The 57377-nt window shown below is 61.7% G+C and carries 52 protein-coding genes (1 of these 52 only partly in view); 22 read left to right on the top strand and 30 right to left on the bottom strand.

Going from position 1 to position 57377, the window contains the following annotated elements; genetic code table 11:
* Together BLT65_RS32895 and BLT65_RS32890 are read right to left on the bottom strand one after the other, a co-directional pair.
* Positions 1–307, bottom strand: partial view of an ABC transporter substrate-binding protein gene (locus BLT65_RS32895; protein WP_091786039.1) — the 5' portion only. 995 nt of this gene lie to the left of the window's left edge; only the first 307 of its 1302 coding nucleotides appear in the window; it begins with the start codon at positions 305–307; its stop codon lies beyond the left edge, outside the window.
* A gap of 47 nt (positions 308–354) precedes the next feature.
* On the bottom strand, positions 355–1410 hold the full coding sequence (locus BLT65_RS32890) for an ABC transporter ATP-binding protein (RefSeq protein WP_091786036.1): 1056 nt from the start codon (positions 1408–1410) through the stop codon (positions 355–357).
* 288 nt (positions 1411–1698) lie between these two features.
* Between BLT65_RS32890 and BLT65_RS32885 the strand changes: the two genes are divergently transcribed.
* Genes BLT65_RS32885 through BLT65_RS32875 form a run of 3 tightly spaced genes read left to right on the top strand, consistent with a single transcriptional unit; the run spans position 1699 to position 3969 of the window.
* The gene (locus BLT65_RS32885) at positions 1699–2640 is read left to right on the top strand and encodes a polysaccharide deacetylase family protein (protein WP_091786033.1); all 942 of its coding nucleotides are present in this window, start codon (positions 1699–1701) and stop codon (positions 2638–2640) included.
* Positions 2637–3380 (top strand): GntR family transcriptional regulator, encoded by a 744-nt coding sequence (locus BLT65_RS32880; protein ID WP_091786030.1) that lies wholly within the window; start codon positions 2637–2639, stop codon positions 3378–3380. Before BLT65_RS32885 ends, BLT65_RS32880 begins: the two co-directional genes overlap by 4 nt.
* A gap of 1 nt (position 3381) precedes the next feature.
* Entirely contained in the window at positions 3382–3969 is a 588-nt protein-coding gene (locus BLT65_RS32875) for a flavin reductase family protein (RefSeq protein WP_091786027.1), read from the top strand.
* A gap of 43 nt (positions 3970–4012) precedes the next feature.
* On the opposite strand, the gene BLT65_RS32870 is transcribed toward BLT65_RS32875, so the two are convergent.
* Positions 4013–4636: a glutathione S-transferase family protein gene (locus BLT65_RS32870; RefSeq protein WP_091786117.1), complete on the bottom strand. Its 624-nt coding sequence runs from the start codon at positions 4634–4636 to the stop codon at positions 4013–4015.
* A gap of 345 nt (positions 4637–4981) precedes the next feature.
* On the opposite strand from BLT65_RS32870, the gene BLT65_RS32865 reads away from it, so the two are divergent.
* The 8 genes from BLT65_RS32865 (at position 4982) to BLT65_RS32830 (ending at position 14590) form a co-directional block, all read left to right on the top strand.
* Positions 4982–5557 (top strand): TetR/AcrR family transcriptional regulator, encoded by a 576-nt coding sequence (locus BLT65_RS32865; protein WP_233446682.1) that lies wholly within the window; start codon positions 4982–4984, stop codon positions 5555–5557.
* A 101-nt stretch (positions 5558–5658) separates the two neighbouring features.
* Positions 5659–7236 carry an efflux transporter outer membrane subunit gene (locus BLT65_RS32860; protein ID WP_042306689.1) on the top strand — a complete coding sequence of 526 codons (1578 nt, stop codon included), beginning with the start codon at positions 5659–5661 and terminating at the stop codon, positions 7234–7236.
* Positions 7237–7359: 123 nt separating this feature from the next.
* The gene (locus BLT65_RS32855; protein WP_042306790.1) at positions 7360–8595 is read left to right on the top strand and encodes an efflux RND transporter periplasmic adaptor subunit; all 1236 of its coding nucleotides are present in this window, start codon (positions 7360–7362) and stop codon (positions 8593–8595) included.
* A gap of 10 nt (positions 8596–8605) precedes the next feature.
* The gene (locus tag BLT65_RS32850) at positions 8606–11977 is read left to right on the top strand and encodes an efflux RND transporter permease subunit (RefSeq protein WP_091786024.1); all 3372 of its coding nucleotides are present in this window, start codon (positions 8606–8608) and stop codon (positions 11975–11977) included.
* Positions 11978–12037: 60 nt separating this feature from the next.
* Positions 12038–12685 (top strand): TetR family transcriptional regulator, encoded by a 648-nt coding sequence (locus BLT65_RS32845; protein WP_091786021.1) that lies wholly within the window; start codon positions 12038–12040, stop codon positions 12683–12685.
* 172 nt (positions 12686–12857) lie between these two features.
* Entirely contained in the window at positions 12858–13316 is a 459-nt protein-coding gene (locus tag BLT65_RS32840) for a YaiI/YqxD family protein (protein WP_042306692.1), read from the top strand.
* 69 nt (positions 13317–13385) lie between these two features.
* Entirely contained in the window at positions 13386–14189 is an 804-nt protein-coding gene (locus tag BLT65_RS32835) for a hypothetical protein (protein ID WP_091786018.1), read from the top strand.
* Positions 14190–14236: 47 nt separating this feature from the next.
* Positions 14237–14590 carry a BON domain-containing protein gene (locus BLT65_RS32830; RefSeq protein ID WP_042306695.1) on the top strand — a complete coding sequence of 118 codons (354 nt, stop codon included), beginning with the start codon at positions 14237–14239 and terminating at the stop codon, positions 14588–14590.
* A gap of 111 nt (positions 14591–14701) precedes the next feature.
* On the opposite strand, the gene BLT65_RS32825 is transcribed toward BLT65_RS32830, so the two are convergent.
* From BLT65_RS32825 to BLT65_RS32770, 12 genes are all read right to left on the bottom strand, one after another.
* Positions 14702–16039: an MFS transporter gene (locus BLT65_RS32825; protein ID WP_091786015.1), complete on the bottom strand. Its 1338-nt coding sequence runs from the start codon at positions 16037–16039 to the stop codon at positions 14702–14704.
* Positions 16040–16081: 42 nt separating this feature from the next.
* Positions 16082–17254 carry a dihydrodipicolinate synthase family protein gene (locus tag BLT65_RS32820; protein ID WP_091786012.1) on the bottom strand — a complete coding sequence of 391 codons (1173 nt, stop codon included), beginning with the start codon at positions 17252–17254 and terminating at the stop codon, positions 16082–16084.
* Entirely contained in the window at positions 17157–18881 is a 1725-nt protein-coding gene (locus BLT65_RS32815; RefSeq protein ID WP_091786008.1) for a GMC family oxidoreductase, read from the bottom strand. Before BLT65_RS32815 ends, BLT65_RS32820 begins: the two co-directional genes overlap by 98 nt.
* A 10-nt stretch (positions 18882–18891) precedes the next feature.
* A complete protein-coding gene (locus tag BLT65_RS32810; protein WP_091786005.1) occupies positions 18892–19671 on the bottom strand; it encodes a 3-ketoacyl-ACP reductase in 780 nt (259 codons plus the stop codon).
* 30 nt (positions 19672–19701) lie between these two features.
* Positions 19702–20808: an ABC transporter ATP-binding protein gene (locus tag BLT65_RS32805; protein WP_091786002.1), complete on the bottom strand. Its 1107-nt coding sequence runs from the start codon at positions 20806–20808 to the stop codon at positions 19702–19704.
* A gap of 3 nt (positions 20809–20811) precedes the next feature.
* On the bottom strand, positions 20812–21675 hold the full coding sequence (locus BLT65_RS32800; protein ID WP_007584781.1) for a carbohydrate ABC transporter permease: 864 nt from the start codon (positions 21673–21675) through the stop codon (positions 20812–20814).
* A 115-nt stretch (positions 21676–21790) separates the two neighbouring features.
* Positions 21791–22765, bottom strand: a complete 975-nt coding sequence (locus BLT65_RS32795; protein ID WP_091785999.1) for a carbohydrate ABC transporter permease — start codon at positions 22763–22765, stop codon at positions 21791–21793.
* Positions 22766–22843: 78 nt separating this feature from the next.
* The gene (locus BLT65_RS32790) at positions 22844–24100 is read right to left on the bottom strand and encodes an ABC transporter substrate-binding protein (protein ID WP_091785996.1); all 1257 of its coding nucleotides are present in this window, start codon (positions 24098–24100) and stop codon (positions 22844–22846) included.
* An 88-nt stretch (positions 24101–24188) separates the two neighbouring features.
* Entirely contained in the window at positions 24189–25730 is a 1542-nt protein-coding gene (locus BLT65_RS32785) for an aldehyde dehydrogenase family protein (protein ID WP_091785994.1), read from the bottom strand.
* Position 25731: 1 nt separating this feature from the next.
* Positions 25732–26514, bottom strand: coding sequence for an enoyl-CoA hydratase/isomerase family protein (locus BLT65_RS32780; protein ID WP_091785991.1), 783 nt, complete (start codon positions 26512–26514; stop codon positions 25732–25734).
* Positions 26507–28099, bottom strand: coding sequence for an acyl CoA:acetate/3-ketoacid CoA transferase (locus BLT65_RS32775; protein ID WP_091785988.1), 1593 nt, complete (start codon positions 28097–28099; stop codon positions 26507–26509). The genes BLT65_RS32780 and BLT65_RS32775 overlap by 8 nt, the downstream gene beginning before the upstream one ends.
* A gap of 19 nt (positions 28100–28118) precedes the next feature.
* Entirely contained in the window at positions 28119–29138 is a 1020-nt protein-coding gene (locus BLT65_RS32770; protein ID WP_091785985.1) for a Gfo/Idh/MocA family protein, read from the bottom strand.
* Between the two features lie 116 nt (positions 29139–29254).
* Between BLT65_RS32770 and BLT65_RS32765 the strand changes: the two genes are divergently transcribed.
* Positions 29255–30295 carry a LacI family DNA-binding transcriptional regulator gene (locus tag BLT65_RS32765; protein WP_091785982.1) on the top strand — a complete coding sequence of 347 codons (1041 nt, stop codon included), beginning with the start codon at positions 29255–29257 and terminating at the stop codon, positions 30293–30295.
* 44 nt (positions 30296–30339) lie between these two features.
* Here the strand turns inward: BLT65_RS32765 and BLT65_RS32760 are convergent, their stop codons facing one another.
* From BLT65_RS32760 to BLT65_RS32750, 3 genes are read right to left on the bottom strand one after another with little or no spacing between them, the layout of a single operon-like run.
* Positions 30340–30786 (bottom strand): carboxymuconolactone decarboxylase family protein, encoded by a 447-nt coding sequence (locus BLT65_RS32760; RefSeq protein WP_091785952.1) that lies wholly within the window; start codon positions 30784–30786, stop codon positions 30340–30342.
* 1 nt (position 30787) lies between these two features.
* The gene (locus tag BLT65_RS32755) at positions 30788–31213 is read right to left on the bottom strand and encodes a cupin domain-containing protein (RefSeq protein ID WP_091785949.1); all 426 of its coding nucleotides are present in this window, start codon (positions 31211–31213) and stop codon (positions 30788–30790) included.
* 45 nt (positions 31214–31258) lie between these two features.
* Positions 31259–32449 carry an MFS transporter gene (locus BLT65_RS32750; RefSeq protein WP_091785946.1) on the bottom strand — a complete coding sequence of 397 codons (1191 nt, stop codon included), beginning with the start codon at positions 32447–32449 and terminating at the stop codon, positions 31259–31261.
* 190 nt (positions 32450–32639) lie between these two features.
* On the opposite strand from BLT65_RS32750, the gene BLT65_RS32745 reads away from it, so the two are divergent.
* Positions 32640–33602 carry a GlxA family transcriptional regulator gene (locus BLT65_RS32745; protein WP_042306724.1) on the top strand — a complete coding sequence of 321 codons (963 nt, stop codon included), beginning with the start codon at positions 32640–32642 and terminating at the stop codon, positions 33600–33602.
* Between the two features lie 108 nt (positions 33603–33710).
* On the opposite strand, the gene BLT65_RS32740 is transcribed toward BLT65_RS32745, so the two are convergent.
* Positions 33711–34328 carry a dihydrofolate reductase family protein gene (locus BLT65_RS32740; RefSeq protein WP_091786114.1) on the bottom strand — a complete coding sequence of 206 codons (618 nt, stop codon included), beginning with the start codon at positions 34326–34328 and terminating at the stop codon, positions 33711–33713.
* Positions 34329–34601: 273 nt separating this feature from the next.
* Between BLT65_RS32740 and BLT65_RS32735 the strand changes: the two genes are divergently transcribed.
* A complete protein-coding gene (locus BLT65_RS32735) occupies positions 34602–35777 on the top strand; it encodes a porin (protein WP_091785943.1) in 1176 nt (391 codons plus the stop codon).
* Here BLT65_RS32735 and BLT65_RS32730 read toward each other — a convergent pair.
* From BLT65_RS32730 to BLT65_RS32710, 5 genes are all read right to left on the bottom strand, one after another.
* Complete coding sequence (locus BLT65_RS32730) at positions 35774–36313, bottom strand: cytochrome b/b6 domain-containing protein (RefSeq protein WP_042306728.1); 540 nt, start codon at positions 36311–36313, stop codon at positions 35774–35776. The genes BLT65_RS32735 and BLT65_RS32730 overlap by 4 nt on opposite strands.
* A 15-nt stretch (positions 36314–36328) precedes the next feature.
* Entirely contained in the window at positions 36329–36592 is a 264-nt protein-coding gene (locus BLT65_RS32725; protein ID WP_042306730.1) for a PepSY domain-containing protein, read from the bottom strand.
* Between the two features lie 114 nt (positions 36593–36706).
* Positions 36707–37423, bottom strand: coding sequence for an anti-sigma factor (locus BLT65_RS32720; protein ID WP_091785940.1), 717 nt, complete (start codon positions 37421–37423; stop codon positions 36707–36709).
* Entirely contained in the window at positions 37420–38022 is a 603-nt protein-coding gene (locus BLT65_RS32715) for a sigma-70 family RNA polymerase sigma factor (RefSeq protein WP_244186822.1), read from the bottom strand. The genes BLT65_RS32720 and BLT65_RS32715 overlap by 4 nt, the downstream gene beginning before the upstream one ends.
* 384 nt (positions 38023–38406) lie before the next feature.
* Positions 38407–39480, bottom strand: a complete 1074-nt coding sequence (locus BLT65_RS32710) for an alkene reductase (protein WP_091785934.1) — start codon at positions 39478–39480, stop codon at positions 38407–38409.
* Positions 39481–39686: 206 nt separating this feature from the next.
* Here BLT65_RS32710 and BLT65_RS32705 point away from each other — a divergent pair, with 206 nt between their 5' ends.
* Entirely contained in the window at positions 39687–40559 is an 873-nt protein-coding gene (locus BLT65_RS32705) for a LysR family transcriptional regulator (RefSeq protein ID WP_091785931.1), read from the top strand.
* 49 nt (positions 40560–40608) lie between these two features.
* Here the strand turns inward: BLT65_RS32705 and ctlX are convergent, their stop codons facing one another.
* Positions 40609–41550: a citrulline utilization hydrolase CtlX gene (gene ctlX, locus BLT65_RS32700; protein WP_091785928.1), complete on the bottom strand. Its 942-nt coding sequence runs from the start codon at positions 41548–41550 to the stop codon at positions 40609–40611.
* Between the two features lie 42 nt (positions 41551–41592).
* On the bottom strand, positions 41593–42654 hold the full coding sequence (locus tag BLT65_RS32695) for an ornithine cyclodeaminase (RefSeq protein WP_091785924.1): 1062 nt from the start codon (positions 42652–42654) through the stop codon (positions 41593–41595).
* A 218-nt stretch (positions 42655–42872) separates the two neighbouring features.
* Between BLT65_RS32695 and BLT65_RS32690 the strand changes: the two genes are divergently transcribed.
* The 3 genes from BLT65_RS32690 to BLT65_RS32680 all read left to right on the top strand — a co-directional run bounded on the left by BLT65_RS32690 (position 42873) and on the right by BLT65_RS32680 (position 44453).
* A complete protein-coding gene (locus tag BLT65_RS32690; RefSeq protein WP_007584877.1) occupies positions 42873–43304 on the top strand; it encodes an Lrp/AsnC family transcriptional regulator in 432 nt (143 codons plus the stop codon).
* A gap of 161 nt (positions 43305–43465) precedes the next feature.
* On the top strand, positions 43466–44311 hold the full coding sequence (locus tag BLT65_RS32685) for an ureidoglycolate lyase (RefSeq protein WP_091785921.1): 846 nt from the start codon (positions 43466–43468) through the stop codon (positions 44309–44311).
* A 13-nt stretch (positions 44312–44324) separates the two neighbouring features.
* Positions 44325–44453 carry a short-chain dehydrogenase gene (locus tag BLT65_RS32680; RefSeq protein ID WP_091785918.1) on the top strand — a complete coding sequence of 43 codons (129 nt, stop codon included), beginning with the start codon at positions 44325–44327 and terminating at the stop codon, positions 44451–44453.
* On the opposite strand, the gene BLT65_RS32675 is transcribed toward BLT65_RS32680, so the two are convergent.
* Positions 44446–45396: a LysR family transcriptional regulator gene (locus BLT65_RS32675; protein WP_007589404.1), complete on the bottom strand. Its 951-nt coding sequence runs from the start codon at positions 45394–45396 to the stop codon at positions 44446–44448. The two genes, BLT65_RS32680 and BLT65_RS32675, sit on opposite strands and share 8 nt — an antisense overlap.
* Before the next feature lie 166 nt (positions 45397–45562).
* Here BLT65_RS32675 and BLT65_RS32670 point away from each other — a divergent pair, with 166 nt between their 5' ends.
* The 4 genes from BLT65_RS32670 (at position 45563) to BLT65_RS32655 (ending at position 51417) form a co-directional block, all read left to right on the top strand.
* Positions 45563–47296, top strand: a complete 1734-nt coding sequence (locus BLT65_RS32670; RefSeq protein ID WP_091785915.1) for an IlvD/Edd family dehydratase — start codon at positions 45563–45565, stop codon at positions 47294–47296.
* A gap of 11 nt (positions 47297–47307) precedes the next feature.
* Positions 47308–48897 carry an aldehyde dehydrogenase (NADP(+)) gene (locus BLT65_RS32665; RefSeq protein WP_091785912.1) on the top strand — a complete coding sequence of 530 codons (1590 nt, stop codon included), beginning with the start codon at positions 47308–47310 and terminating at the stop codon, positions 48895–48897.
* Positions 48898–49093: 196 nt separating this feature from the next.
* The gene (locus tag BLT65_RS32660) at positions 49094–50443 is read left to right on the top strand and encodes an MFS transporter (RefSeq protein ID WP_091785909.1); all 1350 of its coding nucleotides are present in this window, start codon (positions 49094–49096) and stop codon (positions 50441–50443) included.
* Positions 50444–50487: 44 nt separating this feature from the next.
* The gene (locus BLT65_RS32655) at positions 50488–51417 is read left to right on the top strand and encodes a dihydrodipicolinate synthase family protein (RefSeq protein ID WP_042306762.1); all 930 of its coding nucleotides are present in this window, start codon (positions 50488–50490) and stop codon (positions 51415–51417) included.
* A 927-nt stretch (positions 51418–52344) separates the two neighbouring features.
* Here BLT65_RS32655 and prpF read toward each other — a convergent pair.
* The 3 genes from prpF to prpC form a co-directional block, all read right to left on the bottom strand.
* The gene (gene prpF / locus BLT65_RS32650) at positions 52345–53526 is read right to left on the bottom strand and encodes a 2-methylaconitate cis-trans isomerase PrpF (RefSeq protein ID WP_091785906.1); all 1182 of its coding nucleotides are present in this window, start codon (positions 53524–53526) and stop codon (positions 52345–52347) included.
* A gap of 36 nt (positions 53527–53562) precedes the next feature.
* The gene (gene acnD, locus BLT65_RS32645; RefSeq protein ID WP_091786111.1) at positions 53563–56160 is read right to left on the bottom strand and encodes a Fe/S-dependent 2-methylisocitrate dehydratase AcnD; all 2598 of its coding nucleotides are present in this window, start codon (positions 56158–56160) and stop codon (positions 53563–53565) included.
* 257 nt (positions 56161–56417) lie between these two features.
* Positions 56418–57377 (bottom strand): bifunctional 2-methylcitrate synthase/citrate synthase (gene prpC / locus BLT65_RS32640; protein WP_167306592.1); only part of this gene is annotated, 960 nt, incomplete at its 5' end.

Raw genomic sequence — 57377 nt, 5'->3', positions numbered from 1 at the left:
CCGTGTCGACGATATCGAAAGAGTTGGGCTGCGTGATGATGCGTTTGGTGACGTCGTCGGTAGTCACGGGAATGTATTGAATCTCGATGCCCGTGTCTTCCTTGAACTTCTTCGCAATGTCCGCGCTCTGGTTGACGGCAGTGCCGAGATAACGCAGCGTGATCTTCTCTTGTGCATGCACGTACGGGAAACCGGCGATGCCCGCAGCCGCGACCGCGCCCTTGATGAACGTGCGGCGCGATAAACCTTTGCCTACAGTCTCTTCTCCAGTCTGTTGCACGTTTGCGGCCACTTTGTCGTCGTTCATTGCCTTTCTCCTCTAAAGAAATTGTCGTTGCGTTGTCGTTGTAACTTTCAGGCTGCGAGCGGATGGGCGTTCTGCTCGTCCCACCAGACCGTCACGCGCGCATTCGGTCCGAGACGTTGCGGATCGTAGTCGGCGTCGCTCATCAGGGATACGAGCGCGGGCGAGCCATCCTGCGGATCGAGCGTGATGCGCAAATGCGTGCCTTGATATTCGGCTTCACGCACCGTGCAGGCGAGGCCGCCGATGCGGCTCAAGCCGCTTTCGCCCGCGCTCGTGCCCGGCGTGACGCCTTGCGGCGCGATGCGCAAGCGGTCGGCGCGCACGGTAAAGAGACCACCCTTCGCGCCAAGCACGTTATGGCCGCCGAGAAAGCGCGCGACGAATTCTGTGCGCGGCCGGTTGAAGACTTCGAACGGTGTGCCCGTCTGTTCGATATGACCGTGACTCATCACCACCACGAGGTCCGCGAGCGCCATCGCTTCTTCCTGCGAATGGGTGACGTGGACGAAGGTGATGCCGAGTTCCTTTTGCCAGCGCTTGAGTTCGGCGCGCATCTGTACGCGCAGAAACGGATCGAGCGCGGACAGCGGTTCGTCGAGAAGCAGGCAGCGCGGTTCGTTGAGCAACGCGCGCGCGAGTGCGACGCGTTGCTGCTGGCCGCCTGAAAGCTGCGCGGGCCGGCGGTTCGCGTAGGCGGACATCGCGACGAGTTCGAGTAGTTCACCCGCGCGCTTTCGGCGCGCCTCTTTGGCGACGCCGCGCATCTTCAGACTGAATGCGACGTTGTCGAGCGCGGACAGATGCGGGAACAGCGCATAGCTCTGAAACACCATGGCCGTGCCGCGCGCCGCGGGCTGTTCAAGTGTCACGTTACGCCCGCCGATCAGCACGTCGCCTTCGGAGACCCACTCGTGACCCGCGATCATCCTCAGCGTCGAAGTCTTGCCGCAGCCCGACGGGCCAAGCAGGCAGCAGTACGCGCCGCCGGGAATGCGCAGGTCGATGGCATCGACGGCGAGCGAATCGCCATAACGCTTCGAAACGTGTACCAGCTCGATGTCGGCGGGGTTTGCATGAACCACGGTTGATGCCGGCTGAACCATGAAGGTGTGTCCTGTCAGATGACGCGAATGGAATACGGCGCACGACGCATGCAGCCGGGAGCTTCTGCAAGTCATATGCCATTCGCTGTTTCGTCCGCCGTCAGCACGTACTCGCACGAGTGCCGCAACGCCCGCTGGCAACGCGTGTCGACAGGTTGGCGCGCATATTGCACACGATTGAGGACCTCGATCGTCAGCACTTGCGAGTTGGTTGCGTGTGCAATCGCAGTGCAGGTTTCGTTCGGATTGGGGCACAACCTAACCAAATCGGATCATTCACACCCGACAATGAACGACTTCAAGCGCGAGCCGTCCGGTTCATTCGATGCACTGACAACACATGGCCGCTTCGGCTATCAGCCGATACATAAGGGCGATGCCTACCACTGGCCGAACGGCGCTCGGCTAGCGGTCTATCTCGGCTTCAACCTGGAACACTTCGCCTTCGGCGAGGGCCTGGGCGCGGCGCTGGGGCCACTGTCTCCGCAGCCGGACGTGCTGAACTACAGCTGGCGGGAGTACGGCAATCGCGTCGGCGCGTGGCGCTGCATCGAATTGTTTGATTCGCTCGACATGCCAGCGGGTACGCTCATCAACACGTCGCTTTACGATCACTGCCCGGAACTCATCGAAGCCTGTGCTGCGCGCGGCGACGAACTGATCGCGCACGGCCACACGAACGCGCAGCGCCAGAGCGATCTGGACGAGGACGGCGAACGCGCGCTGCTGGCGCATTGCCGCGCGCGCATGATCGAACAGTCGGGCGCGGAACCGGCGGGATGGCTGTCGCCGTGGATCTCGGAATCGCACCGCACGCCGGACTTGCTTGCCGAGACGGGGTATCGCTACACGCTCAACTGGTGTCACGACGACCGGCCTGTGCGTATGCAAACGAAGGGCGGGCCGCTGTGGTCGATTCCGTACCCGCAAGAGTTGAACGATCTGCCGATGATCATGGCGCGCCAAATGGACATGCGCGATTTCGCGGACATGATCATCGACCAGTTCGACGAGATGCTTGAGCAAACGCAGCGCGCGCGCACTGCGCAGCCGCTCGTAATGGGCATCGCGCTGCATCCGTACATCGTCGGGCAGGCGTACCGGTTGCGGCACTTGCGGCGCGCGCTCGCACATATCGCCAGTGCGCGCGACGACATCTGGCTCACGACGCCCGGCGCCATCGCGCGACATGCAGAAGAAGCCGTGCCCGTTGCGGCGCAAGCCGCATGAGTGCCGTGCAAGCGGGTATGAGGCCCGCGAAACACGCGAAGCGCGAGCGGGCGGACGCGGACGGGCGTATCTATCAAACGATTTTCGAAGGCGTATTGAATCGCAGGCTTACGCCGGGCACCAAACTGCCCGAGCCGGAACTGTGCGAGCTGTTCGGCGTCGGGCGCGCAGTGGTGCGGCGCGCGCTGGAGAAACTGGCGCACGACGGCATCGTCGTGTTGCGTCCGAACAAGGGCGCCGTCATTGCGCAGCCGACGCGCGAAGAAACACGCGAGATTTTCGAGGCCCGCTGCGCGGTGGAACGCGCGCTGGTCGAACTCGCGGCGCAACGCGCGAGCGTCGACGATATCGGCGCACTGCGCAATCAGCTTGCCGACGAGCACGAGGCGATGCACCGCTTCGATCAGCCGTCATGGGCGCGGCTTGCCAGCGAGTTTCATCTGCGCATCGCGGCGCTGGCGGGTAACCCGATTCTCGAGCGCTATCTCACCGAACTGATTTCGCGCTGCTCATTGATCGTCGGTGCTTACGAGCCTGTGGGCAACGCGCCGTGCGAGCACGACGAGCACACCGCTATCCTCGATTGCCTGGAAGCACGCGACGCCGACGGTGCGATTGCGCATATGACGGCGCATCTCCAGAGTCTGGAGGCGCGCATCGAAACGTCGCGCATGCCGGGCAAGAAGCGGCTTGCACAACTGCTTGGCATCGAACCGGATCGACAAACCGCGATGGAGTGACATGGAAATCGACTTCGAAGCGATCACCGAGTACCAGCGCTACAAACTGATGGCAAGTTTGATCGTGCCTCGACCCATCGCACTTGTGACGACGCTCGGCGTGGACGGCACAGTGAACGCCGCGCCGTTCTCGATGTTCAACATGCTGGGCGAGGAGCCGCCCATCGTGATGATCAGCATCAACCGGCTGACGGATGGCACGTTAAAGGACACAGCGGTGAACATTCCGCGCGAAAAGGAGTTCGTCGTGCATCTCGCCGATGAGGCGATTGCGCAGCAGATGCATCGCTGCGGTGAGCGCTTTGCGTCGAATGTCAGCGAGCTGGACGAAGTGGGTTTCACTGCGCTGGCGTCGACGCGGGTCAAGCCGCCGCGCATCGCGCAGGCGCCAGTTGCATTCGAATGCGAGCTTTGGGAGACGCTTGAAACGACGAGCCGCCATATCTTCATCGGCAAGGTACTGGTGCTGCACGCGCGGGACGAACTGATCGATCGTGAGGCGTGGCGCGTCAGGTTGCAGCATTACTTTCCCGTTGGCCGTTTCGGTGCGAGCGATTATGTGACGACGCGGGATAGATTCGAGCTTTGAGTTGCACGCGGTTTTTGGAAAGAACAAAGGCTGATATCTATTGTCAGTTTCCATTGAATACCTTGAGGCCGCGCGTAAGCGCAGGCCTCGCTTCGACATGTTCATACCAGCGGCGCAAATTATGCAGTTGATCCCACGGCAGTTGTGACATGACCGACTGAGTGATCGTGAAGGCCGCGATGTCCGCGATCGAAAATGTCTTTCCTGCCATATACGCTTCGTCACTGACATACCGCTCTGCCGATTCGAGCGCGGTAAGCATCCGTTCGACAAGCAGCGCTTGCCCCGCTGGAGCACCCGCACTACGAAGAAAGAAAGCAGCGTGACTGACGGCTATCACGTCGGTGACAAAAAAGAAAAATCGCTCATAAACGACGGATCGGGCCAGAGAGTCTTCCGGTAACAGGCGACCTGACGCCCTCTCTGCTGCGTAAAGAATGATCGCGTTCGATTGCGTGATCACGATGGGCGGCGCGTTCTCTTTGCTTTCAACCAGCACCGGCACTTTCCCCGCAGGGTTCATCGCAAGATACGCGGCGCTTCGATGCTCGCCGTTCGCAAGATCGACGGATCGCACGGTGTACGGCAAGCCGGCTTCTTCAAGCGCGATAGCGGCGCGAATGCAGTTCCCCGTCGGCGCGCCGTAAAGCTCATAGGTCGTATTCATCTCCATGCCCTTTTAATGACGATGCGAAAACCGCCTATCCAATAGCAGTCGATCGAATGAATGATTTCCATGCACCTCTGTCGCCAGAAGTGACGATTAATGATTCAATTGCACGAACAACAATAGTTATTTGTCGAAGGCCTCAAGCGGATTTCATTGACTATACTGCGTGAGGCTGTGGTCGTCGGCGCGTGCGCATGGCACGTCCCCATAATGAAGACACGTAGTGGAAACTCGCCAGTAGAGTTTCCATACGGCACGTTTTCGGACGCCATGAATCCAGATCGCAAGCACGGGCCGGGTGGACGCTTGACGCGATACGAGTCGAAGGCTCGGCTTCGCGCCGTGGTCGCGAGCGCCAAAAAGCGCTTCCTGACGGTTGGCTTCCGGGAGACCAGTCTTGACGACATTGCTCGCGATGCGGGCGTGGCGAAGAAGACGCTTTATTGTCATTTCGGCAGCAAAGAGCAGTTGTTTAGCGCGATTCTGGAAACGCTGGGGCGGACCTGGCAGGAGCAACTCCGGCACATCGTCACGAGTGGCGGCGAACCGGTCGACGTGCTCGAGAGAGCGGCGCTGCACCTGCTCGACATCGGCACTCGCGATGAAATGACCCAACTGTACTGGGTGCTGCTGGTCGAGACACGCCGCTTTCCCGCGCTCTCGGCCGGGCTGTATCAGGAGCGTGGACGGCTGATCGGCATCGAACCGCTCGAAGGCTATCTGCGCGCAGCGGTCGAAAACGGTGAGCTCGAATTCGACGACGTCGAACTCGCCACCGAGCAGTTCGTGCATCTGGTGCTAGGCGGCGTGCGCGCCAGAATGCTGCTCATGGGCGCGCGGCGACCGAGCGCAGCGAGACGTCAATTGATCGCGAAGCAGGCGGTCAGGATTTTCACCGCAGGGTGCTTGACCCGGTGAAAAAAGCTTTCAAAACATTGTCGGTTTTCATTCAATTAAATTAGTCATACGAAGTAAATCGCGTTTGTCGGAATGCCGATCCAGTCAATGGAGGCACATGCATGAAAACAGCTTCGCGTGCGTCGAGTGGTGTGCGCGCACGGTGTGAAAGAACCCAATGGCGAATCGCGGCGCTAGGCGGCGTCATGCTCGTCGTTGTCATGTCGCTGACCGCTTGCATGATGGGCCCGGACTATCGCAGGCCCGAAGCGCAGATTCCGGAAGGATTCAAGGAAGGCGTCGACTGGCAGCGCGCCGATGCGAACCCGCAAGCCGCGATCGACAGTACGTGGTGGCGGATGTACGGCGACGACAAGCTCAACGACCTCGTCGATCAGGCGTTGCGCGCGAATCAGTCGATCGCCGCGGCGGAGGCCGCCTATCGTCTCGCGCTCGCGACGGTCGAGGCGAACCGTGCGGGCCTGTTTCCGACCGTGACGGCCGGTCTGTCCGGCGCGCGCTCGGGCGGCAACGTCGCCGCGCTGAGCGCGAGCCGTGGGTCCGGGGCGTCGACGTCGACCTCGGCGGCGGGCGGAGCGGGCAACAGCGTCGTCGCGCTCGGGGCCGTCAGTTGGGAACTGGACCTGTGGGGCCAGATACGTCGTCAGATCGAGGAAGCAAAGGCCAACGCGCAGGCGTCGGACGCGCAACTCGCGGGTGAGCGCATTTCCATTGCGGCCAGCGTCGCGACCGATTACTTCCAGCTGCGTCAAGCCGACTACGACATCCGCGCGCTGAAGGAACAGCTGGACGCTTACGGGCGCATCCTCGCGATCGTGCAGACGGCCTACGCCCAGGGCGGCGCCTCCAACGACGACGTGCTGGTCGCGCAAGAAGATCTGGAAACGGTCATCGCCGATCTGCAGACGACGGAAATCAACCGCGAACATGATGAGCACGCGCTCGCTGTGCTGGCGGGCGTGCCGCCGGAGTCGTTCAGCATTCCGCCCGATCCCGACTATCACTTCATGGCGCCCGCCGTGCCGACGTCGCTGCCTTCGCAACTGCTCGAGCGGCGTTACGACGTGGTCAGCGCCGAGCGCACGGCGGCTGCCGCGAATGCGAGTATCGGCGTGGCCGAAGCCGCGTTCTTTCCGACCTTGACGCTTTCGGCTGAAGGCGGCTTCGCGCACAGCTCGCTCGCGCATCTGTTCACCGTGCCGTACCGCTTCTGGACGCTCGGGCCGGATCTGGCGCAAACCATTTTCGACGGCGGCGCGCGTACGGCTGCCGTACACCAGGCGCGCGCCACGTATGACGAAGACGTGGCCAACTACCGCAATACGGTGCTTACGGCATTCCAGAGCGTGGAAGACAGCCTGTCGTCGATGAATCATCTGCGGGCGCAGGAAAGCGCGTTCGCACGTGTGCTCGACAGCAACGCGCGATTGTTCGCGAGCGAAGAGGCACAGTTCAATGCCGGCGCAGTCAGCCAGCAGAACGTGTTGAATCAGCGGCTGACATTGATCCAGGCGCAACAGAGCTTGCGCGATACGCAGGCCTTGCTCGCGCAGAATCACGTGCTGCTCGTGAAAAATCTCGGTGGCGGCTGGCAGCGCGATGACGCCGAGGCGGCATCGCCGGCTTCGGGAAGCGCTGGTCGACCTGTCGCGCAGCAATCCACCAGCGCCGCCGACTGAACACGTTCGACACGACTGATGCATTGACGCGCACGCAGTTCAACACGATTCACCCGACACGGGAGCGCCGGCATGCACACATGCAGCCCGCGCGTGCCAGTGTCACGCAACAACGGAGTTCTCATGAAGTCACGTTTGGAACGCGTGTCGTTGTTATGTCTGTGTCTGATCGTGCTCGCCGCGTGCTCGAAAAAGGCGCCGCCACCACCCCCGCCGCAGGTCTCGACGGTGAAGGTGCAAGCGCAGTCGGTGCCGCTAGAACGCCGCTTTGTCGGGCGGCTTTCGCCTTACTACAGCGCGAACGTCACGGCGCGCGTCTCGGGCGTGCTGCTCAAGCGCAACTATGCGGAAGGCTCGCAGGTGCGCGCGGGACAACTGCTGTTCGAGATCGATCCGACGTTCTATCGCGCGCAGCTGGACAACGATCTCGCGATTCTGGCGCAGGACCGCGCGACCTACATCAACGATCACATCACCGCCGAGCGCAACCGCAAGCTGCTGCCCGTCGGTTCGATCTCGCAGCAAACCGTCGACAACTCCGACGCCGCCGAGCGCAGCGCGGCCGCCAAAGTGAAGGCCGACGAGGCGACTGTGCAGAGCGCGCGCATCTCGCTCGATTACACGCGCGTGACGGCGCCGATCAGCGGCATCGCCGGCCAGCAGCAGGTGACGGCGGGCGCGGTAGTCGGCAGCAGCACGACCGACTCGGGCGGCAACGGCACACTGTTGACGACGATCCAGCAGATCGACCCGATGTACGTGAACTTCACGATCAGTTCGGCCGATCTCGCAACGCTGCAGCAATCGCAAACGGGCGGCACCGTCGACCTGTCGCAGCAGAACCAGGTCTCGGTGCGTATCGCGTTGCCCAATGGCGCGGCGTACGGCAGCGCGGGGACGCTCGATTTCTCCGACGTGACGGTGAACGCATCGACGGGCGCCGTCAATCTGCGCGCGCTGGTCGCGAATCCGCAGCGGCGTTTGCTGCCCGGCATGTTCGTCTCGCTGACGGTCGATTTCGGCAGGCAGAACGATGTGTTCTTGGTCCCGCAGCAGGCCTTGCTGCGCGATACGACGGGCGGCTATATGTTGCTGGTCGGCGGAGACGGCAAGGTGGCGCGCAGGGATGTCGAGACGGTGAATAGCCTCGGCAACAACTGGATCGTGACGCACGGTTTGAAGGATGGCGACGAGGTCATCGTGACGGGCGTGCAGTTTGCGCATGAAGGGGCGCCCGTCAAGACCGTCGCGTGGCAGCCGCCAGCTGCTGCGTCGCCCGGTTCATCGGGTGCGGCGGCTTCTTCTCCGGGCGCGGCGGCATCATCGGCCGCAGCGGCTTCGGCCGGCATGGCGAAGTAGGAGACCGCTCATGCCGAGTTTCTTTATCGACCGCCCCGTTTTCGCGTGGGTCATCGCGATCCTGATTTGCCTGTTCGGCATCATCGCCGTGCGCAGCATGGGGATCGATTCGTACCCGGACATCGCGCCGCCGCAAGTGACTGTCACGGCGCAATACCCGGGCGCGAGCGCGCAGACGATGGAATCGACCGTGACGCAGGTGATCGAGCAGCAGCTCACGGGCATCGACAATCTGCTGTACTTCAGCTCGACGTCAAGCTCGAACGGCCAGACGCAGATCATCCTCACGTTCGCGACGGGCACCAACCCGGACATTGCGCAGGTGCAGGTGCAGAACAAGGTCACGCTCGCACAGCCGTTGTTGCCTTCGCAGGTGACGCAACAGGGCGTGATCGTGGCGAAATCCAGCCCGGACATTCTGCTGTTCATCGCGCTGCAGTCGGACAATGCGTCGATCGACGCGGGACGGCTCTCTGACATACTCGCGTCGCAGATCCAGCCCGTGATCGGCCGGGTGACGGGCGTCGGCAACACGACGCTGCTCGGCTCGGAATACGCGGTGCGGATCTGGCTCGATCCCGACAAGCTGCAGAGCTACGGCCTGTCGACCACACAGGTGCTCAACGCCGTGAGCGGACAGAACGCGCAATTCGCGGCCGGTTCGCTCGGCGCCGATCCGGCCGTGAAGGGCCAGGTGTTCACGGCAACCGTCTCCGGCGACAGTCTCTTTTCGTCGCTCCAGCAGTTCCGCGACATCATCGTCGTATCGAACAGCAATGGCACCACGGTCAAACTGAGCGACGTGGCGCGCATCTCGTTCGGCTCGCAGACTTACGGACAGGCACCCGTGTACAACGGCAAGCCAGCCGGCGGCCTTGCCGTGTTCCTGCTGCCGGGCGCGAATGCGCTGAAGGTCGAGAAAGCGGTGAAGGCGACGATGGATACGCTCGCGCGCGATCTGCCGGAAGGCGTCACATGGAGCGTGCCGTACGACACCACGCCCTTTATCACCGCATCGATCACGGACGTGATCCGCACGCTCATCGAGGCCATCCTGCTGGTGTTTTTCGTGATGTTGGTTTTCCTGCAGAACCTGCGCGCGACGATCATTCCGACGCTCGTGATTCCTGTTGCATTGCTCGGCACCTTCATCGGTCTTTCCGCGCTGCATTACACGCTCAACCAGTTGACGCTGTTTGGCATGGTGCTCGCAATCGGTATCGTGGTGGACGATGCGATCGTCGTGATCGAGAACGTCGAGCGCATCATGAGCGAAGAGCATATGGAGCCGCGTGAGGCGACCCGCAAGGCGATGAATCAGATCACGGGCGCCATCATCGCGATCACGGTGGTGCTGACAGCCGTGTTCGTGCCGTCCGCGCTCCAGCCTGGCGCAACGGGCATCATCTACGCGCAGTTCGCGCTGACGATTGCGGTGTCGATGGGTTTCTCCGCGTTTCTGGCGATGTCGTTCACTCCTTCGCTGTGCGCTGCCATTCTCCGGACCGAACACCAGACGAAGAAGAACGCGTTTTATCGATGGTTCGACCGGACCTTCGACTGGACGACGAAGCACTATCTCAGCCATGTGGGCAAGGCCGTGCATCACGCGCCGCGCTGGATGGTGGCATTCGCGATCGTGCTCGTGCTGACGGGCTTCCTGTACACGAAGTTGCCGACCAGCTTCGTGCCCGACGAAGATCAGGGCTTCGTGCTGGCACTCGTCAACCTGCCATCCGGTTCGACCTTGCAGCGCACCGATCACGTGATGGCCGAGCTGCGCGACAAGCTCGCCAAAAGCCCGCTCGGCAAGGACATCGTCGGCATCTTCCAGCCCGAGGGTTTCAGCTTTGTCGGTACGAGCGAAAACGTCGGCATGTCGTTCATCAAGCTGTCTGACTGGAAGGACCGCTCCGAAACGGCAATGCAGATGATCCCGCAGATCAACCGTATTCTGTCGTCGATCCCCGACGCGCAGATCTTCGCGGTGAACCTGCCGACCATTCGCGGCCTGAGCCAGTTCGGCGGCGTCGACATGTATCTGCAGGCGCGCTCGGGGCAATCGCGCGCTGAACTCGGCGAGGCGGAGCGGACGCTGCTCACCAGCGCGGCGAAAAGTCCCGTGCTGTTCGGCATCCGGCCGAACTCGCTGCCGAACTCGCCGCAACTCGACATCGCGGTGGATCGCACGCAGGCGCAGGCGATGGGCCTGTCGCTGACGGATGTGTATCAGACGCTCGAGATGGAACTCGCGCCGTTCTACATCGACCAGTTTACGTACGGCGGCCGCGTGAAGCGCGTCTATATCCAGGCGGATGCACCGTTCCGGATGTCGCTCGACGCGCTTCAGCACCTCTATACGCCGAGTGTTTTTGCGGCCGGCGGGTCGTCGAGTCAGGCGTCGTCCAGCAAGAGCAATTCGGGCACGACGGGAACCGCAGGCACGGCCGTCGGCTCGAACGGCTTCGTCACACCCGTCGATCCGTCGCCCGCCAATACGTCGATTGCGCCATACAACATGGTGCCGCTCGCCAGCGTCGTGAATGCCAAATGGGCGTTTGGGCCGACGGTGCTGCCGCGCTACAACGGCTATTCGGCAATCGAGATCGTCGGCAACTCCGCGCCCGGTTACTCGACGGGGCAGGCGATCGATACGCTCAACGACATCATCAACCATCAGTTGCCGCGAGGCTTCGCGGGTGACTGGACCGGGCAGTCGTATCAGGAGCTGCTGTCGGGATCGTCGGCGACCACGCTGATGGCGCTGTCGATCGTGGTGGTGTTTCTTTGTCTCGCGGCGCTGTACGAGAGCTGGTCGATACCCGCGTCGGTGCTGCTGGTGGTGCCGCTTGGCATGCTTGGCATGCTCGCGTTCTGCCTGACCTTCAGCGTGCCGAACGACATCTACTTCAAGATCGGTCTTGTGACGGTGATCGGTCTCGCGGCGAAGAACGCGATCCTGATCGTCGAGTTCGCGGTGGAGGGGCAGCAACGCGGAATGACACTGCGCGACGCGGTGCTGACGGCGGCCCGATTGCGGCTGCGTCCGATCCTGATGACGTCGATGGCGTTTATTCTCGGCGTGTTCCCGCTGGTGATCTCAACGGGGGCGGGCGCCTCTTCACGTCACGAGATCGGCACGGGCGTGATCGGCGGGATGCTGTTCGCAACGTTCCTCGGTCTGCTGCTGATACCCGTGTTCTATGTGGTCGTGCGTCGCCTGCTCGGCGACAAGCTCGACGAGGTGTCGCACAAGATGCCGCATCACGGCGGCGACGGCGGCGATGGCTCGGGTGGACACGGAGATGGCACGCCGAAGGACGGTCCGCCGCCCGACGGACCGCCGCCCGGCGGTACGCCAGGGACGGGGGCACCAGCTTGACGAACGAACACTTGCCGCGCGCGGCGCTTCCTGGCCAGTCTCGAACCGGTACAACGACCGATGAGGCGAACACGACAACAGGCGCGGGAAACGCGCGACCAGATTCTCGATGCAGCCGAGCGGCTGTTCGCGGAGCATGGCGTGTCCCGCACGTCGCTGGAGGACATCGCGATGCGTGCGGGGTGTACGCGTGGCGCGATATACGGGCACTTCCGCAATAAGAGCGATCTGTTCGTCGCGATGACGAACCGCGTGATGCTGCCGATGGAAATGCTCGTTGCAGCGACCGCGGATGCCACGGAGCCGGACCCGCTCGGCAGGATCAGGCAACTGCTGGTGTATTTCCTCGGTAAGGCCGTGGTCGAGCCGCACAGCCGCCGCGTGTTCGAAGTGTTGTTCACGAAGTGCGAAAATACAAAAGACATGGTGCTGGTGATCGAGCGGCAACACGACGCGGCGCGTAACGGCAGGATGTATCTCGAGCGCGGTTTGCGTAATGCAATCGCGAGAGGTCAACTGCCGTTCGATCTCGATACCGAGCGTGCGTCGAGCGTCGTGCATGCGTTCCTTGGCGGCGTGCTGCGAGACTGGCTGCTGGAACGCGATTCGATCATGCTGCCGCGCGATGCGGAGTTTCTGACGGACGTGTGCATCGGCATGTTCAGCTATTCGCCTTCGTTGCGGCGCGCTCAGGGGGCGTGTGGATAGCAGCGGTCTTGCTATTTTTCTGGCGCGCTGTCGTCGACACGTGCGCTTTGTCGAGTGGCCTTTATGTTTTGAAGTAGTATGTTTGCGACTGATCGCAAGGTCGGGTCGACGAGGCCCATGCTGACCTCGAAAAACTTCAGACGGAAGCGATGCAGTGATTGGGAGCTACAAGATGCAAGTGCTGGTTGACGCAGACGCCTGCCCGGTTGTCATCAAGGACATGCTGTTTCGGGCCGCGCGTCGCGCCGAAGTGTGTGTGACGCTCGTGGCGAACCGGTATCTGCAGACGCCGCCTTCGCCGTATATCAAGTCACTGCAAGTACCGGCGGGCGCGGACGCGGCTGATATCCGCATCGTCGAACTGGCCGTGGCCGGCGACCTGGTGATTACCGCGGACATACCGCTTGCCGCCGCTGCGCTCGAGAAGGGCGCCTTCGTGCTCGATCCGCGTGGCGGCTGGTTCAGCCGCGAGAATATCGAGGAACGCCTGACCATGCGTACCGTGATGGATCAACTGCGCAGCTCGGGCGTCGATACGGGCGGTCCAGCGCCCTTCAGTCCGCGCGACAGCAAGACCTTCGCGGGGCAACTGGACCGGTTTCTCGCGCGCCATCGCGCGGCGCCAGGCTGAACGTCGAATGTGATTTGCCGGGTTTTCAACCGGCGAATTGGAACTATACTGGGGCACCAGGAGGTTTCAATGGCCGATCAAGAGAAACTGCATCCGCTACGCCCGTTTTTGAAGAACTGGATTTGGGAGCATGGTCGAGTCGGGACACGCTATCTGGATTACGTCGACGGCGAAATCAAGTTCGATGAAGGCAAGAAATCACGTTTCGCAGCTGAGAAATATATTTATGTGCCGCTCGACAAGGACGGTGAAGACGCTGTAGCCGCAGAGGGCCCTGCAATCCAGGAAGCGGGGCTTGCCCGGTTCTTGCGAGCTGCGCAGTTGGGCACGCCAGATGAGGCGGGCTCTGTCTCGGAGATTCAACGCGCCGTGCAGGACTGCGTGGAACTCGGCCTCTTCAGCGCCTATCAGGCGGAGGCTCGCGAGGCAACGGCCCGCTATGCGCAGGAGCCGATGTTCGAGGACGAGATCCGTGCGGCGGTTGTCGATGACATCCGGCGTATTTACACAGGCGTGCGGGAGCAACTGTCGCTGTACGATTTCAGTGTGCTGTACGGCTTGCCCTCGCCGCTGCTGATCAGCGAGACGCCATTCATCGATTGGCGCGTACGTGCAAGTCCGGCACTACCGTTTGTATCGCTTCCGTTGGGACCTTATTGCCTGCTGGTAGGCGCACCCTCGGGCCGCAAGAGCCGGATCGGTCCGGTGGTCTGGAAGGCCGCAGCCGCGATGGGCCCGTTGAAGGACCACAACCGCCAGATCATGGAACATGCACGCCTATGGCTGGTGGCGACCACGGATGACCAACTCGTCGCGGCACAAAGCCGGCTTGCTGCCGCCACGGGCGCGAAGCAAGAGAATGTGAAGCCTTAACGTAGTCGGCAGCATCTTTCGTTGAGTTACTTAAACAGGGGAAACTAATGAACGCAATCAGAACACTCAAGCTGGCTGGCGCTGCATTGATCGTCGTTGCTTCCGTCAATGCCTGGGCTCAGGGAAGCGAAGCCGCTAGCGCAACGACGACGACGCAAGGCGCATCGAAATCCTCCATCAGGAAGGCGAACCGGGCATTGAGTAAGAAAGTGGCCCAGGCGCTTTCGAAGGGCGGTGTCGATACGGCGGGGATCAATGTTCTCGTGAAAGGCGGCGCAGTGACGCTCGCTGGGGGCGTGACCGATCCGGCACAGATCGATAAGGCAACGTCGATCGCGAAGGGCGTTTCCGGCGTCACGTCCGTGAAGAATGCTCTGACGATTCGGGAAGGCGGGCAGTAAGACCAGAGAAGCGAAGGCGGCGTCTCCTTCCGGGTTGTCACAAAGAGACGCCGCTCGCATTCCAGCGAGCGGCTCATCCCTGGCAGAAGCCAGCCGCTCGGCATTCACCCATCATTGTCGAAGACTGATCCCGCGAGTCTCCGGTGCGAAGAAAGTAGCGACAAAGCTGATCCCCGCCAACACCGCGATATAGGTAGCAATCGGCCAGTACGCGCCTTGTGCCCACGCGAGCAACGCGGCCGCTATAAACGGTGCGATCCCGCCGGATGCCACGGCGGCAAATTCCTTGCTGACTGCAATACCCGTGTATCGATAGCGGGCGCTGAACAGTTCAGGAAAATACGCCCCCTGAATCCCATACATCCCGAACACGCCGACACCGATGGCGACAGCCATGCTGATCACGATCAGCACGGGGTCTTTCGTGGTGAACAACCAGAACGCAGGAAATGCCCAAAGGCAGGTGAACAGCGCAACGAGCCGATACATCAGCCGCCGGCCGAAGCGATCGGACAGCCAGCCCATCATCGGAATGGTGAACACGGCGAGCGCGGCGGCGATCGTGAGACCGATCGTGCCGACCGACTTGTCGACCAGCAGCACCTTGGTCAAATAGCTGAGCGCGAACACCTGGTACAGGTACGAAGAGCCGTTTTCGCCGACGCGCAGGCAGAACGCGACCAGCAACGTGCCGCGTGCCTCCGACATCAGATCGCGCACCGGCTGTTTGCTCGCATGCCCCGACTTCCTGATCTCTTCGAACACAGGACTTTCCTTCACGCGCATCCGGATCACGATACCGGCAACGATGACGAACACGCTGAACAGAAACGGCACGCGCCAGCCATAGCTGAGAAATTCGTCCTTCGGCAGCCGCTGGACGAGCGTGAAGATGCCGTTCGCGAGCAGAATGCCGATGATGCAGCCAGCAAAAGGCAATGCTCCATAGAAGCCACGCCGGGCGGGTGGCGCGAACTCAGACACGATCAACGAAGCGCCCGCCTGTTCCGCGCCTGCGCCGAAACCCTGCAGCAGACGCAATGCGACGAGCAACGCGGCCGCCCATACGCCGACCTGATGCCACGTTGGCAACAGACCGATGCAGAAGGTCGAGCCGCCCATCAGCAGCACGGTCGCAACCAGCACGCTCTTGCGGCCATATTTGTCGCCTAGCCAGCCGAAGAACAGCCCGCCAAAGGGCCGCGCGAAGAACCCCGCGGCGTACGCGCCGAAGATCGCAAGCAGGCCCGCTGCCTTGTCGAGTCCTGGAAAGAACAGATCCGAAAAGATGAGCGCTGAAGCGGTGCCGTAGATGCTGAAGTCGTACCACTCCATTGCGCTACCGGCGACACTCGCCGCGATGACGCGTCGAAGGTCCTTGCTTGTCACATTCGCATCGGCATCACTCACCGACGACGCTGAAACCGCAGAGGTTGCCTGTGCTGTCATGCTTCGTCTCCAATCGGGCTCGCGCGATGCGCGAACCGGTTTTCAGTTATCGATACCCGCAGCGAGACTCAGAAACTCGCTCATGCGACGGCGAGCCAGTTCGGGTCGAATCAATACGCCCGCGACGTCCGCTTTCCTGAACACCTCCGCGTAGTGCGCAGCGGATCGCGCCGACTGCATGCCGCCTGCCATCGAGAAGTGCCGTTGATGCCCGTTGAGCCACGCGAGAAAAACGACGCCAGCCTTGTAATACTGTGTGGGCGCAGCGAAGAGTTCGCGCGATAGCGCAACCGTCGGATCGATGAGTTGGCGATACGCATCGGTATCCCCAGCGGCGAACTTCACCAGCGCGCGCGATGCGACAGGCGCGATCGGATCGAAGATGCCGAGTAGCGCGTGCGAATGGCCAGTGCTGTCGCCCGCGATGAGTTCGCCGTAGTTGTAGTCGTCGCCGGTGAACATCACGACGCCGTCGGGCAACTGCGATCTGAGCTGACGCTCATATTCGGCGTTGAGCAGCGAAATCTTGATGCCTTCGATCTTGTCCCGATGAAGCCGGATGATGTCGAGCACCGTCGCCATCGCTGTCGCGACGTCGCGGCTGCCCCAGTAGCCGGAGAGCGAAGCATCGAACGCGTCGCCCAGCCAGTGCAACACGACCTTGTTGCGTGACGCGGAGATCACGGCGTCGTAGACATGCTTGTAGTCGTCGGCGGACTGCGCTGCTGCGCACAGGGCGCGGCTCGCCATCATGATCGGCCGCCCACCCGCTGATTCGATGACTTCGAACTGGTCCTTGTAGGCTCCGACGATGTCGGCAAGCGCATGCCTGCGCGTGCCGTCGAGATGATCGGTGCCCGCGCCGCACGCCAGGTCCGCGCCGGGAATGCTGCGCGCGTGCGCGATGCTGCGTCGGATCAGTTCGGCGGCTGTTGGCCAGCCGATGCCCATGCCGCGCTGCGCGGTATCCATCGCTTCGGCCACCTTGAATCCCAGGCCATACAGGTAGGTGCGAAATGCAAGCGTAGCGTCCCAGTCGACGGATGGCGTGTCGCCCCATGGCTCGTATGCACGCGATGGATCGACGACGACGTGCGCCGCCGCATACGCGATGCGATTAAACGTCGGCGCGGTGGACGGCGGAACCTGGTCTTCCCGATGCTGCATCGTGTACGGGCTGATTGAACCTTCCGGCGTTGGCAGATTGATGTTCACGGAAACCTCTCGATGTCTGGGATTGAATGATCATGTCGGCGGCTTTTTCGGCGACCATGATCGTCGGTGCATTGGTGTTGCACGAAGGCAGATAGGGCATGACGGACGCGTCGACGACTCTCAGGCCATCCAGTCCGATAAGCCGCAAGTCGGGTGTGACGACGCTTTCAGGATCGTCGGGGCGGCCCATGCGGCAGGTGCCGACGGGATGGTGGTCGGTCTTCGCATTCGCGCACGCATAGTCGAACAGTTCTTGATCGGTATTCACGCGTGCTCCCGGCAGAACTTCGCTTTGCACATAGCGCTTCATCGCTGGGGCGCGCAGGATGTCGCGCGCGAGTCGCAGGCCCTTGATCGCCATGTCGCGATCGTATGGATCGGCCCAGTAGTTCGGATCGAGCAGCGGCGCGGCGGCGGGGTCCGCGCTGGCGAGACGCACCGTGCCGCGCGAGCGCGGGCGAAGGTACGCGGTGTTGAGCGTAACGCCCGCATTGTTCAGCTTGGCCATGCCCGCTTCGATACCGGACCCGAGGCCGAGATGAAACTGGATGTCGGGCGAGCGGTCCCGCGCGTCGCGATCCGCATACCAGAAGCCACCCGTTTCGAAGAGACTCGATGCAACCGGGCCTTTCTTCAGCAACAGGTACTGCAGCCCAGCCCATGCGGCGTTGTGCAGCTTGTTGTACTTGTCGTAGGTGTGATCGCCTGTGCATTCGGCGATGACGAAGAGGTCGAGATGATCCTGCAAGTTCGAGCCGACGCCGCGAAGATCGTGGACAGCTTTGATGCCAACGGACGCCAGATGATCGGCGGGACCGATGCCCGATTGCATCAACAGCTTCGGCGAACCGATCGCGCCCGACGACACGATCACTTCACGCGACGCGCGCACGATCTGCGGATCGCGGCTATCGCCTGTCACGTATTCGACGCCTGTCGCGCGGTTCCCCTCGACGATCACACGCAGCGTTCGCGCCTGCATCGAGACCGTCAGATTCGCACGTCCGAGCACCGGTCGGATAAAACCGGCTGCCGTCGATGAACGCCGTGCATCCAGTTGCGTTAGCTGGTAATAGCCCAGACCTTCCTGGTTCGCACCATTGAAGTCCGGATTGAACGGAATACCGAGCTCCTGTCCAGCCTGAAAAAACGCCTCGCAGATCGGCAACGGGCTGATCGGATTCGATACGCCGAGCGGGCCGCCATAACTGTGATACTCATTCGCGAAGCGCTGGTTGTTCTCGGACTTCTTGAAGTAGGGCAGCACATCGCGATAAGACCAACCGGTCGCGCCCGCTTTCTGTTCCCAATCGTCGTAATCGGCAGGAACGCCGCGCGTATAGATCTGCGCATTGATCGACGAACCGCCGCCGATCACCTTCGCTTGCGTGAAGCGCAGCACGCGATTGTTCAGGTGCTTCTGCGGCACGGTGAACCAGCCCCACGAACCGATGCCGCGCGTCATCTTCGCGAAGCCGGCAGGCATCGAGAAGAACGGATGGCGATCGGAACCGCCTGCTTCGAGCAGCAGGACCTTGATCGAGGGATCGGCGCTCAGGCGATTGGCCAATACACAACCGGCCGAGCCGCCGCCCACGATCACGTAGTCAAATGTCGTCGTTTTCATGTCAGTCGGCTCAGAATGCAGGGATGGACAGGCCGCCATCCACGTTGACCACGCTGCCCGTCGCGAAGGGCAACAAACCGCCCGCAAGCGTCGCGACCGCCTGGCCCACTTCGTCGCTTTCGCCCCAGCGGCCGGCGGGAACCAGGCCCTCGCGGAAACGCGCCTCGTATTTCTCCGCGACACCCGATGTCATCGGTGTGCGGATAATGCCGGGGCGCACTTCGAACACGCCGACATTTGCGCTCGCAAGCCGCAATGCAAACAGGCGCGTCATCATCGGCAGCGCGGATTTGGACAGGCAGTATTCGGCGCGCTCGGGCGATGCCATGTCCGCCGATACCGACGAAACCGTCACGATCGAACGGGCGGCCGTCGACGATGTCGCACACATGTGGCGAGCGACGGCCTGCGTCATAAAGAACGTGCCGCGCAGATTGACGCCGAGCACGGCGTCGAATGCTTGCGGCGATACCTCGAGCAGATCGCCGCGGCTAGGCGAACCGATGCCCGCGTTGTTGACGAGACATTCGATACTTCCTTTGAAGCGCACGGCTTCCTCGACGACGCTTTCATGCGAAGCGACGTCGCTGAGATCGCTCTGAATGAAGAGCGCCTCCTGACCTTCGTCGCGTACGAGGCCGCAGGTCGTCGCGGCGTCCTCGTCGGTCACAACATCCGTCAGCACGATGTCGAAGCCGCGCCGCGCGAGCGCGACGCAGATCGACCGGCCGATGCCGCGTCGCGCGCCCGTCACCAGCGCGGTTGAACACTTTCCAGCTATCTTGCTCATGGCTGCACCATCCGTCGTTGCGCTGGGCGCTCAGTGAATGCGGACTTCCGTGTCGGCGTCGAACAGCACGAGCTTCGACAGATCGACGCGCAGATCGCATCGTTCGCCGGACGCGTGCGGCATGTCGGCGCCGAGTCGCGCGGAGACTTCCATACCGCCGAGATCGAGTACTGCGAGCGTGTCAGGGCCTGTTGGTTCGAGCACGTTGATCGTGACGGGCACCGTGCGCAGCGCCGACGTGGCGCGCTCGTTTTCCACGCCGATCGCTTCAGGGCGCAGACCCGCGATCACCTTCTTGCCGATATAGCGCTCGACGGCAGCCGGTTGCGGCGGCAACTCAAGGTCGATAGCCTTCTGGCCTTCACCCACCAGAAGATGCAGCGCGCCATTCGCGCGCTCGATGCGCGCCGGAATCAGGTTCATCGACGGCGAGCCCATGAACGTCGCGACGAACGTGTTGGCGGGCGTGTTGTAGACCTCGGCGGGCGTGCCGAGTTGTTGCAGCACGCCGCCCTTCATTACGGCGATACGCGTGGCCAGCGTCATCGCTTCGATCTGGTCATGTGTGACGTAGACGATGGTCGCGCCCAAACGCTGATGCAGCTTCTTGATCTCGGTACGCATATCGACGCGCAGCTTTGCATCGAGATTCGACAGCGGCTCATCGAACAGGAATATCTTCGGATGACGCACCAGCGCGCGTCCCATCGCGACACGCTGACGCTGACCACCCGACAGCTGCCCCGGACGCCGGTCGAGCAGATGCTCGATCTGCAGCAGACGGGCAGCATCCTTCACGGCCTTCTCGCGTTCAGGCTTCGACACCTTGCGCATCTCCAGACCGAAGCTGATGTTCTGCCCGACGGACATGTTCGGATACAACGCATAGCTCTGAAACACCATCGCGATGTCGCGTTCGCTCGGATGCAGGTCGTTGACCTTGTCGTTGCCGATGCGGATCTCGCCGCCCGAGAGCGTGTCGAGTCCGGCGATCAGCGAAAGCAGCGTCGATTTTCCGCAGCCCGACGGTCCGACGAGAACGAGAAAATCGCCATCGTCGACATCGATGTTGATCTCCTTGAGGATTTCGGTGGAGCCGTAGGCTTTGCGAACGTTGGATACGTGCAGAGAAGACATGATTTACCCCTTGACCGAGCCGGCCATCAGACCGCGTACGAAGTAGCGACCACCGATTACATAGACGAGCAGTGTCGGCAGCGCGGCGATCATGGCCGTGGCCATGTTGACGTTGTATTCCTTGACGCCCGTCGATGTATTGACGATGTTGTTCAGCGCGACGGTAATGGGCGCGGAACTACCCGTCGTGAATGAAGCGCCGAAAAGGAAGTCGTTCCAGATATTCGTGAATTGCCAGATCACGGTGACCGTGATGATCGGCACGGAGTTGGGAAGCAGGATGCGAAAGAAGATGCGAAAGAAACGCGCACCGTCGATCATCGCCGCCTTCACGAGTTCATCAGGAAAAGCGATGTAGTAGTTGCGGAAGTACAGCGTCGTGAAGCACAGGCCATAAACGACATGCACGAACACGAGGCCGCTGATCGATTGCGCGAGACCGACCTTGCCGAGGAACGACGCCATCGGAATCAGCACGATCTGGAACGGGATGAAGCATCCGAACAGGATCAGGCCAAACAGCGTGTTGTCGCCTTTGAAGCGCCATTTGGTCAGCACATAGCCGTTCAATGCGCCGAGTAACGTGGAGATCGCCACGGCAGAGAAGACCATCCGGAAGGAATTCCAGAAGAAGCCTTTTACACCAGAGCATTCCAGTCCCACGCATGCCGAGCCCCAGGCTTTTTCCCACGCTTCGAGTGTCCACTGATGTGGCAGCGCGAGAATATTGCCGGAATAAACCTCGGGCAGCGGCTTGAACGACGTCAGCAGCATCACGAGCAGCGGTACGAGATAGACCACGGCTGCAATCGCCAGCATCGAATAAATGACGATCCGCGAGACGTAGTTGTGCTTGCCCACCACCATCTGTGGTGAGTCCCATGTCTTGGTAGCCATCGTTGTCTCCTGTTGGCCAGAGTTGGTTCGTTAGAGCCTTACTCTGGCCCCATGCAAATAGGTTGCTAAGGGGTATCGGTTGAGTTCAATGGCCGCTGCTCTTCCGGCGAGGTCGCATTTCGGAGTAGAGGTAGGGCACCATGATGGCCGCCACCGTACACAGCATCATCACGGCGCTGGCCGCGCCCATGCCGAGTTCGTTGCGGGTGAAGGTGAACGAGTACATGAAGGTCGACGGCAGTTCTGTCGAGTAGCCGGGACCGGCGCCCGTCAATGCAATGACGAGTTCATAGCTCTTGACGGCAAGGTGTACGAGAATCACGAATGCGGATACGAAGACGGGTCGCAGCTGCGGAATGATGACTCGCCGATAGATCGAAGGCATGCGCGCACCGTCGATCGACGCTGCCTTGATCTGTTCCTGGTCGATGCCGCGCAAGCCTGCCAGAAACATCGCCATCACGAAGCCCGACGCCTGCCAGACAGCGGCGATGACGACGGTATAGATCGCCATGTCGTCGTTGATGATCCAGTCGAACTGGAAGCTCGTCCAACCCCAGTCATGGAACAGCTTGGTGAGTCCCAGGCCCGGATTGAGAATCCATTTCCATGCGGTGCCCGTGACGATGAACGAGAGCGCCATCGGATAGAGAAAGAGCGCACGCAATCCGCCTTCAGCGCGAATCCGTTGATCGAGCAGAATGGCGAGGCCGAGACCGATCGCCATGCACAGCACGACATAGAGCGATGCGTAGATGCCGAGGTTGCCGATCGCTACATGCCAGCGCGGATGCTCCCAGACGCGGCCATACTGAAGCAGACCGGCCCAGTGGAAGTTGGCAAAGGCGCGTGAGCGGGTGAACGAGAGCACCGTCGTCCACGCGATAAAGCCATAGACGAAGATCAACGTAATGATCAATGTCGGGCTGAGCACGATTTTGGGCAGGACCGCTTCGAAGCGGTTTCGGAACGTCGATCGCTTTCGCGTCGGGCTTTGGCCCGAGCTGTTGTTCAGATCATCAAGCGTGGTCGCCGCGTGGGCGCGATTGTGCAATAGCATGGCAACACCTACCGTCGGAGATGACGGGCCTCGCGGACAGCGGCGTTGGGTGCCGCATCCGCACAAGGACCATTTGGCTTACTGCGAGTTCTTCACTGCCGCGACGAGCGCTTTCACGGCATCCGCAGACGACTGATTCGAATTGAAGAAGTGCGTGACGACGTCATACACGGCGTTCTTCGGACCATCGGGCATCGCGTGTCCGTGCGCGAAGCTTCCGACCATCGAGTCCGTCTTCAGCGCTGCGCGCATGTCGTTCATCGACTTCTTGCCGCATTCGTCGAAGCCGTCCTGTGGCACGTCGAGTCGCGCAGGTATCGAGCCTTTGATCTGGTTGAATTTCGCCTGGACGCCCTTGTCCATGATGGTCGACGCAAACGCGTACTCGCCCGGAAGACTCGCATCGCCCTTCTTGAAGCCCGCGAACTGGTCGGTGTTGAAGATGAACGCGCCATCCGTTCCAGGGTAGTTGAAGCAGAGATAGTCGACGTTCGGCTGCTTGCCTGCCGATGCAAACTCGCCCTTCGCCCAGTCGCCCATGATCTGCATGGCAGCCTTGCCGTTGATGACCATCGACGTGGCGAGGTTCCAGTCACGGCCCGGGAAGTTCGGATCGACCATGCCGCGAAGCGCGCGCATCTGGTCAAACGCTTTTTCCATCGTCTTCGAGCCGAGCGCGCTGGGGTCCAGCTTGACGAGTGCTTGCTGATAGAACTTCGGGCCGCCTGCCGACATCACTGCGCTATCGAAGATCGTCGCTTCCTGCCATGCCTGGCCGCCGTGCGCGAGCGGAATGTAGCCGGCCTTGCGGATCTTGTCGGCGTCCGCGACGAGTTCATCGAAGGTCTTCGGCGGCGTGAGCTTCAACTGATCGAATATCTTCTTGTTCGCCCAGATCCAGTTCGTGCGATGCACATCGACGGGTGCAGCAACCCAGTGACCATCGACTTTCGAAAACTTCTGGATTGGACCGGGAACGAGCTTGTCCCAGCCTTCCTTTGACGCGACAGGATCGAGGTTCTGCAGATAGTCCTCCTGCGCGTATTCGGGGATCGTGAAGCCGAGCATCTGGATCGCATCAGGCGGATTGCCCGACGCGACGCGCGCTTTCAGCACCGTGCGCGCGGCTTCGCCGCCGCCGCCCGCGATCGGGCTGTCTTTCCATGCATAGCCCTTGGTTTTGAGGCCGTCTTTCAGCACGGAAAGGGCCTTGGCTTCACCGCCGGAAGTCCACCAGTGCATGACTTCCACGGTTTTCGTGTCGGCCGCGTAAGCGGACAGCGCGTGGCAGGCAACGAGGCCGACTGCAATTGCAGCAATACGCTTCTTGAACATCTTTGTCTCCTTGATGACGCTCTCTTGGCGGGCTTTCTTGTGGACGCCACGGCGGGCATGCCGTGGCGCGATCTGGATGGCTTCGTGATCAGGCGGCGGGGCGCGGCAGCCACCAGTTCTTGCGCTCTCCGATGTGAAGCTGAATCGTCTTCGTCTCGGTGTAGTCTTCGACGGCCTGCTTGCCGAGTTCGCGTCCCACGCCGCTCGACTTGAAGCCGCCGAACGGCAGTTCTGGGTAACCGTCGAGGAAGGTGTTGACCCACACGGTGCCCGCATCGACGGCGCGCGCAACGCTCAGGCACGTGTTGATGTCGTTGCTCCAGACGGCGGCGGAGAGTCCGTAGGCGGTGTCGTTCGCGATATCGATCGCGTTCTGCGTGTCGGAGAAGGGGATGATCGTGAGCACGGGGCCGAAGATTTCTTCGCGGGCGATGCTCATGTCGGGTGTGACATCGCTGATGACGGTCGGCTCCAGATACAGGCCGTTCGCGTCATAGCGTTTGCCGCCCAGGCGCAGGCGCGCGCCTGCCGCAACACCCTTGTCGATGTTGCCGAGAATCTCGACCAACTGGTTCTCGCTGACGATCGCGCCGATCTTGCACTCGGGATGCAGCGGATCGCCAACAGGCACTTGCCGCGCGCGCTCGACGACCGCTTGCGCAAAGCGCTCCGCAATCGATTCATGCACGAGCACGCGGCTACCGCTGTTGCAGCATTCGCCTGCGTTGAAGTACACGCCGAACACGACGGCATCGACCATCGCGTCCCAGTCGCAATCGGGGAAGACGATCTGCGGATTCTTGCCGCCGAGTTCGAGCGCGACCTTCTTCAGCTTCTTCGATGCGAGTCCGCCGAGCAGACTGCCGACGCGCGTGGAACCGGTGAACGACAACATATCGATGGCGTCGTGCTCCGCGAGCGGCTGACCGACGGACGGGCCTTTGCCCGTCACCACGTTGACGACGCCCGCCGGCACGCCGGCCTGTTCGAGAATCTCCATCAGCATGACCGTCGTGCTCGACGTCAGCTCGCTCGGCTTGACGACGCAGGTGCAACCCGCCGCGAGAGCGAACGGCAGCTTTTGCGAAAGAATCCACAGCGGGAAATTCCACGGCGTGATGAGTCCGACGACGCCGATCGGCTGACGCAGCACGATGCCGAGCATGTCTTCACCGAGCGTGTCGTAGGCATCGCCGCTGGTCGTGCGGGCAAGGCTTGCTGCGTATTGCCAGAGATCGACGCAGCCGGACACTTCGCCGCGTGCCTGCGCAAGCGGTTTGCCCGTTTCGAGCGATTCGAGCAGCGACATCCTGTCGACGCGAGCCTTGATGCCGTCAGCGATCGCGAGAAGAATCCGTGCGCGTTCCGCGCCCTTGAGCTTCGGCCACGGGCCGTGACGGAAGGCGAGGTCGGCGGCGTTGATGGCTCGCTCGACGTCTGCCGGTGTCGCCTCCGGAAACGAACTGACAACGTGGCCATGCGCAGGGCTGCGGCGCTCGAAGCGCTGTTTGTCCGTGGCTTCGGTCCACGCGCCGTCGATGTACATACGGCCGTTGAAGGCTTCGTGGGCGGGGGTTTTATCGCTTGTCAGGAGCGCAGTTGCAGCGGGGATTGCGGTGTCGTACGTCATGTCATTGACCCTCGTATTGCGCCGGGCGCCGTTCGCGGAAACTGGCCATGCCTTCGCGGGCGTCGTGCGTCGATGCGGATAGCGCGCCAGCCATGGCTTCCAGGGTTGCGCCGGTCCCGAATCCCGAGGCGGCGTTGATCAGTTGCTTGGTCAGTTGCACGGAGACGGGTGCGAGCGTGGCGATCTTTTCAGCGATCGCGATAGCGGCCGCAACCGACTCTTTCGGCGCTGAGATTTCATCGATCAGGCCGATGCCGTACGCGCGTTGCGCGTCGATCCGCTTCGCAGTGAGCGCAAGCGATTTCACATGGCTCGGACCAATCAGCGAAACCAGCCGTTGCGTGCCGGACCAGCCGGGGCAGGTCGCGATGCTCGCTTCGGGCAGCGCGAACGTGGCAGCAGGGTCCGCGACGCGCACATCGGCGACTGCGGCCAGTTCGAGGCCGCCGCCGAATGCTGGGCCGTTGATCGCCGCGACGACGGGCAAACGCAGCGCGGCCCAGCGGTCAAAGATGCGATGACCGCGTGAGACCCATACGCGCCACATGTCGAGCGGCGCGAGTGCCGACCACTGGTTGATGTCGGCGCCGACACAGAAGGCGCGTTCACCCGCGCCGGTCAGCACGACGGCGCGCACGCTCGCATCCGATTCGAGTTGTACCGCTGCGGCTTCGAGTTGATCGAGCATCTCCGGCGTCAGCGCGTTGAGCTTGTCCGGCCGATTGAGCGTGACGATAGCAACGGCGTTCGTCTTCTCGATCTGGATCAGTTGCTGGTCAGCCATGACGCGCCTCCTTCAACTTCAGACCGAATGGCGCATCCGTAAAGATCGACGCATCCATCGTCTTCAGGGCAGGGGAGACGGCCAACTCGATATCGCACTGATCGAGCACATCCTTTTGCAGATCGATGCCGGGCGCGATCTCGATCACTTCGAGGCCTTTGTCGCCGAGTTGGATTACGCAGCGTTCGGTGACATACAACGCTTGCTGATTACGCTGTCGTCCCATGCGGCCGCTGAAGGTCACGTGGTCCACGTCAGCGATGAACTTCTTCTTGCCTTCCTTGACGATCTTCAGACGTCCATCGCCGACTTCGATCTTTGCGCCCGCCGTGAAATAGCCACTGAAGACCACGCGCTTCGCATGCGTCGTGATGTCGATGAAGCCGCCGCATCCGGCAGTGAGATACGGTTTGCTCGGCAGCTTCGACACGTTCACGTTGCCGAAGCGGTCTACTTGCAGGAACGACAGCAGCGATACATCGAAGCCGCCGCCCTGGAAGTACACGAATTGCGAAGGCGAAGGCATGATGGCGTCGGCATTGCCCGAGCATCCGAAGGCGAAACCGAGCAAGGGCACGCCGCCGACAGCGCCCTGTTCGATGACCCATGTGACGTCGTCGCGATAGCCTTCTTCGAACAGAACGCGCGGCACGTTGGCGGAGATGCCGAAGCCCAGATTCACCGCGTCGTTCTGCGCGAGTTCCAGTGCCGCCCGGCGTGCGATGACCTTGTCCGCGTGCCATTCGGCGAACGCGAATGCGCTTTCGGGCAGTTTGATTTCACCGCTGATTTCCGGGTCGTATTCGATCTGCGTCGTCTGTTTCTGCTCGGCGTCAACGACGACGTAATCGACGAGATTGCACGGAATGTGTACCTGCTGCGTATGCAGCGAACCGGCCTTCACGACACGCTTCACTTGCGCGATGACGATGCCGCCGTTATTGCGCACGGCCAACGCCTGATCGCGCCCGCCCAGTAGCGCGCCTTCATGTTCGAACGACAGATTGCCGCGTTCATCGGCTGTCGTTGCGCGCACGATTGCCACGCGCGGCACGAAGTTTTTGTAGTGCAGCCACTCGTCGCCCGCGAACGTGACCTTTTCGACGATAGGATGTTCGGCGGCTTGCGCGTTCATCGCGCCGCCCTGGCGGTCAGGATCGACATAGGTATCGAGGCCGACCTTGGTCAGCACGCCGGGACGTTTCGCCGCGACCTCGCGATGCATGTCGAACAGCACGCCGCTCGGCAGGTTGTATGCACGGATGGTGTTATCGGTGATCAGATGCCAGATGTCGGGCATCGGCAGGCTCGATGGACCGCTCGGAAACGATCCCGCGATGACCGTATGAATCAGCCCTTTCTTCGCGATGTGATCGATGCCCTTGATGCCGTACATATCGCCAGCGGCGATCGGATGCAGCATCGTCAGGTTGCGCGGATGATCTTCCGCCTCGAAGCGGGCGCCGATAGCGGCGAGCATTGCATCGGGACAACCCAGACCGCTCGACGAACTGACGGTGACGACATCGTCATCGTTGATCAGGCTCGCCGCGTGGGCCAATGAAACAACCTTGCTGGAACGCACAGTCAATCTCCTCGAACTTTTATTCAGCGAATCGGGATGGCACCGTCACGTGGCCGCCTGCTTCGGCGGACTTCACGAGCGACAGCGCGGCGACGAGCGAGCGATAACCATCGACACCCGTCGCGGCAGGCTGCTGCCCTTGCGTAATCGAGCGATGGAATTGCGCGACGGCCGTGCAATACAGGTCGCGATGTTCGACTTCGATGTCTCGCGTGCCTTCTGCCGAGCGCAGCGTGATCTCGCCGACCGGGCGCTGCGTCATCACGTCCTTCGCGAAGAGCGAACCCGCCGTCCCGTGAATCTCGAGCCCCGTGGGCGCGTACGGCACGGTGAACGCATCGTGGAGTTGCGCGAGCACGCCATTTTTGAAGCGCACGATCGCCATCACGCCGTCCGCGAGTCCCGCGGTCGACATCGTTCCCGACGACGTCATCGCGCTGACTTCGACGGGCTCGTCGTCGAGCAGGAAGCGCAGCGTGTCGATGTCATGAACGGAGATGTCGAGAATCACGCCGCCGCCCGCATCGGGCCGCTCGATACGCCAGCCGCGCAGATGCGGCGGCAGCGACACCGCATGGAAGACGCGTACGAAGAGGGGCGTACCGACCGCGCCGGCGCGAATGAGTTCGCGCATCTTCCGGTGCGTCGCCGCGCAACGCAGGTGATGGTTCGTGCCGAGCATCACGCCGTGTGAGGCGCACGCTTCGATCATTTGCGCCGCTTCGTCTTCTGCCAGCGCGAGGGGCTTTTCACACAGCACGTGCTTGCCGGCTTTTGCCGCCGCGAGCACTTGCGGCAGGTGTTTCTCGTTGGTGCTGCTGATGTAGACGGCCGTGATAGACGGGTCGGCGAGTACGGCGTCGAGGTCTGCCGAGTGTGAAGGGATGGCGTGCTTTTCAGCAAACTCGCCTGCGCGCTCCGCGCTGCCGCTCACCACGGTGGCGATAGCACCGTCCGGCTGCGAGCGGATTGCATTGACCATCCATTCGTCGGCGATGGTGCTGGCGCCGATCAGCGCCCAGCGGATTCTTTCTGTCATGTCTCTCTCCATTGGAACGTTCCAATTAGCGTTCGTTGGATCGTTCCAACAAACTGTAGTAGACTGATTTCACGATGTCAAACACTTTTTGGAACGTTCCAATTGTGCAAAGCAACATGAAATCTGGTCCGACCATTCAGGACATTGCCGCCGCCGCTGGCGTATCGAAATCGACGGTGTCGCTCGTTTTGCAGGAAAGTCCGCGTATCAAGGCCGAAACGGCCGACAAGGTGCGCGAGGCGGCTCGCGCGCTCGGCTACGTCTACAACCGGGGGGCGGCCATCCTGCGCGGAAGGCGCAGCACGACGATCGGCATGGTGATCAACGACCTGACCAATCCGTTTTTCGTCGAATTGCTGGTGGCGATCGAGCGGGTGCTGGCTCAAGCCGGATATACGACGCTGATGGCCCACACTGCCGAAAGTCTCGAAACGCAGACGAGGGTTCTGCGATCCATGCGCGAGCAGAATGTCGCTGGCCTGATCATGTCTCCCGCACTTGGGACGCCGGATGCGTTGCCCGCCGAAATTCAGTCGTGGGGAATTCCACTTGTGCTGGTCATGCGTCCGATGGGGCCCGACGTCGATACCATCGGCGTCGACAACAGCTACGGATTTGCGTTAGCTACCGAGCATCTGATCGGGCAGGGACATACGCGCATCGCTTTCGCTGGCAACCGGAAGGGCTATGCAGTCGCCAATCAACGCAGGCAGGGCTATTTGTCGGCGATGGCGGAGCACTCACTGCCTGTTGAAGACGACTGGATCATCGATGTCCCTTTGACGCCGGAGGGTGGGCGCAACGCGGTCCGCGCGATCTTCGACATGAAGCCGCGACCGACGGCCGTGGTTTGCTACAACGATCAGGTGGCAATCGGCGTGCTGCACGAACTCGACAGAATGGGCAAGCGCGCGGGCAAGGCTCTGGCAGTTGTGGGTTGTGACAATGTCGTTGCGGCTGAGCATACCAATCCGCCCTTGACGACGCTGTTCGCCGGCGCGGATAAGCTCGGCACCATTGCTAGCGAGACGCTGCTGGCTCGACTGAGCGAAACCTCTGAAGACGAAAAACCGCCAGTGCAATACTTTGCGGTGCCTGAACTCGTTGTCAGGGAGTCGAGTATCGGTGCGGGGTCATCTCGCGTCAGTGCGGCGTAACAGCGGTCCGCGAATCATCGCCGCACTTTCCTGTATTGCCGATATTACAGCGCGGCTTGCGGTGGATTCCGGAAGCTGATTGCCATCCGGTTATACGCGTTCATCAACCCTATCGCGATCGTCAGATCCACGATTTCGCGCTCATCGAATACCTCTCGCGCGGCCTGGTATGCATCATCGGGAACGCCTGTGTCCGCCACGCGCGTCACGGTTTCTGCCCACGCCAGGGCCGCACGCTCGCGCACATCGAATAGCGTGCCGGCTTCCGCCCATGCCTGCACCAGTGCGAGCTTCTCGACCTTCTGGCCTCTTTTGAGCAGATCGCGCGTGTGCATATCCAGGCAATACGCGCAGTTATTGATTTGAGAAACTCGCAGGTAGACGAGATCGACCAGTATTGGCGAGAGGGCGCTTTGCGTGACGTATCCATACACGCCTCCAAGGGCCTTGATGCCTGCGGGTGCGATCTGGGTGTAGTCGAGACGTTTCATCTCACTCTCCATGTTTAACAGGTGTGGTCAAGGTGTGATCGTCACTATCGACGATGAACACGGCGAGCAGCTTTGCCGGCTGTGTCTTGCTGCCATTGCGGCTGATGCGATGACGAGCGCCGGGCAGTTCATAGAAGCTCTCGCCTGCGCGATAAACGCGTGCAGGCGTATCGTTCACTTGCGACTCGATCGCGCCCGAGACGACGTAGCCGTAGATAAACGCCGATGGGGCGTGTACGTGCGGCGGAGAAGCGCCCCCCGGCGCATAGTCGACGACGACAGCGACGAGCGACTTGCCGGGGACGTTCGGTATGGCCCGGTTGAAATTCGGCGTGACCGTTTCCCCAATGCCTTGAGCGGAAGCCGGCAAGCAGGAAAAGATAGCAATAGCGGCGCAGGCTGTGCCAATGAAGGATCGCGTATTCATAAATCGTTCGGATCACTGATATGTAAGCTAGAAATGGATGAACGTTCAGACAGGCTCGGTCTCGCGATTGATCGTCGCGCGCTGCTGTGTGGACGACCTCTGCATGCAACGATGCGCGGCTTCCGCAAGCAGGAACGCGATCGCAATCAACGCAGCCGCCACGAGACTCAGGTACTTCCCGCCGATCGACTGCAGCACGGCACCGCCAAGCACGCCGGAGCACGCGAGCCCGATGTACGTCGCGGTATTGTTGAGGGCCAGCAGCAGCGGCGCCACGCCCGGCTTGAGATGCACCAGCCGATGTTGTTGCGGGACGATTAGCCCCCATCCGCATATGCCCCAGATGGCGAGCGACACTGCGGCGCTGAATGCATGTGCCGATGTCCACGGCAACGCGCAAAAATTGATGATGGCAACCCAAAGCATCGCGTTGATAATGTTGCGGCTCTCGAACCGGTCCACGAGGCGACCGGCCAGCAGGTTCCCGGCCGTCGCCGCCACGCCCCACAGCAGGAACATCCCGGCAAGAATCCGTTCGTCGCCGTGCGTGACACGCTGCAGCACCACGCCCGCATACGTGTAGACCATCAGGAACCCGCCGAAGGCGAACAACGAAGTGAGCAGGGTGAGCGTGATCCGCACATCGCGGACGGGTGCAAGCCGTTCTCGCAACCTGACGGGGGCAGGGCGGGGAACGGATGGCAGCATCGTCCAGACGCCGATCATCGCCACCATCCCGAGCAGCGTGACGAACCAGAGCGTCGTTCTCCAACTGCCGAATCCACCGATAAACGTGCCGATCGGCGAGCCGAGCGCTGTCGCCCCGGTCAAACCCGCCGTTACGGCAGCTAACGCACGGCCGCGTTTCTCGGGCGGTGCAAGCGCAGACGCAACGCCCAAGGCAGTCGGAGAGAACAGAGCGGCGCCGAATCCCGACAGCGCGCGGCTGAACAAAACCCAATGCAAGTCCACGGCCACCGCGCTGAGCATGTTGCCGGCGACGAAAATGCCGAGTGCGGAAACCAGCAAGAGCTTGCGCGGCCAGCCGCCCGCCAGAGCCGCCATGACGGGAGCAGCCACCGCGTAGGTCAATGCGTAAAAGGTGACCATCAGCCCCGCGAGGCTGACGGATGTGTGCAGCGACGCAGCGACGCCGGGAAGAATGCCGGCGACGACGAAGTTGTCGGTGCCCATGGCGAACATGCCCAGGGCCAGTATCAGTAGTCGACGATCCATACGAAGGTTCTTGCGATAAGCGGTTTGAGGTTCAGCCCGAAGTTGCGCGTCGCGATCTGAACGGCGCGCGATCGCGGCAGCGGCCCGGCCGTTTTTTGCGCCGCAACGGGTATGGGTAGAGAATAATCGCCGTTGACCGTGTCTCAAATGTCATATATACAAGCGATTCAGGACATGACGCGGGCAAGCTATGCACACGATCGGCTTCGTTGTATTCCCGAATTTCTATCTGATGGGCTTCGCGGCAGTGACCGCGTTCGAGCTGGCGAACGTCGTGCTCGGCGAGCCGTCATACGAAGTGACGCTCCTGTCTGAAGAGGGCGGACTCGTTGTGTCCTCGGCAGGTATTCGTGTCGAAACGCAGCCCTTCAGCGACGCTGCCTTCGACACCGTCATGTTTGGCTCTGGTGTCGAGATTGACATTGTCTCTGCCGAATTGACTGCGTTCGTCAGGCGCGCCTTGAAAACGTCGAGACGCATCGCGGCACCCTGCACAGGCGCGTTTATCCTGGCCGGGGCCGGGGTGCTCGATGGCCGTCGAGCGACGACACATTGGCGCTTCGCACACGATCTGCAGCGCCGCTTCCCATCCATTGCCGTCGAAGAAGATCAGATCTTCATCGTCGACGGACCGATCTGGACGTCGGCGGGCATGACAGCCACGATCGACATGGCACTGGCGATGATCGAGAAGGATCATGGCCAGGACGTGTCACGCGCCGTCGCCCGCAAGCTCGTGGTCTATCATCGCCGCGCGGGCGGGCAATCGCAGTTCTCCACGTTGCTCGACCTCGAGCCCAAATCCGACCGGATCCAGAAGGCGATCGACCATGCGAACGCCAATCTGCGCAATGTGTTGACCGTCGAGGAATTAGCCGATGTCGCGGGCCTGAGTCCGCGTCAGTTCAGCCGGGCATTCACTGCTGAAACGGGGCAATCCCCTGCCAAGGCCGTCGAACATTTGCGTGTGGAAGCCGCGAGGCTGTTGCTGGAAAAAGGGCGTCTATCTCTGGATGTGATTGCGGACGAAGTCGGCTTCTCGGATCGCGAGCGGATGAGGCGGGCGTTCCTGCGGACTCTCGGGCAACCGCCGCAGGCGGTCCGTCGCTTCAGCAGGGAAAGCCGTGGGCCGACTGGAAACGCACCACATTGAATCGCGCACCGGCCCGCGCGCGATACGCGCTAGTCCCAGCACCGCGAATAGCCGACCATGTCTTGATGGGTATCCAAACCGCTCTCGCTATATGCAGGGTTACTCGACTTAGTCGAATGTTCCTGTACGCACCTCGCCATTGCGCAAGTAGCGGGTAATCAACACACCGCCAGGCGTGCTGATCGAGTTCGCCAGAGTGAAGGCAGACGCTAGTGCGTTGTCGCCGAACAGGCGCTTGCCGCGCCCAAGCATGACGGGGTACATCACAAGCCGAAGCTCATCCACCAGGCCGACTGCAAGCAGTTGGCGCAGCATGTCGCCGCTGCCGAACGTCAACAGATTGGCGCCGTCCTGACGTTTAAGTGCGCGTATCGCGTCGGCAAGGTCGCCCTTCAGCGTATGACTGTTCTGCCAGTCGAGCGCGCCGGACTGATGCGTGGCGACATGTTTGGGTACGCTGTTGAACAGGTCGGCGATGGCGCGGCTGTGAGAATCGGCTGGTACATGTGGCCAGTACGACGCGAATATGTCGTAGGTGCGACGGCCCAGTAGCAACTCGAACGGCTGCGAGAGCAGATCCTGCAAGTTCTGGCCAATGGCTTCGTCGGCATAGGGAACTATCCAGCCGCCGAGGCGGAAATCGCCGCTGCGATCTTCGTCCGGCCCGCCAGGCGCTTGCACGACGCCATCCAGACTGATGAAAACGGAAACAACGAGCTTGCGCATGATGTTCTCCAGGTCGATCTGTATATACGACGAACGAATCGCATGTCGATCGACAACCACTCAAAACGATTTCCAAAGAAAGCTCTCTTGCATCAGCAATAAGAGGTAACGCCGCGTCGACATAATCAATCGCCAGACCATTCACACGCATCCGTGCAACACGGCAAATAAACAACACCTCTTTGGCAGTTCGCTTTGCTGCAACGAATTGACGGGCTATGCTCCTGTTCACGAAATTGATCCAGCTGGCTCACTAATTACTGTGGATCGCTGATGAAAAAGATCGTTATCTCCAGTGCCATTGGCGCACTTTTCGCTGCCGCGACTCCGCTGGCTTTCGCACAAAGCTCGGTCACGCTATACGGCATCGTCGATGAAGCCATCCGCTATCAGACGAACGCCGGCCCGGGCGGCGATGACCAGGTCGCCATGACCTCGGGTCCGGAAACCCACAGCCGGTGGGGCTTGAAAGGCAGCGAGAATCTGGGCGGCGGATGGTCCGCAGTCTTCCACCTCGAAAACGGCTTCGAAGCCTTCAATGGGACACTACACGTTCCCGGCACATTGTTCAGTCGACAGGCTTACGTGGGCCTGTCGAACGAGCAGTGGGGCGCACTCACTTTTGGCAGGCAATACGCGCCCGCTTACGACACCCTGGGCGATATCTTCGATCCATTGACCGTCGGCAACTATTGGCAAAACAGTTGGCCCTATAACGGCATCGGCAATTACCTGGAAATCAACAACGCGGTCAAGTACAAAGGCACGTTCTATAACCTGGCCATCGATGCGCTTTATGGCTTCGGCAACCAGCCAGGCGCGCTCGGTCTCGGCGCCATCTACGCCGTGGAACTGACGTATACATATGGACCAGCCATGCTCAACGCAGGCTTCCAGCAGGTTTCGGTACCAACCTCTGCGACGGGCTCTGCGGTCGGCACCAGTGTCGGCAGTGCAATCAATGGTGGCAAGACGAACTTCCTGCATATCAGCGGCGCGTGGCAGGTCACGCACGATGTCCGTCTGCTGGCCGGCTGGCTTCACGGCCAGGATCAGACAGGATTGACCGACGTCAACATGCAACAAGCGGGCTCGCCGACCTTGAAGGGTGCCAGCCCCAACCGCATCGACGATACCTTTTACGTCGGTGCGAACTGGAAAGCCACTGCGCCACTGCTGTTCACGTTCGCCTACTACTACGGACACGCGCGCAATGCTGAACGGCTCGACGGTTCGCTCGGTACGGGGGTGAACCAGTCGGCTACGATTCTCGCCGAATACTCTTTTTCGAGGCAGTCGGAAATCTACGCGATCACGGACTGGGCGCGCGGCACGGGCGCCTTCGCCGCCGACTATCCGGGCGGAGTCAATTCCGCCGGTGTGCCGACCAATACCATTGGCCGAACCAACCAGTTGGGCGTGGCAGTCGGTCTTCGCAAGATGTTCTAAGGACGGGCATTCGGCCTGCGCTTGTCGGCGGGATCGCGTTTGAAGCCGGTCAGCATCGAGCCGATCAGATTGTCGCGTGTCCAGATGCTCATGATGATGGCCGCGAAGATGTGTACGCACACGCAGACTTGCAGCGCGATCGAGAGAACCGTGTGAAGGTCATGCGGCCAGTCTTCGCCCCAGAACGCGTCGAGGCGCATCAGCCAGCCGCTTAGCGCCAGTGCCAGAATCAGCAGCCAGAGTGCGATTGCCATCAGGCCGCCGAGCGGATTGTGCGACAGATGATGCAGCGGCTTGCCGGCGGCCAACGAGTACACGTAGTCTTTCAGATGCGCAGGCGTCGGCCACCAGGCGGAGAATCGTGCATAGGGCGTGCCGATAAACCCCCACACGAAGCGACAGGCAACCAGGCCGGCAGCGATATAACCAAGTACTCGATGCGCCTGGTCAGTCGGCCCGAACAGATTCCACACGACGATGCCGGCGACGGTCCAGTGTGTGAACCGCACGCCTATGTCCCAGGTTTTGACGGGCATCGCGCGCGCCGGGCGTCAGTCGATCTCGGACTTCACGACGGCAAGCGTCTTGGTGTCGTAGTAGATCTCGACCTTCTTGCCCTCTTTGTTGTGGCCGTAAATTTCGTAGCAGTTGCCGTCGACCTTGAACTTCTTGATCTTGTAGCCTTGCGCTTCGAGCTGCGCGCGTGCATCCGATTCCTTCATCCACTCGCTCTTCGGATACACCGGGCAATCGGCTTTAGCGAACGCCGTGCCGGAAAGGCCCATTGCCACGCATAACGCCAGGAACTTGAACATCCGCCACCTCATGTGCTGGTTTGTCGAGCGGTTACTCTACGTCCACCCAGACTGGTTCGCAAGCTTATTGTAGGGTTTAAGCGAATGCTGCCGGTATCACCCGCGTTCGAACTTTCAGATTCCCTCGACGCGCCCCGCTGCAAGTACGGGCCCGGTGGGTTGCCCGGTTGGCGATCCCCCTTGCGGTTCAAGGGACACCGCAAGCGTGGTCTGTGCGCCGAGTTGCTGAAGCTGTGCCTGCGCGACGTGTACGATCGTCGGGCGCTGCGGATCGATGACGCCCAGGGAGACGGGTTTCGAGCCGGGCAGAATCATCCACATCTGCGTGGAATGGTTGGCGGCAATCGCGAAGTCGCGAGGCGGAACGACGACGATCTGTGCATGTTGCGCATCCACCGTTGCCGTCCAGGCTGCGCCCGCACCTTGCCGTTCGAGCGTCGCAACCAGATATTGCGCGCCTGCGGGCGGGGCCTCGGCTTCGTGCAACACGGTGCGTGTCAGGACAACTGCGAGCGCGCAAGCTGCGACCACCGACGTCAATCCCGTCCAGCGCCAGAACGACAGGCTGTTCCATAGACGCGCGCGGCGCCCCGTCTGTGTCCAGCCCAACTGCGCTTGCAAACGGTCCCACACGTGTGAAGGCGGCGTCACCTCCGCCACGTCTTCGTTCAAAGGCATCAGGCGCGCTTGCCAACGCGCTAGCGATTCGGCCATGCCCGCTTCCTGCTGCATCGCGAGCTCGATTTCGCGGCGCTCCTCGTCGCTGAGCACGCCTAGCACGTACTCCGCGCAGCGAAGGTCTTTTTCGTCGGAAGAGGCGGGCGTATTCATTGTTCAAGACACGTCTTCAGCTGCATCAGACTGCGGCGGATCCAGCTTTTCATGGTACCCAGCGGGACACTCATTCGCGCGGCCAGTTCGGCGTACGACGAACCCGTGAAGAATGCCTCCCTGATCGCGTTTCTCTGGATGTCGGGGAGAGCTTGCAGACACAACTCGAGCCGCTGGCGTTCCTGACTGAGTTGAGCAAGGGCGGCGGGAGTGGGTGATTCGTCGACGATCTCTTCGACAGTAGTTTCGTCGAGCGACACCGTGCGGCGGCGCCTGATGCGATCGATTGCGCGATTGCGCGCGATCGTCCCGAGCCACGTGAGAGCGCTGGACAACTGTGGATTGAACGTGGCCGCCTGGTTCCAGGCCGTGACGTACACGTCCTGAAGCGTGTCCTCGGCTTCGGACCGGTCACGCAGTACCTTGATGCAAATGGCGAATATCTTTGGCGATGTACGACGATAGAGCGTTTCAAACGCAGCCCGGTCGCGCAACGCAACAGCCGACAGTATGCGATCCAGATCGTCGCGCCCGGAGGTGTCCGAAGACGTGGGCGTACGCGTCGCGTCACGCATTTCCTTCGGTTGCCTTGAGGACATGTTCCACCCGGGCTGGCTGTACACGGTACGCCTTCGTGCATGTAGTGTATCAGCGCGATGCGCATCCAGTAGCCCGCCGCCGGGTAATGGTCGCGAGGGCATCGGATCTCCTGGACGGTCGTACACGCGGATTCAATTCCCTTTTTACGTTGTTCGACGTGTCGCGGATGCAAAGCGGGAAGGCATTACCGTTTTTCCCGCTGTTGCACCGACGCATGGCGCTTCAGTCAATCAACCCGGGTGCATCCAGCAGCTTCGCGCCGAAGCGCCAAACGTTACCGTGCCGTAGCGCGTGTTGGACAGGCCCCCGACGAAGCAATATCCCGGCGACGGCCGAAGTGACTGACCCGTCAGCGTTCGACGGCTTCGACACAGCGGGTAACGTCAGGCACCGGCAGCGTCGTGCAAGTGCGGATAATCCGTGTATCCGCGCGCGTCGCCACCGAAGAACGTCGTCCGGTTCGCTTCATTCATCGTTGAATTAGCCGTCAACCGTGCAACGAAATCGGGATTCGCCAACACCATCTGGCCGTATGACTCCAGATCGGCCAGCCCTGAAGCCAGATCGCTCCCGACCCGTTCAAGCGGACGGCCGGGCCGGTTCACGATGAGAGCCCGCGTCCATAACTTGCGGATGTCGGAGAGCAACACCTCGTTGCCCTGATGCATGATGTGAACGTAAGCCAACCCCAGCTTGTCGAGTTCGGCAACCAGGAAGCGGTACAGATCCGGGCCCTCGGCGCCTTCGTCGATGCCCCACATCGTCGTTCCGGGCGACAGTCGGATGGCCGTGCGCTCCGCGCCGATTTCACTGGCGATCGCCGTGGCGACTTCGATGGCAAAGCGGGCGCGATTTTCAATCGAGCCGCCGTAGTCGTCGGTACGCATATTTGCACTCGGCGCGAAGAACTGCTGAACCAGATAAGCGTTCGCGCCATGGATTTCGACGCCATCGGCGCCGGCCTCGATCGCACGGCGCGCGGCGTGTCGGAAATCCTGGACGGTCTGACGGATTTCGTTCGTGCTCAGCGCGCGCGGTGCGGGTATCTCCTGCATGCCCGTGGGCGTGAACATGCCCGTGCCCGGCGAGATCGCGGAAGGCGCGACGCCCTGACGATGATGCGGCGTATTGTCGGGATGCGACATGCGCCCGGCATGCATGAGCTGGATGAAGAGATGTCCGCCTTTTGCATGGACGGCCGACGTCACCTTTTTCCAGCCAGCGACATGTGCATCCGTATAAATGCCGGGCGTCGTCAGGTACCCCTGTCCATCGTCCGAGGGCTGGGTGCCCTCGGTGACGATCAGCCCGATGTCTGCGCGCTGAGCGTAATACTCGGCGGCCAGTTCGCCCGGCGTTCCGTCGAACTGCGCGCGCGAACGTGTCATCGGCGCCATGACCAGGCGGTTGCGCAGCACGTGTCGACCGACGCGGACGGAATCGAACAATGAGTTCATCACGTAATCCTTGATTGTCTTGAATGAAAGACGGCTGACTGCAGGTCACTGACGCGCGACTTGCATGTCCGTTCGAGCGACGAGCGCTGCCGGCGCAGCCATGAACCGGGCATTGCACTCGTCATGAGTAGAGATCATCGCCCGCTTCATCCTCGGGATAAATATGGTAATTTGCAGAACATTGATCCATTGATGGAGCAGTGGAAGTGGAGCTACTCAATGACATGGCGCTGTTCGTCGAGGTCGTCAAAGCCAAAGGCTTTCGTCACGCTGCGCAGGTGCTGGATATGCCGAACTCGACGTTGTCCAGGCGCATCGCGACGCTGGAAAAGGCGATCGGATTGCGTCTTCTGCACCGGACCACACGCAGGATCGAGCTGACGGAAGCCGGGCAGCTCTATTTCGAGCGCTGCAAACGTATCGTCGACGAAGCACGCCTCGCACACGAGCAACTCGGCGACATGCTTGCGAACCCCAGGGGCGTGCTTCGCGCGTCGTTGCCAGTCGACTTCGCCGTGACGTACCTCGCGCCATTGATCGCCGAATTCGCCCGGCTCTACCCCGGCATCACCTTCGACTTCGACTTGACGCCACGGCAAGTCGATCTGGTCAGCGAACCCTTCGACGTAGCGATTCGTATGGGCGAGCCTGCGGATTCGCAGCTCATCGCGCGGCCGTTGGCGTCGCTTCGGCCCAGGCTATACGCATCGACGGGTTATCTCAAACAGGCTGGCGAGCCGCGCAAGCCCGTCGATCTGGAACGACACGAATGCCTGGGCATCCTGAGAGCGGGTGCATGGACATTGAACAACGGAAGACGGAGCGTCACGGTGTCTGTGGGAGGACGGTGTACGCTCAACAGCGTCGGCATGATCCGGCGGCTGGCGACGCTCGATATGGGCATCGTGCTGCTGCCCGAAGAAATCGTCGCAGATGAACTGGCCAGCGGGAAGCTGCGCCACATCATGCCCGAATGGGAAGGCACCGCCACGCCAGTCTATGCAATCACGGAAACCCGTCTGTTGCCCGCGAAAACACAGCACTTCATCGGATTTCTTCGGGAGCGGTTGGGTCGGTAAGCCAGGTGATCGAAGACTCGTTCGAAAGGTGCCAGTTTTTAAGCGAACTTCAGCCGCGACGCGCCAGGTGAATACCGGCGAGCATGCAACGCACGGAGCCACCCGCCAGTTCGATAGTCGGCACGTCGAGCGGCAACAGCTGCGCGGACCGCTCGATCAGCCTGCGCTGCCGCTGTGTGAGACAGCCGAGCGCACGCCGCGAGAGCGCGAGCACGCGGCCGTCGCGGCCCGTCAGTTCCAGCGCGTTGCCAGCGAAATGACCAAGCTGCTCATTGTCGAGCGCGATCACCGTGCGTCCCGTTTCCGCGAGCCGCCGATGAATGTGCTCGCGCCGGGTTGTATCGCGGATCACGTCGAAGCCAACGAGCGCGAAGTCCGTCGCGACGCTCATCATCACGTTCGTGTGATAGACCGGTTGCCCATTGGAATCGGCCGTATCGAAGCACATCGGCTCGAAGTTGAAATGCGTGCAGAAGCGTTCGAGCGCGACGGGGTCCGCGCGTCGCGAGCGCGCCGTGTACGCGATGCGCGTCACGTGATCGAGCACCATCGCGCCCGTGCCTTCCAGGAAAATATCGTCGTGCTCAAGGCCCGAATAGTCGACGACATCCTGCACCCGATACTCCGCCTTGAGCATCTCGATCACATCCGCGCGTCGCTCGCGTCGGCGGTTGCGGCTGTACATCGGATATAGCGCGACATGGCCGCCCGGATGCGTCGAGAACCAGTTGTTGGGGAAGACGGAGTCGGGCGTGCTGTTGTCCCCTGGGTCATCGAAGACATGCACGCGGACACCCGCGTCGGACAGGCGTTGCGCGGCGGCCGTCACTTCGTCGCGCGCGGTGTCGGCTAGAGCGTGCGCATCGGTATCGTCATGCCCGGCGGGCGCGCGTTGAAAGGCGTTGTCCCCGGCGGTTTCGGGATTGGGTGTGAAGCGATGCGGCCGTACCATTACGACGGCCGACGGGGCCTGTATCGACAAGCGGTTCATGTGTGCACGCAGAAGACAGTTGAGCAATGAAACGATGGTGATTCAATGCGCCAGTTCGATCTCGGCATGCTGCGGCGCAGGCGCGTTCTGGGTGCCGATCAATGCAAAGAGGTTCTTCGGATCTGCGGCGGGAGGAATCAGAGAAATCTCTGTGCCAGCGCCGTGCTGCATCGCGAGCGCGTACAGGTACCGCAGCGCGGAATAGTCTTCGAGCGCGAAGCCGACGGAATCGAAGATCGTGACCTGCGATGCGCTTTCCCGGCCTGCGGCTTCGCCCTTCAGCACGCGCCAGAGTTCTACGACGGGAAAGTCGGCGGGCATCTGCTGGATATCGCCTTCGATACGCGTTTGCGGTTCGTACTCGACCACCACGCGGCCCATGCACAGCACGTCGGCATGCAGTTCGGTCTTGCCGGGGCAATCGCCGCCCACCGCGTTCAGATGCATGCCGGGCTCGATCATGTCCGGCATGAGAATCGTCGCGTAGGCCTTGTCGGCGGTTACGGTCGTGACGATATCGGCGCCGCGCACGGCCTCGGCCGTCGATGCTGCGCGCACGACCCGCAGCGCAGGCCAGGCGGACAGATTGCGAACGAGCTTGTCGGTTGCGTGCGAATCGACATCGAACACGCGGATTTCGTCGATGCCGAGTTGCGTGTGAAAGGCGATCGCCTGGAATTCGCTTTGCGCACCGTTGCCGATCAGCGCCATCGTCTTCGATTCGGGACGCGCGAGCGCTTTGGCCGCGAGCACCGAGGTCGCCGCCGTGCGCAGCGCGGTGGTCAGCGTGAGTTCGGCAAGCAGCAAAGGGTAACCCGTATCGACATCGGCGAGCGCACCGAATGCCATCACCGTGTGAATGCCGCGTTGCGCATTGACGGGGTGGCCGTTGACGTACTTGAAGGCGAACAGCTTCGCATCGGCGACGGGCATCAACTCGATCACACCGTCGCGCGAATGGCACGCGACGCGCGGCGATTTGTCGAACTCCGCCCATCGAAGAAAGTCGGCACGCAAGGTGCTGATGAGTTCGTCGATAAAGCGCGGCACGCCGACGCTCGCAACGAGGCGGCTGGTGGCGGGAACGTCGAGGAAGCGGGTCATGGTGTTGTCTCCGGTGATGGTCTTGCGGCCTGGATACGCCGCCCGATAGAGACATTATTTCCGCCCGTGAAGCCAACAGAAAGATGGCAAACTTGCCAAAATTGCTTATGTTTCCGGCATTCTGATAGATTGGGCTGGCATTCTGTTCAATTGCAGGTATTGCACATGGCGTAGCAGCCTTATGCTCGAAGCCTGCTCAACGCACCAAAGGTACTGTCATGATCAATCTCGACGACGTCGATCGCCAGCTCATCGCCCTGTTGCGCGACGACGCTCGCGCCTCTGTCGTCACGCTCGCGAAGGAGCTAAGAGTCGCGCGCGCAACGGTACAAAACCGGCTGGCGCGGCTGGAAAAGAATGGCGTGATCGTGGGCTATACGGTGCGTCTCAAGCAGGCGGCGGAGAAGCATCGGATCCGTGCGCTGATGTCGATTGCCGTGCATGGCAATCGCGCCGCCGAAGTGATCAAGGTGTTACGCGGGCATCCGAACGTAGCGACGATTCACAGCACTAACGGGCGCTGGGATCTGATCGCCGAACTGCATGCCGATTCGCTGGAGAATTTCGATCGCGTGCTGGGGGCGATTCGCATGATCGACGGGATTGCGAATAGCGAGACCAGCATTTTGCTGTCTACTCACAAGGCCTGAAGTGGAGCAGAAGAGCCTGCGTGTATTTTTCTGAGTGGTCGTCCCCAGGATAACCAGAAGTTATCGCCCGCGCAGCAGCTTTCATTATTCAACCCCGTCCCGTTTCCCTACATTGTGCGGCAGACGCAATGTAGCTCAGTCAACTGGAAACGAGGAATCACATGAAATTGCTGCGATATGGCGCACCAGGTCACGAAAAGCCCGGCATTCTCGACCGCCATGGTGCGATACGCGATCTGTCCAGCGTGATCGACGATGTGGCGGGCTCGACGCTGTTGCCCGAAGCGCTGGAACGCCTGCGCCAGGTCGATATCGAGTCGCTTCCCATCGTTTCCGCTCAAGCGCGCATCGGCGCCTGCGTGGGTCGCATCGGCAAGTTCATCTGCATCGGGCTGAACTACGCGGACCACGCCGCGGAATCGAATCTGCCCGTACCGAGCGAGCCTGTCGTGTTCGGCAAGTGGACGTCGGCGGTCGTCGGTCCCAATGACGACGTGCGCATTCCGCGCGGCTCGCAAAAGACCGACTGGGAAGTCGAGCTGGGCGTCGTGATCGGCAAGGGCGGCACGTATATCGACGAAGCCGATGCGCTCAGCCACGTCGCGGGCTATTGCGTCGTCAACGATGTCTCCGAACGCGAATATCAGATCGAGCGCGGCGGCACCTGGGACAAGGGCAAGGGCTGCGACACATTCGGCCCGATCGGCCCGTGGCTCGTCACGGCCGACGAAATCCCCGACCCGCAGCGCCTCGCCCTCTGGCTCGAAGTGGACGGCAAGCGTTATCAGAACGGCAACACGAGCACGATGATCTTCAACGTCGCGCAGATCGTCTCGTACCTGAGCCGCTTCATGAGCCTGCAACCAGGCGACGTGATCTCGACGGGCACGCCGCCGGGCGTCGGCATGGGGCACAAGCCCGAGCCCGTCTATCTGCGCGTGGGACAGACGATGCGCCTCGGCATCGAAGGACTCGGTGAGCAGCAGCAGCGCACAGTTGCTGCATAAGAGGAGCGCGCTGATGAACCAGTACGATTTCACGCAGTGCGCTGCCGTCGTCACGGGCGGCGCGCAAGGCATCGGCTATGCGGTTGCGCAGCGCGCTGTTCGACTTGTCCGGCGGCCGCGCCACTTATTGAGCGTCACGTAATCGCGCCGTAAAGCTCGCCCGCCACCTGCTTCAACGCGCGCACCACTTGCGTCGAAGCGGGCGACAGCAACTGCCCGGTGCGCGTGATGATGCCGAAGTCGTCCATCCGCAGAGGCATGTCGAGCGGCAGGATCGACAGCAGGCCGTGCGCCGCGTAGTAATGCGCGACCTCTGCGGCGAGCACGGCGAGCATGTCGCTTTGCGACAGCAGGCTCGTGACGAACAGCAGTTCCGCGCTTTCGACCACGTTGGACGGCGGCGCGAGGCTTTGACGCTGGAACATCAGCTCGAAGCGATGGCGCAGCACGCTTTGCGCGGGCGGCACGACCCACGACGCGTCGACGACATCCGCCAGCGTCAGCGATTGCGCCGCCAGCAACGGATGACCCGAACGGGCGACGGCGAGCGCCTGTTCTTCAGCGAGAGGCTCGTAGCGCAGATGCAGCTTGTCATGTTCGACGGACAGCCGGCCGATCACGAGGTCGAGCTTGTCCTGCGCGAGGCTTTCGAGCAGCACGTTGCTGCTGTCGATCTCGACGCTCACGCTCAAGCCAGGATGATGCTGCTTGACCTGCGCAATCGCGGCGGGCAGCAGGCTGACGGCGGGCGACGTGATCGTGCCGACGGCCACGCGTCCAAGTTGCCCGGACTTCAGCGCGAGCACTTCCTCGCGCGCCTGATCGAGACTGCCGACCACGGAACGCGCGTGGCGAATCATTACCTCGCCGTAGAGCGTAGGCCGCATGCCGCGCGGCATCCGCTCGAACAGCGGTGCGTCCAGCATTTCTTCCAGTTCGCGCAGCAGCTTCGACGCAGCGGGCTGCGACATGCTCAGCGCGTCGGCGGCGCGGTGGATATTGCCTTCCTCGTCGAGCGCGACGAGCAGCAGCAGTTGCCGCGTCTTCAGCCGCGTACGGACATACCAGGGGTTCGAATCGAGCATAAGGGTTAATACCAATAATTAAAGCGATATCAGTTCGGTGCCAATTTTCATTAGAAAGATATCAGACCGCTTCGTAGACTTCTCTTTTTCCCCATGATCCGCAACCACCATTCGTCCCTTCTCAAACGGTTGCGCACACATCAGCACTTGTCTTCAGGAAGTCAGCATGTCGGATAAGAAAACGAAGCTGCGCTCGACCCAATGGTTCGGCACGGCCGACAAGAACGGCTTCATGTATCGAAGCTGGATGAAGAATCAGGGCATCCCCGATCACGAATTCGATGGCCGGCCCGTCATCGGCATCTGCAACACGTGGTCGGAACTCACGCCGTGCAACGCGCACTTCCGCAAGATCGCCGAGCACGTGAAGCGCGGCATCTACGAAGCGGGTGGCTTCCCTGTCGAATTCCCCGTGTTTTCCAGTGGCGAATCGAATCTGCGTCCCACCGCGATGCTCACGCGCAATCTCGCGGCGATGGATGTCGAAGAAGCGATTCGCGGCAATCCCATCGACGCCGTCGTGCTGCTCACTGGCTGCGACAAGACCACGCCTGCGCTGCTGATGGGCGCGGCAAGTTGCGACGTGCCCGCGATCGTCGTCACGGGCGGGCCGATGCTGAACGGCAAGCTCGACGGCAAGGACATCGGTTCGGGCACGGCCGTGTGGCAGTTGCACGAATCGCTGAAGGCGGGCGAGATCGATCTGCACAAGTTCCTGTCGGCGGAAGCGGGCATGTCGCGCTCGGCGGGCACCTGCAACACGATGGGCACGGCATCGACGATGGCGTGCATGGCCGAAGCGCTCGGCACGTCGCTGCCGCACAACGCGGCGATTCCCGCTGTCGACGCGCGCCGCTATGTGCTCGCGCACATGTCGGGCATACGCATCGTCGAGATGGCGCATGAAGGGCTGACGCTGTCGAAGATTCTCACGCGCGAAGCCTTCCTGAACGCGATCCGCGTGAATGCGGCGATTGGCGGCTCGACCAATGCTGTGATTCATCTGAAGGCAATTGCAGGGCGTATCGGCGTGCAGCTCGATCTGGACGACTGGGTGCGGATCGGCCGCAATACGCCGACCATCGTCGACCTGATGCCGTCGGGCCGCTTCCTGATGGAAGAGTTCTATTACGCGGGCGGCCTGCCTGCTGTGCTGCGTCGACTCGGTGAAGCGGATCTGCTGCCTCATCCGGGCGCGCTGACGGTGAACGGTAAGGCGTTATGGCACAACGTGATGGATGCGCCCATCTACAACGACGAAGTGATCCGTCCGCTCGACAAGCCGCTCGTGAAAGACGGCGGCATCCGCGTGCTGCGCGGCAATCTCGCGCCGCGCGGCGCGGTGTTGAAGCCTTCGGCGGCGACGCCTGAATTGCTCAAGCATCGCGGCCGTGCAGTCGTGTTCGAGAACTTCGAGCATTACAAGGCGCGCATCGTCGATGAAACGCTCGACGTCGACGCGAACTCCGTGCTCGTGATGAAGAACTGCGGACCGAAGGGTTATCCGGGCATGGCCGAAGTCGGCAACATGGGTTTGCCGCCGAAGCTGTTGCGTCAGGGCGTGAAGGACATGGTGCGCATTTCTGATGCACGGATGAGCGGCACGGCATACGGCACGGTCGTGTTGCACGTAACGCCGGAAGCGGCAGATGGCGGCCCGCTCGCCGCCGTGCAGGACGGCGACTGGATCGAACTGAATTGCGATGCGGGCACATTGCGTGTCGATATCAGCGACGAAGAACTGGCGCGCCGACTCGAAAGCCACACGCCGCCCGAGATGCCCGCCGGCGGCGGCTATCAGCGGCTGTATATCGATCACGTATTGCAGGCGGACGAGGGTTGCGATCTGGACTTCCTCGTCGGTTGCCGGGGCGCAGACGTGCCACGCCATTCACATTGAGGAGAGAGCGAATGAACCTGACAGGTGAACTGCTGATTGGCGCAAACGCGCGGCGCGGACAAGGCGCCGGGTTTCATGCCGTCGATGCCGCAACGGAACAAGCGCTGCAAGCGCCGACTTACTACAGCGCGAAATCAGGCGATGTCGACGAAGCCTGCGCGTTGGCCGAAAGCGCATTCGACGCCTACCGTACGCTGCCCGCCGAACGCCGCGCGCGTTTTCTCGATGACATCGCTACGCGCATCGAAGCACTCGGCGATGCGCTGATCGAACGCGCGATGAGCGAATCGGGCTTGCCGAAAGCGCGTCTCGAAGGCGAGCGCGCGCGCACGGCGAACCAGTTGCGCATGTTCGCAACGCTCGTGCGCAGCGGCGACGCGCTCGATGCGCGCATCGAACCCGCGTTGCCCGAACGCCAACCGCCGCGCACCGATCTGCGCTTTCAGCGTATCGGCGTGGGTCCCGTTGCCGTGTTCGGCGCGAGCAATTTTCCGCTCGCGTTTTCGGTCGCGGGTGGCGATACGGCGGCGGCGCTGGCGGCGGGTTGCCCTGTCGTCGTGAAGGCGCATCCGGCGCATCCAGGCACGTCGGAACTCGTGGGCCGCACGATTCAGGACGCCGTGCGTCATGCGGAACTGCCTGAAGGCGTGTTCTCAATGCTGTTCGACGCGGGCCATGAAGTCGGCGCGGCGCTCGTCGCGCACCCGTCGATCAAGGCCGTGGGCTTCACGGGTTCGCGTGCAGGCGGACGCGCGCTGATGGCGATTGCCAACGCGCGCGCGGAGCCGATCCCCGTCTACGCGGAAATGAGCAGCGTGAACCCGAATCTGCTGATGCCCGCAGCGCTGACCTCGCGCGCCGAGACGCTGGCGCGCGATTTCGTTGCATCGGTGACGCTGGGTTGTGGGCAGTTCTGTACGAATCCGGGCTTGATGCTCGGCATCGCAGGCGAAGGCTTCGAGCTTTTCGCTGCAACCGCCGCGCAGAGCGTTGATGGTGTGCAGGCGGGCGTGATGCTCACGGGCGGCATTCTGCGCGCTTACGAGGCAGGCATCGAACGGTTCGCAGCGAATCCCGCTGTGACGACGCTGGCGCGCGGCAAGGCGCCCGAAGCGGGCAGCCGGCGCGCGCAAGCGGTGTTGTTCCGCGTGAGTGCGAAGAGTCTGATCGCGGATCACACGCTGGCCGACGAAGTGTTTGGTCCGTGCAGCGTGCTGGTCGAATGCGCCGACGCTGATGAGTTGCGCACGGTGTTGAATCGTATCGAAGGGCAACTGACGATCACGCTGCATCTCGACGACGCCGATCAACCCGCCGCACAAGCGCTGCTGCCGATTCTCGAACGCAAAGCGGGCCGCATTCTCGCGAACGGCTTTCCGACGGGCGTTGAAGTCTGTGACGCGATGGTGCATGGCGGCCCGTTCCCCGCGACATCCGATGGGCGCAGCACGTCCGTCGGTACGGCGGCGATCGAGCGTTACATGCGGCCTGTTTGCTATCAGAACCTGCCTGCCGCGCTGTTGCCCGAGGCGTTGCGCGATGCGAATCCGCTTGGCGTGCATCGACGGTTCGCGGGGCGGCATGAGCGAACGGCTGGTTGAGCAGGCAAGCCGTCAACGCAGTACATAACGACATAGCTTTGCATGGGACCAGAGTAAGGAGCTGAAGCTCCAACTCTGGTCGAAGCTTTGCATGGGACCAGAGTAAGGAGCTAAAGCTCCAACTCTGGTCGACAGCTTTGCATGGGACCAGAGTAAGGAGCTGAAGCTCCAACTCTGGTCGACAGGAGACATAGCAATGACTACACCCTACGCCAGCGCGCAGCAGGCCGCGCCCGCAGTCGATGCGGGAACGGGCGCGGCGCTCGCCGACGAACAGCGGATCATGAATCTGCTGATACGCCGGCTGATTCCGTTTCTCGCGCTGATTTACGTCGTCGCGTACATCGACCGCTCCGTGGTTGGCTTCGCGAAGCTGCACATGAACGCGGCCGTCGGCATTAGCGACGCGTCCTATGGCCTCGGCGCGGGGCTGTTCTTCATCGGGTATTTTCTGTGCGAAGTGCCGAGCAACCTCGCGCTCGAACGCTTCGGCGCACGCGTATGGTTCGCGCGGATTCTGTTCACGTGGGGCGTCATCACGATGCTGATGTCGCTCGTCAGCGGTCCGACGAGCTTCTACGTGTTGCGCTTTCTGCTCGGCGCGGCGGAAGCGGGCCTGTACCCGGGTATTCTGTACTTCCTCACGAAGTGGTTTCCGATGCGGCATCGCGCGCGCATCATTGGCTTGCTGGTGCTCGCGCAACCGCTTGCGGGGATTCTGACGGGACCCGTCGCGGGCTTCGTGCTGTCGACGCATGGCGTGTTCGGCCTGTCGAACTGGCAGACGCTGTTCGTGCTGAGCGGCCTGCCCGCCGTGCTGCTGTGCGTGCCGACCTTGCGCGTGCTGCCCGAGTCGCCCGCGAATGCGAAGTGGCTTGCGGCGTCGGACCGCGCGTGGATCGAACGCGAACTCGCCGCCGATAGCGCGTCGTATGGACTGCAGTCGCACGGCAATCCGCTTGCGGCGCTGAAGGACAAACGCGTGCTGCTGCTCGCGCTGCTGTTCCTGCCGTTTCCGTTGAGCATCTACGGGTTGTCGTTGTGGCTGCCGACGATTATCAAGGCTTTCGGCGTCACCGATGCCGTGACAGGCCTGCTGTCCGCCGTGCCGTATCTGTTCGCGGTGGTGGGACTGTGTGTCGTGCCGCGTCATTCGGATCGCAAGCGTGAACGGTACTGGCATATCGTCGTTGTGTCCGGCGTTGCGGCGATTACGATGGCGTTGAGCGCATGGACGCACACGCCCGCGCTGCAATTCCTGTTTATCTGCCTGACGGCGTTCTCGCTGTATTCGATTCAGGCAGTAGTGTGGGCGTTGCCCGGTCAGTTTCTGTCGGGTGCGCGCGCGGCTGTCGGCATCGCGACGATCAATTCGCTCGCGAATCTGGGCGGCTACGTCGGGCCCTACGGCATCGGTCTGATCAAGGATGCGACGGGCAGCCTCGCGTCCGGCCTGTACTTCCTGTCCGCGACGCTGCTGTTCGCCGTCGTGATTACGTTCGTCGTGCGGGCATCGTTGCCCGAACCGAAGGCGCATGCGCGCTGATGCGCATGTGACCCGTTCAAAACATTTATAGCGGAGCCCAAGTCATGACCTCACAACGCACTCCACGTTATCGCGGCATCTTCCCTGTGGTGCCGACTACCTTCACCGAAACGGGCGCGCTCGATCTGGAGAGCCAGAAGCGCGTCGTCGATTTCATGATCGACGCGGGCTCGGACGGCCTGTGCATTCTCGCGAACTTCTCCGAGCAGTTCGCGCTCTCCGACGACGAGCGCGAGACGCTCACGCGCGTGATGCTCGAACATGTTGCGGGCCGCGTACCCGTCATCGTGACGACGAGCCATTACAGCAGCGCCGTGTGCGTCGAGCGCAGCCGCCGCGCGCAGGAGCAGGGCGCATCGATGGTGATGGTGATGCCGCCGTATCACGGCGCGACCTTCCGCGTGCCCGAGACGCAGATCTATGAGTTCTACGCGCGGCTGTCGGACGGCATCGACATTCCCATCATGATTCAGGACGCGCCCGCGAGCGGCACGGTGTTGTCGGCGGCATTTCTTGCGCGGATGGCGCGTGAGCTTGAACAGGTGTCGTACTTCAAGATCGAGACGCCCGGCGCGGCTGCGAAGCTGCGCGAGTTGATCCGTTTGGGCGGCGACGCCGTGGAAGGCCCGTGGGACGGTGAAGAAGCGATCACGCTGTTTGCGGATCTCAACGCTGGCGCGACGGGTTCGATGACGGGCGGCGGCTATCCCGACGGTATTCGCCCGATTCTCGAAGCGTTCCGCGAAGGCAAACGTGATGAAGCGTTTGCGCAGTATCAGCGCTGGTTGCCGCTGATCAATCATGAGAACCGTCAGACGGGGCTGCTCGCGGCGAAGGCGCTGATGAAAGAGGGTGGCGTGATTGCATGTGAGGCCCCGCGGCATCCGCTGCCGGCGATGCATGCCGATACGCGGGCTGAGCTGATTGATATTGCGCGGAGGCTTGATCCGTTGGTGTTGCGGTGGGGGAAGTGAAGGGTTAGCGCGTTAGCGGCGGCCGGTGTGTTTGCCCTTGCGCTGGCATCCGCGTTACGGTGTTTGCCGTTCAAGCGGTTTGGTTGTTTTGCCTTTGCGCTTGCATCCGCGCTTTGCCTTCGTGCTTCAAGCGTCGCCCCTGTGCGGGGCGGCACCTACTTTTCTTTGCCGCCGCAAAGAAAAGTAGGCAAAAGAAAGCGGCTAACACCGCCAATCTTTGTTCCTGCCTGAGGGCCCCCAACCGGTCCCTCACTTCACACGGCAACCTTCCTGTTCGCGTTCGTTGCCAACGCACTTGCAGTGCGCCTCACCCGCTTCACGCACCCACAATCCGGCATGCCGTGCCAGATAGTCCACCGCCGCCCAGGTGGCAAACTGTGTGTAGGCCGTAGTACCACACACGCATCACTCCGGACCAATAGCGCACGCGTGCCACCCTGTGAGAGCGCTACCCTATACGCCGCGACAACCTACACACAGTTTGCCACCTGGGCGGCACATACCATTCGCTGCCGCTAACACGTGTACGGGTGTGTGAAGTGGGTGAGGCGTTCATTCAAAGCGTTGGCAACTAACATGAGTCACGTGATTGCCGTGTGAAGCGTAAGAACCTTTGACGGCCCTCAGGCAAACACAAGAACTGGCGGTGTGAGCCGCTTTCTTTTGCCTACTTTTCTTTGCGGCGGCAAAGAAAAGTAGGTGCCGCCCCGCACAGGGGCGACGCGTGAAGCACGCTAACAAACCGCGGATGCCAGCGAAAAGGCAAACACACCAACCGGCAACGCCCGAACCGCGAAGGCAAAATGCGGATGCCAGCGCAAAGGCAAACACACCGGCGACGCATGAAGGACGATAACAAATCGCGGATGCCAGCGTAGTAGCAAACCCGAATGCCAACGAATACCCCGGCTTAGCGTCGCAGACAAATCACCCAGGCACCCGAACCCACCCTTCCATCAAAACCCGCGCACTCCGGCTCATAACGGCCTTCTTAACGGCCCACTCGCCGTCCTCGAGAGTAGCCAGCGCACCGACCCGCAAAGTCCCCGAAGGATGCCCGAAGCGCACAGCTTCGCGCTCGCCACCGCCAGCGGCAAGATTCACCAGCGTGCCAGGAATAGCCGCTGCCGTGCCAATAGCAACAGCCGCTGTCCCCATCATCGCGTGATGAAGCTTCCCCATCGACATAGCGCGCACGAGCAGATCAACATCATCAGCAGCAACAGCCTTGCCGCTCGAAGCGACATAACCCGAAGGCCGGGCCACAAACGCCACCTTAGGCGTATGCTGCCGCGTCGCGATTTCATCGAGACTCTTGATCAGCCCCATCCGCAGCGCCCCATGCGCACGAATGGTCTCGAACTTCTTCAGCGCCGCGTCATCGCTATTGATCGCGTCCTGCAGTTCTGTACCCGTGTAGCCGATAGCATCGGCATTAACGAAAATCGTCGGAATACCAGCATTGATCATCGTCGCCTTGAGCGTGCCGACGCCAGGCACCTCCAGATCATCGACGACATTACCCGTCGGGAACATCGCACCTTCCGCACCTTCTTCCTCTGCAGCAGGGTCCAGAAACTCGAGCCGCACTTCCGCAGCAGGAAAAGTCACGCCATCGAGCTCGAAGTCCCCTGTCTCCTGCACGGAGCCATTAGAAACAGGCACATGCGCAATGATCGTCTTGCCAATGTTCGCCTGCCAGATCCGCACGACAGCAACGCCGTTATCCGGCACACGTTCAGGATCGACAAGTCCACCCGTAATCGCAAACGGTCCCACCGCCGCCGACAGATTCCCGCAATTACCACTCCAGTCGACAAACGGCTTATCGATCGACACCTGCCCGAACAGATAATCCACATCATGATCCGGCCTGCTGCTCTTCGCGACGATCACCGTCTTGCTGGTGCTCGACGTCGCGCCGCCCATGCCGTCGATCTGCTTGCCATAAGGATCAGGGCTGCCGATCACGCGCAGCAGCAACGCGTCGCGCGCGGCGCCCGGCACTTGCGCCGCTTCGGGCAAATCCTTCAGGCGAAAGAACACGCCTTTGCTGGTGCCGCCGCGCATATACGTGGCGGGAATCTTGATCTGAGGTGCGTGTGCCATGTGTTTTGATCCTGTTGAATCTGATGACGATCCGTCTCAGGCCGCTGCCTTCGACGACTCCAGGAAGTCTTGCGCAAAGCGCTGCAGCACGCCGCCCGCTTCGTAAATCGACACTTCCTCCGCGGTATCGAGACGGCACGTGACGGGCACTTCAACGCGCTCGCCGTTCTTGCGATGAATCACCAGCGTCAAATCCGCGCGCGGCTTGCGCTCGCCGATCACGTCATACGTCTCCGTCCCGTCGATACCCAGCGCGAGCCGGTTCACGCCCGGCTTGAACTCGAGCGGCAGCACACCCATGCCGATCAGGTTCGTGCGGTGAATGCGCTCGAAGCCTTCCGCCACGATCGATTCGACACCCGCGAGCCGCACGCCTTTCGCCGCCCAGTCGCGTGACGAGCCCTGGCCATAGTCCGCGCCCGCGATGATGATGAGCGGCTGCTTGCGGTCCATATAGGTTTCGATGGCTTCCCACATGCGCGTGACCTTGCCTTCCGGCTCGATGCGCGCCAGCGATCCCTTCTTCACCTGTCCATCCACGACAGCCATTTCATTGGCCAGCGTCGGATTGGCGAACGTCGCGCGCTGCGCGGTGAGGTGATCGCCGCGATGCGTCGCATACGAGTTGAAGTCCTCTTCGGGCAGGCCCATTTTCGTGAGATATTCGCCCGCTGCGCTGTTCGCGAGAATCGCGTTCGACGGCGACAGGTGGTCCGTCGTGATGTTGTCGCCGAGCACGGCGAGCGGGCGCATGCCTTGCAACGTGCGCTCGCCAGCCAGCGCGCCTTCCCAATACGGCGGACGGCGAATGTACGTGCTTTGCGCGCGCCAGTCGTAGAGCGGGCTGATCGGTTCGCCGCTTGCGGCCGTCACAGCGAACATCGGCTCGTAGACCTTGCGGAACTGCTCCGGCTTCACGCTCTGCCTGACGATCTCGTCGATCTCTTCATCGCTCGGCCAGATGTCCTTCAGATAAACCGGCTTGCCGTCCTTGTCGGTGCCGAGCACATCGCGCTCGATATCGAAGCGGATCGTCCCCGCAATCGCATACGCGACGACGAGCGGTGGCGACGCGAGAAACGCCTGCTTCGCATACGGATGAATACGGCCATCGAAGTTGCGGTTGCCCGACAGCACGGCCGTCGCGTACAGATCGCGATCGATGATCTCCTGCTGGATCTTCGGATCGAGCGCGCCCGACATGCCGTTGCACGTCGTACATGCAAACGCGACGATACCGAAGCCGAGCTTCTCCAGATCGGGCAGCAGGTTCGCTTCCTGCAAATACAACTCTACGGCCTTCGATCCCGGCGCCAGCGATGACTTCACCCACGGCTTGCGCGTCAAACCGCGAGCATTCGCATTGCGCGCGATCAACGCCGCAGCGATAACGTTGCGCGGGTTGCTCGTGTTCGTGCAGCTCGTGATAGCCGCGATGATGACAGCGCCATCGGGCATTTGTCCCGGCACGTCTTCCCATTTGCCGGCGATGCCGCGTTCGGCGAGATCGGACGTCGGCAGGCGTTTGTGCGGATTCGACGGACCCGCCATGTTGCGCACGACCGTCGACAGATCGAACCTGAGTACGCGCTCATATTCGGCGTTCTTGAGCGAATCGGCCCACAAACCAGCCGCTTTCGCATACGTTTCGACGAGCTTCACTTGCGCGTCGTCGCGGCCCGTAAGGCGCAGATAGTCGATGGTCTGTTCGTCGATGAAGAACATCGCGGCCGTTGCGCCGTATTCGGGCGCCATGTTGGAGATCGTCGCGCGGTCGCCGAGCGTGAGGCTCGACGCACCCTCGCCGCGGAACTCCAGATACGCGCCGACTACTTTTTCTTTACGCAGGAATTCCGTCAATGCGAGCACGATATCGGTTGCGGTGATACCCGGCTGACGTTTGCCCGACAGCTCGACGCCGACGATATCCGGCAAGCGCATCCACGAAGCGCGGCCCAACATCACGTTTTCCGCTTCCAGGCCGCCGACGCCCACGGCAATCACGCCAAGCGCATCGACGTGCGGCGTGTGACTGTCCGTGCCGACGAGCGTATCGGGATACGCGACGCCATCGGTAGCCTGAATGACAGGCGACATCCGTTCAAGATTGATCTGGTGCATGATGCCGTTGCCCGGCGGAATCACCTCGACGTTCTTGAATGCCTTCTTGGTCCAGTTGATGAAGTCGAAGCGGTCTTCGTTGCGCCGGTCTTCGATCGCGCGGTTCTTCGCGAACGCATCCGGATCGAAGCCGCCACACTCGACAGCGAGCGAGTGATCGACGATCAACTGAACGGGTACAACGGGGTTCACCTTGGCCGGGTCGCCGCCCTGATCGGCGATCGCATCGCGCAGTCCCGCGAGATCGACGAGCGCCGTTTGCCCGAGAATGTCATGACACACGACGCGCGCCGGAAACCACGGAAAATCCAGTTCGCGCTTGCGGTCGATCAATTGCCGCAGCGAATCGGTCAGCGTCGCGGGATCGCAGCGGCGCACGAGGTTCTCGGCGTGTACGCGCGACGTGTACGGCAGCTTGTCATAAGCGCCTGGCTGGATCGCGTCGATCGCGGCGCGCGTGTCGAAGTAATCCAGCGAAGTGCCGGGCAGCGGTTTGCGGTGTGCAGTATTCATGGCGTAGGGACACATGCGATATTGATCGTGAGCCGGCGTGCGATGCCGCGTCGCGGCTTTGGCACACATGGCTCCGTGTGGTGGCCGGCTTGCCGTCCACGTGTTTCTTGCGAAGTGTAGCGCTTCAGCGGGCGCCGGGTGTAGCGGCGCAAACTTAAAAGGCGCATAAAAAGCAGCCTTGGCTCGCGGGTATGCCGAACCAAGGCCGAACAGGATTGCGGCTCTCGCACCGCACTTCCAGGAGTCTACTTGCTCACTCAGGCGCGCTTCGAAAGCGGGACGAACGCGAGATCGTCCGGGCCCGTGTAATTTGCGCTGGGTCGAATGATCTTGTTGTCGACGCGCTGCTCGATGATGTGCGCGGCCCAGCCGGACGTGCGCGAGATCACGAAGAGCGGCGTGAACATGGCCGTCGGCACGCCCATCATGTGATACGACACCGCGCTGAACCAGTCGAGATTCGGGAACATCTTCTTCGCGTCGGCCATCACGCCTTCGAGCCGCTCGGCGATATCGAACAGCTTCATGTTCGATGCTTCTTTTGACAGCTTCTTCGCGACTTCCTTGATCACCTTGTTGCGCGGATCGGAGATCGTGTACACGGGGTGTCCGAAGCCGATCACAACTTCCTTGTTTTCGACGCGGCGGCGGATGTCGGCTTCTGCCTCATCTGGCGTCTGGTAGCGCGACTGGATTTCGAACGCGACTTCGTTCGCGCCGCCGTGCTTCGGGCCGCGCAGCGCGCCGATCGCGCCCGTGATGGCCGAATACATGTCCGAGCCCGTGCCCGCGATCACGCGGCCCGTGAACGTCGACGCGTTGAATTCATGCTCCGCGTAGAGGTTCAGCGACACATGCATCGCATCGACCCATGATTTCGGCGGCTCCACGCCATGCAGCAGATGCAGGAAGTGGCCACCGATCGAATCGTCGTCGGTTTCGACTTCGATCCGCTTGCCGTTGTGCGAGTAGTGGTACCAGTACAGCAGCATCGAGCCGAGCGAGGCCATCAGCTTGTCGGCGATATCGCGCGCGCCCGGCAGGTTGTGATCGTCTTTTTCGGGCAGCACGGTGCCCAGCACGGAGACGCCTGTGCGCATCACGTCCATCGGGTGGGCGGCGGCGGGAATCCATTCGAGCGCGGCCTTCACGTTCGCGGGCAGGCCGCGCAGCGCCTTGAGCTTTGTCTTGTAAGCGGCGAGTTCGGCGACGTTGGG

Origin of the sequence: Paraburkholderia steynii (assembly GCF_900100565.1) — a bacterium.
Classification (GTDB): Bacteria; Pseudomonadota; Gammaproteobacteria; order Burkholderiales; family Burkholderiaceae; genus Paraburkholderia; species Paraburkholderia terrae.
This window is presented reverse-complemented; position numbering and strand designations above follow the sequence as displayed.

What these genes read in the sequence shown, in the direction of transcription:
- BLT65_RS32655 (WP_042306762.1), top strand. Translation starts at nt 50,488, where the DNA reads ATGACCTCACAACGCACTCCACGTTATCGCGGCATCTTCCCTGTGGTG.
- BLT65_RS32745 (WP_042306724.1), top strand. Translation starts at nt 32,640, where the DNA reads ATGCACACGATCGGCTTCGTTGTATTCCCGAATTTCTATCTGATGGGC.
- BLT65_RS32675 (WP_007589404.1), bottom strand. Translation starts at nt 45,396, where the DNA reads ATGCTCGATTCGAACCCCTGGTATGTCCGTACGCGGCTGAAGACGCGG.
- BLT65_RS32750 (WP_091785946.1), bottom strand. Translation starts at nt 32,449, where the DNA reads ATGGATCGTCGACTACTGATACTGGCCCTGGGCATGTTCGCCATGGGC.
- BLT65_RS32735 (WP_091785943.1), top strand. Translation starts at nt 34,602, where the DNA reads ATGAAAAAGATCGTTATCTCCAGTGCCATTGGCGCACTTTTCGCTGCC.
- BLT65_RS32770 (WP_091785985.1), bottom strand. Translation starts at nt 29,138, where the DNA reads ATGACAGAAAGAATCCGCTGGGCGCTGATCGGCGCCAGCACCATCGCC.
- BLT65_RS32830 (WP_042306695.1), top strand. Translation starts at nt 14,237, where the DNA reads ATGAACGCAATCAGAACACTCAAGCTGGCTGGCGCTGCATTGATCGTC.
- BLT65_RS32810 (WP_091786005.1), bottom strand. Translation starts at nt 19,671, where the DNA reads ATGAGCAAGATAGCTGGAAAGTGTTCAACCGCGCTGGTGACGGGCGCG.
- BLT65_RS32765 (WP_091785982.1), top strand. Translation starts at nt 29,255, where the DNA reads ATGAAATCTGGTCCGACCATTCAGGACATTGCCGCCGCCGCTGGCGTA.
- BLT65_RS32715 (WP_244186822.1), bottom strand. Translation starts at nt 38,022, where the DNA reads ATGTCCTCAAGGCAACCGAAGGAAATGCGTGACGCGACGCGTACGCCC.
- BLT65_RS32685 (WP_091785921.1), top strand. Translation starts at nt 43,466, where the DNA reads ATGAAATTGCTGCGATATGGCGCACCAGGTCACGAAAAGCCCGGCATT.
- BLT65_RS32870 (WP_091786117.1), bottom strand. Translation starts at nt 4,636, where the DNA reads ATGAATACGACCTATGAGCTTTACGGCGCGCCGACGGGGAACTGCATT.
- BLT65_RS32695 (WP_091785924.1), bottom strand. Translation starts at nt 42,654, where the DNA reads ATGACCCGCTTCCTCGACGTTCCCGCCACCAGCCGCCTCGTTGCGAGC.
- BLT65_RS32850 (WP_091786024.1), top strand. Translation starts at nt 8,606, where the DNA reads ATGCCGAGTTTCTTTATCGACCGCCCCGTTTTCGCGTGGGTCATCGCG.
- BLT65_RS32720 (WP_091785940.1), bottom strand. Translation starts at nt 37,423, where the DNA reads ATGAATACGCCCGCCTCTTCCGACGAAAAAGACCTTCGCTGCGCGGAG.
- BLT65_RS32825 (WP_091786015.1), bottom strand. Translation starts at nt 16,039, where the DNA reads ATGACAGCACAGGCAACCTCTGCGGTTTCAGCGTCGTCGGTGAGTGAT.
- BLT65_RS32725 (WP_042306730.1), bottom strand. Translation starts at nt 36,592, where the DNA reads ATGTTCAAGTTCCTGGCGTTATGCGTGGCAATGGGCCTTTCCGGCACG.
- BLT65_RS32740 (WP_091786114.1), bottom strand. Translation starts at nt 34,328, where the DNA reads ATGCGCAAGCTCGTTGTTTCCGTTTTCATCAGTCTGGATGGCGTCGTG.
- BLT65_RS32815 (WP_091786008.1), bottom strand. Translation starts at nt 18,881, where the DNA reads ATGAAAACGACGACATTTGACTACGTGATCGTGGGCGGCGGCTCGGCC.
- BLT65_RS32710 (WP_091785934.1), bottom strand. Translation starts at nt 39,480, where the DNA reads ATGAACTCATTGTTCGATTCCGTCCGCGTCGGTCGACACGTGCTGCGC.
- BLT65_RS32790 (WP_091785996.1), bottom strand. Translation starts at nt 24,100, where the DNA reads ATGTTCAAGAAGCGTATTGCTGCAATTGCAGTCGGCCTCGTTGCCTGC.
- BLT65_RS32880 (WP_091786030.1), top strand. Translation starts at nt 2,637, where the DNA reads ATGAGTGCCGTGCAAGCGGGTATGAGGCCCGCGAAACACGCGAAGCGC.
- BLT65_RS32860 (WP_042306689.1), top strand. Translation starts at nt 5,659, where the DNA reads ATGAAAACAGCTTCGCGTGCGTCGAGTGGTGTGCGCGCACGGTGTGAA.
- BLT65_RS32885 (WP_091786033.1), top strand. Translation starts at nt 1,699, where the DNA reads ATGAACGACTTCAAGCGCGAGCCGTCCGGTTCATTCGATGCACTGACA.
- BLT65_RS32730 (WP_042306728.1), bottom strand. Translation starts at nt 36,313, where the DNA reads ATGCCCGTCAAAACCTGGGACATAGGCGTGCGGTTCACACACTGGACC.
- BLT65_RS32855 (WP_042306790.1), top strand. Translation starts at nt 7,360, where the DNA reads ATGAAGTCACGTTTGGAACGCGTGTCGTTGTTATGTCTGTGTCTGATC.
- BLT65_RS32670 (WP_091785915.1), top strand. Translation starts at nt 45,563, where the DNA reads ATGTCGGATAAGAAAACGAAGCTGCGCTCGACCCAATGGTTCGGCACG.
- BLT65_RS32660 (WP_091785909.1), top strand. Translation starts at nt 49,094, where the DNA reads ATGACTACACCCTACGCCAGCGCGCAGCAGGCCGCGCCCGCAGTCGAT.
- BLT65_RS32845 (WP_091786021.1), top strand. Translation starts at nt 12,038, where the DNA reads ATGAGGCGAACACGACAACAGGCGCGGGAAACGCGCGACCAGATTCTC.
- BLT65_RS32760 (WP_091785952.1), bottom strand. Translation starts at nt 30,786, where the DNA reads ATGAAACGTCTCGACTACACCCAGATCGCACCCGCAGGCATCAAGGCC.
- BLT65_RS32835 (WP_091786018.1), top strand. Translation starts at nt 13,386, where the DNA reads ATGGCCGATCAAGAGAAACTGCATCCGCTACGCCCGTTTTTGAAGAAC.
- ctlX (WP_091785928.1), bottom strand. Translation starts at nt 41,550, where the DNA reads ATGAACCGCTTGTCGATACAGGCCCCGTCGGCCGTCGTAATGGTACGG.
- BLT65_RS32785 (WP_091785994.1), bottom strand. Translation starts at nt 25,730, where the DNA reads ATGACGTACGACACCGCAATCCCCGCTGCAACTGCGCTCCTGACAAGC.
- prpF (WP_091785906.1), bottom strand. Translation starts at nt 53,526, where the DNA reads ATGGCACACGCACCTCAGATCAAGATTCCCGCCACGTATATGCGCGGC.
- BLT65_RS32805 (WP_091786002.1), bottom strand. Translation starts at nt 20,808, where the DNA reads ATGTCTTCTCTGCACGTATCCAACGTTCGCAAAGCCTACGGCTCCACC.
- BLT65_RS32875 (WP_091786027.1), top strand. Translation starts at nt 3,382, where the DNA reads ATGGAAATCGACTTCGAAGCGATCACCGAGTACCAGCGCTACAAACTG.
- BLT65_RS32840 (WP_042306692.1), top strand. Translation starts at nt 12,858, where the DNA reads ATGCAAGTGCTGGTTGACGCAGACGCCTGCCCGGTTGTCATCAAGGAC.
- BLT65_RS32800 (WP_007584781.1), bottom strand. Translation starts at nt 21,675, where the DNA reads ATGGTGGTGGGCAAGCACAACTACGTCTCGCGGATCGTCATTTATTCG.
- acnD (WP_091786111.1), bottom strand. Translation starts at nt 56,160, where the DNA reads ATGAATACTGCACACCGCAAACCGCTGCCCGGCACTTCGCTGGATTAC.
- BLT65_RS32690 (WP_007584877.1), top strand. Translation starts at nt 42,873, where the DNA reads ATGATCAATCTCGACGACGTCGATCGCCAGCTCATCGCCCTGTTGCGC.
- BLT65_RS32755 (WP_091785949.1), bottom strand. Translation starts at nt 31,213, where the DNA reads ATGAATACGCGATCCTTCATTGGCACAGCCTGCGCCGCTATTGCTATC.
- BLT65_RS32680 (WP_091785918.1), top strand. Translation starts at nt 44,325, where the DNA reads ATGAACCAGTACGATTTCACGCAGTGCGCTGCCGTCGTCACGGGCGGC.
- BLT65_RS32795 (WP_091785999.1), bottom strand. Translation starts at nt 22,765, where the DNA reads ATGCTATTGCACAATCGCGCCCACGCGGCGACCACGCTTGATGATCTG.
- BLT65_RS32665 (WP_091785912.1), top strand. Translation starts at nt 47,308, where the DNA reads ATGAACCTGACAGGTGAACTGCTGATTGGCGCAAACGCGCGGCGCGGA.
- BLT65_RS32890 (WP_091786036.1), bottom strand. Translation starts at nt 1,410, where the DNA reads ATGGTTCAGCCGGCATCAACCGTGGTTCATGCAAACCCCGCCGACATC.
- BLT65_RS32780 (WP_091785991.1), bottom strand. Translation starts at nt 26,514, where the DNA reads ATGGCTGACCAGCAACTGATCCAGATCGAGAAGACGAACGCCGTTGCT.